The following is a 57,671-nucleotide window of genomic DNA, read 5'->3' as shown; positions in this document are numbered from 1 at the left end:
ATACCTTAGCTGTTGAAGAAATAGATGCATTAATTGCAGCAATTGATTTAAGTACTAATGAAGGTGAGCGGAACAAAGCAATGTTAGAAACATTGTATAGCTGTGGACTTCGGGTATCAGAATTAGTTGCTCTTAAAATTTCCGATTTGTTTTTTGATGAAGGTTTTATCAAAATAACAGGAAAAGGAAATAAAGAACGGTTTGTGCCCATTGCTAATCAGACCCAAAACTATATTCTTATTTATAAAAATAATGTCAGGACTGAGGTCCCTGTTAAAAAAGAGTTTACGGATACGTTATTTTTAAATAGAAGAGGAGGACAGTTGACCCGTGCAATGGTTTTTACTATTATAAAAAATCTGGCGTCCAAAATTGGTCTGAAAAAGAAAATAAGTCCGCATACTTTCAGACATTCTTTTGCAACACATTTATTAGAAAACGGTGCCGATTTACGCTCTATTCAATTGATGCTGGGGCATGAATCCATAACTACTACCGAAATATATTTACATCTGGACAGAACTTTTTTAACCGAAGTGATGAATAATTTTCATCCAAGGAAAACGAAGTAAATACCATAATCGATTGTAAAAAAAAAAAATCCAAATCCCAATTATGATAATTGAAATTTGGATTTTGTTCTGTCTCCCTTAGAGAGGGCTGGAGTGAGTATTATTTCGCAATATTCACCGCTCTTGTTTCTCTGATTACAGTCACTTTTACCTGACCCGGATAAGTCATTTCAGTTTGGATTTTTTGAGAAATTTCAAATGATAAAGTAGCTGCATTGTCATCAGAAACTTTTTCACTTTCTACAATCACACGTAATTCTCTACCTGCCTGAATGGCATAAGCATTTTTAACTCCGTTGAATCCGTAAGCTACTTCTTCAAGATCTTTTAAACGCTGAATATAAGAATCTAAAACCTGTCTTCTTGCTCCTGGTCTTGCTCCTGAGATAGCATCACACACCTGAATAATCGGAGATAATAATGATTTCATTTCAATCTCGTCGTGGTGTGCACCAATGGCATTACAAACTTCTTCTTTTTCACCATATTTCTCAGCCCATTGCATTCCTAATAAGGCGTGAGGTAAATCACTTTCAGTATCCGGAACTTTTCCAATATCGTGTAATAAACCGGCTCTTTTAGCTAATTTAACGTTCAATCCTAATTCAGCAGCCATTAATCCACAAAGTTTAGAAACTTCACGGGAGTGTTGCAATAAGTTTTGTCCGTAAGAAGAACGATATTTCATGCGTCCTACTACTTTTATTAATTCTGGGTGTAAACCGTGAATTCCTAAATCAATAACCGTACGTTTACCTACTTCGATGATTTCGTCGTCAATTTGTTTGGCTGTTTTAGCGACTACCTCTTCAATACGTGCCGGGTGGATACGTCCGTCAGTTACTAATTTGTGTAAAGACAAACGGGCAATTTCCCTTCTTACAGGGTCAAAACAGGAAAGAATAATCGCTTCCGGAGTATCGTCAACAATAATTTCAACACCTGTTGCAGCTTCAAGAGCACGAATGTTTCTTCCTTCACGGCCAATGATTCTACCTTTTACATCATCCGATTCAATGTTAAATACTGAAACGCAGTTCTCTACCGCTTCTTCAGTACCTACACGTTGAATAGTGTTGATAATTATTTTTTTGGCTTCTTGTTGTGCGGTTAATTTTGCCTCTTCAATAGTATCCTGAATATGAGACATTGCTTTAGTTTTAGCTTCGGCTTTTAAACCTTCTACTAATTGTTCTTTAGCTTCTTCGGCAGATAATCCTGAAATTAATTCCAGTTGTTGCAACTGGCTTTTATGCAGTTTGTCAACTTCAGCTTGTTTTTTGTCTAAAACTTCGATTTTTGCTTCAAATTCAGCTGTTTTTTTCTCAAAATCGTCGTTTATTTTTTTAGCTTTCGATAATTCATTAGAAATTTGAGACTCTTTGTCTCTGGTTCTTTTTTCTACTTCGGCTACTTTTTTATCACGAGCCAGTATCACTTGTTCGTGTTCTGATTTTAATTCGATAAATTTCTCTTTGGCCTGAAGAATTTTGTCTTTCTTTATGTTTTCAGCCTCCAGATTGGCATCCTTTAAGATAGAAGCGGCTTCTTTTTTAGCGTTTTTGATAAGGTTAGAAATGTTGCTTTTTTCTATGAATTTAGCAATGCCGAAACCTATTGCAATACCTATAATTCCCGAAATAATAATCGTTAATATGTCCATGTGTGTTTAAAAATTTATATATAAAAAAAGCCTACATTAGTTGTTTGTATAAACTCGTAAAGACAAGTTTTGAGCTAACTCGTTGTTCAAGCTTCCAAACTGAATTGGCTTGCTATAGTAACGATGATTCGCTCATTCTAAATTGTTAGTGTTGAGTTTACCAAATTGTGAACTAATGTAGGCAGTATCTTAGTTGTTAAAGAACGTGTTTTTTTAGAGATTTTCGTCTAAAAGTGCATTAATTTTCTGAATTCTATCAATGGTTTCGTCTCCATTAATAGCATTGTCAATCTGTTTTTGTTCTACTTGCGATGCAAATTGCAAAGCACACATAGCTAAAACGTCTTGTTTGTCGCGAACAGCATAATTTTCTTCAAATTGCTTTATCATAGTATCAATTTTTTTAGAAGCACTTCTAAGTCCTTCTTCCTGAGACGGATCCACTGTTAGCGGATAAACCCGGTCTGCAATTGATATTTTAATTTTAAGCTTTTCGTCCATTGTTTATACTAATCTGATAACTGCGCGATACAGTAATCAATTTCCCGAATTAATGAATTTATTTTAAGCTTCGTATCTCTTTTGTTTTCGTCACTGCCTAATAATGAATTGGCAATTTTAAGTGTTTCATACTGTGCTTTTAAGGCTTCAATTTCCTGTGATTGCGTTTGTATGACCTGAGCAGCTTTATTTAATTCGATAGTTAAATCCTGATTGTTTTTTTCTAACTTTTTTAATTTTAGAATAAGCTTTTCAACTTTATTTTCAAGAGTATCAATTATTTCTGCAATTACACTCATTATTAATCCTATTCATTACTTAATATTACAAATTTAGTATTAGTTTTTATTATTACAATATTTTATCGCTTTTTTTATTAAATAATAATCAAAATGTTGTATTGTAAATGGTTACAAAAAAACTTTTTTTATAAAGCATTCCTAATTACTTTTTTTATCTTAGCAAAAACGACACGCATGAGATTATTTATTTTCTTTCTATTGATTTCTAGGGCAGTTATAGCTCAAAATACTTATCCAAAAGATTATTTTCAGGCTCCATTGGATATTCCTATGCAGTTATCGGGGAATTTTGGGGAGTTAAGGCCGAATCATTTTCATGCCGGTTTTGATTTTAGAACCTTACAAAAAGAAGGTTTAGAGGTTCATGCTGCCGCTGATGGCTATGTATCCCGTATTAAAATTTCGCCTTTTGGAAACGGAAAAGCAATTTATATCAACCATCCTAATGGTTTTACAACAGTGTATTGTCATTTGCAAAATGCTACCGGCGCCATTGCTGATTATATTAAAAAAGCACAATACAAAGAGCAGTCTTTTGAGGTTGAAATGTTTCCAAAGGCGAATGAATTAGTAGTTAAAAAAGGACAGCTTATTGCACTTTCAGGAAATACCGGTTCCTCTCAGGGACCTCATTTGCATTTTGAATTTAGGGATACAAAAACTGAAAAAATTATTAACCCAATGTTATTTGGCTTTGATAAAAATTTTAAAGACACTAAAAAACCTATAATTTCAGCGCTGTATGTTTATCCTGTAGGTGGAGCGACCGTTAATAAGTCCAAACGTCCTTTGTTGCTGAATGTCAATTTACAAAAAGACGGAACTTATCTGGCCAGTAAAGTTTTGTCGAATGGGAAAATTGGTTTCGGAATCACAGCAGATGATTATGACAACAATTCCTTCAATAAAAACGGAGTCTATAAAGTACAGTCTTATCTGAATGGAAAAGCTGTTTTTGGTTATCAATTTGATACTTATTCTTTTGATGAAATGCGTTACATCAATGCGTTGATTGATTATTCCCGTTATAGAAAATCCTATCAAAGAGTTCAGAAGTTGTTTATGACGAATCCATTTAATTTGAGCATCATTAATACAGATGCTGATAATGGAATTGTAAAGGTATCGCCTAATATTAATTTAGTATATCGCATAGAGGTCGGTGATTTTTTTGGAAATACAACGACTATTAATATTCCGATTGGTTTTGATTCCTCCAGCCCGGTAATAGAAGAGGAAGCAATTCGATCTAATTATTTTGTAAAAGCTAAAACGGATAATATTTTTTCTAAAGATAATATCACAGTTACTTTTCCGGCAAAGACTTTTTATGAGGATTTTGCAATGAATTTTGCAGTTAACGGAAACGTTTTAACACTTCATGATGATTCGGTTCCGGTGCATTCCAGTTTTGAGATTGCTATAGAAAATGATAAATATACCGAAGAGCAAAAAAGTAAAGTATATATTGCTGATGTAAGTTCCAATGGAAAATTAGGCTATAATTCAACTGTAGTAAAAGGGAGTGTTTATACTGCCAGAGTGCGATCTTTAGGGAAATATACCTTGGGAATAGATACGAGCAAACCTACAATTGCAATTGCTAAATCTATAGAAGGTCGCTGGTTGAGTAATGAAAAAAAGATTCAGCTCACGATTAGCGATACCGGATCAGGAATAAAAACCTATAATGGGTATTTAAACGGCAATTGGATTTTATTCGAATATGATACTAAAACCCGAAAAATAACTCATTATTTTGAGGATGCATTGGTAGCAGAAGGTGCTAATGATTTAAAAGTTGTCGTAACCGATCAGGTGGGAAATTCAACTACTTTTGAGACTCGTTTTTTTAGAAGTCAAAAATAATACTGTCCTACTTTGAATATAAGTAAACTAAGCTACGTTTTTATTGTTTTTTTGATTAGTTTTTCTTCTTTGGCACAACTGGTCAGAGTAAGAGGGACACTACTTGATACCGAAAACAGACCTGTGAATAATGCGAATATTTCATTTTCAGGACATACAACCCAGTCTAATGCTAAAGGGAATTATGTGATTAAAGTTCCTGTAAATAAAAAAATAAATTTATTATTTAGCCATGTAACCTATAAAAAAACGACCATTTCTCTGCTGTTAAAAAGTACTTCAGATTACGAATTGAATTTGATAATGAAGGAAAATGAGGAGCAAATAGGTGAGATTGTGGTATCCAGAGACAACAAGAGTCAGATAGAAGGAATTACCACTATCCCGGCGGCTATGATACAGAAAATCCCCGGAGCTAATGCCGGAATAGAAAATGTTTTGAAAACCTTGGCTGGGGTGAATTCTAATAATGAATTGAGTACTCAATATTCAGTAAGAGGTGGAAATTATGATGAGAATTTAGTTTATGTGAATGAAATTGAAATTTACCGTCCCTTTTTAATTCGTTCCGGTCAACAGGAAGGTTTGAGTTTTACCAATACGGATCTGGTTCAGAATGTTAGTTTTTCGGCTGGAGGATTTCAGGCTAAATATGGTGATAAACTATCTTCTGTTTTAGATATCACTTACCGTAATCCTACTCAATTTGCGGCAGCTATGGAGGTGAGTTTACTTGGCGGAAGCCTTGCTGTTGATGCGGTTTCAAAAAATAAAAAATGGAGTTCGGTTACCGGAGTTCGTTACAGGAATAATAGTCTTTTTGTTAATAGTCAGGATACAGAAACTAATTATACACCTTCTTTTGTAGATGTTCAGACGAATGTGAATTATAAGGCTTCCGCCAAATGGCAGTGGAGTTTTTTAGGTACTATTTCGCAAAACAAATATGATTATCAGCCTTTAATACGAAAAACCAGATTTGGCACCATTGATAAACCGATGGTACTAACCGTGTTTTATGACGGACAGGAAAGGGATAAATACAAGACCTATTTTGGCGCTTTAAAAAGTACTTATCAGCTTTCTGATAAATTAAAATTCAAGTTCATTACTTCTGTTTTTCATACTTTGGAACAAGAATATTTTGATATTCTGGCACAATATCGTTTAGGGGAAAACGAAACTACTATTGGAACAGAAACCTATGAAGATGTTTCTTATACAAACGGAATTGGCACTCAATTGAATCATGCACGAAACGATCTGGATGCTTTAATTGTAAATGCTGAAGTAAAAGGATTTTATAACTGGAAAGAAAATGATTTAGAATTTGGAGCCAAATACACCCGTGAATCCATAAGGGACAGGGTAGCAGAGTGGGAAGTAATTGATTCGGCAGGATTTTCAATTAATCCGCCTATTCTTGACTTTTCCCGCGATGACCAGCCGGGGGTCTCTTATACAGGACCTTTAGCTCCATATCGAAGTGTTTTTGCTACTAATTATAACACCATTAATCGGTTTTCAGCTTATGTGCAGTGGAATGCAAAATCGAATTTAGAAAAAGCACAACTTTGGTACACAGCGGGAATCAGAATGCAAAATTGGAGTGTTTCCGGAACGAATTCTTCGGGGAATTCACAAACCGTTTTTAGCCCCAGAGCACAATTGGCACTAAAACCGGATTGGGAGAAAGATATGATTTTTAGAATTTCGGGTGGTTATTATTATCAGCCACCATTTTACAGAGAATTAAGAGATGCAAGCGGAGCTGTTCAGGAGAATGTAAAAGCACAGCAGTCAGTGCAAATAGTTTTAGGGAGCGATTATAATTTTAAAATGTGGCAACGTCCTTTTAAACTGGTTTCCGAATTGTATTATAAAGCACTTAGTGATGTCAATACGTACACTATTGAGAATGTCAGAATCCGTTATGCTGCTACTAATAATGCCAAAGCTTTTGCACAAGGGCTCGACTTGCGACTGAATGGAGAATTTGTTCCGGGAACAGAATCCTGGGTTAGTTTTGGGTATCTTAAAACAGAAGAAAATAGTGCTGACAGAGGATTTATTGCAAGACCTACGGATCAAAGACTGAAATTTGGGATTTTGTTTCAGGATTACATGCCTGCTATTCCGGGTATGAAATTGTATTTAAATTTAGTTTACAATACCGGTTTGCCCGGAGGATCTCCATCTTATGCAGATGCCTATAGTTATCAAAACAGGTTAAATGACTATCGTAGGGTTGATGTTGGTTTTTCGAAGGTGTTGATTGATGCCAATTCGAAAAAAATAAAAAAAAGCTGGTTAGAGAATTTTAAAGAACTGGCCATTGGTCTGGAAATATTTAATTTGTTTAACAATCAAAATGCTATTACCAATACATGGGTACGGGATGTGTATTCGAAAAATGAATATGCTGTTCCTAATTATATGACTACAAGAATCTTTAATGTGAAGTTGAATGCTAAATTGTAATAAACAGTTCCTTTTTGGAGTTTTAATTTCATAAGATTAAGTCATAAATTAAGTTTAAAAAATCAAAACCGTTTTTAAAAATCATTACATTTGAAAATATTTAAATATCGCATTCGTATGAAAACAGTGTCTATAGCCTTAATGAATATTGCAGTTTTACTTTTAGTAAGTTGTAAAAAAGAAGTAGAAAAACCAAAAGTGATATATAATTCTACTAATGATAAATCTGTTGCTAAGGTAGATTCCAGTCAGATTTCGATTGCTGATTTGCCGATTCAAATGGAAGGAACGCACTATTTAATTCATCCGGTGGGAGATTTAAGAGTTTATGAGCGGGGGACTAAAGCCAGATACGGTTCGTCAAGCGTAATTGATTTAAGTTTTACTATTTCTAATCTGGGAGACGAAGAAGTTACGGGGTATTTGCAAAATTTAAAATTTCAAAAAATAGATTCTGATTCAATCAAGGCGTTAACAGATAAGCCGGCTTTGATTTTGACTGCTACTTATTTAAAAGGAATTGCTGATAAGACGAATAATCAGATTTTAGTGTATACTATGTATGATCTGGATACCAACAGAGATGGTAAATTAGATACCAGTGATATCAAAGCTCTTTATTTAAGCGATATTAGCGGAGAAAGGTTTATAAAGATTTCTGCTAATTTTGAAGAGTTAATTGACTGGAGTCTGATTGAGTCAAAAAATCGTTTGTATTACAGAACCGTTGAGGATACTAATAAAAACGGTCAGTTTGATAAAAATGATGTCGTGCATTACAACTACATCAATCTTTTAGATGCTAATTGGGAAGCAAAAAGTTATGATCCTATATAAGGATATCACTTTCTAAATCGGATTTTTCAATTTTAAAATCAAAACCTAATTCTTTTACTAATTGAATTACAAGATTCTTATACCAGTTTTCTGATTTGGGATGGATGTAGATTTTTTCAATCAGTTGACTGATGTCTACATTTATTTTTAATCCATCATTTAATGTGATTTTGCTGTCAGTAACGTCGCTTATAATTCGTACTTCGCGCTCGTATTGAAAACTTTTTCTCTTGAACAAAAAGGGAAAAAAGAAATCATCAAAAGGAATGTATTCTTTTTTATAGTCAATATATTTTACCTCGCCTATATATTGTTTAAAATTGTTCTCCGGATTTAACGCCTTTTGTAATCGGCCAATAGTAGACTGAATAGCAAGTCCTTCACTATTTTGCGTAAATATTTGCCACATAGCAAATGATTCGTATTCATTGATATGCCAGCTGCTGATGGCTACTTTTTCCCTGTGAATTTTATAATTATTGATAAAACCGGGATTATCAATCGCTAGTTTTTTAATTTCTTCATAAGTAGGCTCGCTAAAAGTGCCTTCGTACTGATCCTCAAATTTGTCAGAACGAGACATGAATAGTTTTTTAGAAAGCAATAAATCCAGAAATTTTGACAAATCTAAATATTTCCAAACCACAGTGTCTGGGTCTTCCGGAAGCGTGATATTTAAATTATTGTGGTACATTTTTTAGATTTAATTTTAGTACTATAAAGGTATTATTCGTTTTGTAATCTAAAATGTAATGATGTTAAATTATAATTATTATTCAAATGATTGCATCATGACTAGTTTGTTGTAAGTGCCATTTAATGCAATTAGTTCTTCATGTGTACCTTGTTCCACAATTTTACCTTTTTGCATTACAATAATGCTATTTGCTTTTTGAATGGTAGAAAGACGGTGTGCAATAACAATGGAAGTTCTGTTTTGCATCATGTTTTCCAGTGCGACCTGTACAAATTTTTCGCTTTCAGTATCTAATGCCGAAGTAGCTTCGTCTAGAATCATAATCGGAGGATTTTTCAAAACAGCTCTTGCAATAGACAAACGTTGTTTTTGTCCGCCAGAAAGTTTGTTTCCGCTATCGCCTACATTAGAGTGGATTCCCTCGGGTAAATCTTTTACAAACTCGTAGGCATTGGCAATTTTTAAAGCTTCAATAACCTCTTCGTCTGTGGCATCTGGTTTTCCTAAAGCAATATTGGCTTTGATGGTATCATTAAATAAGATAGAATCCTGAGTCACTAATCCCATTAAACCGCGAAGTGATTTTAGTTTAATATCTTTAATATCCAGCCCATCCATCGTTATTTTACCTTCATTGACATCGTAAAAACGGGTTAATAAATTGGCAATGGTACTTTTTCCGGAACCGGATTGTCCTACCAGTGCAATTGTTTTTCCTTTAGGTATTTCTAATGTGAAATTATCAAGGACATTTTCTTTTTTATATCTAAAATTGATGTTTTCTAATCGAATAGAAGTAGTAAAAGTTTCTTTGTCAACAGCATTGGGTTTATCAACGATAGGATTCTCCTGATCCATTAAAGTGAAAACTCTTTCTGCAGCGGCTAACCCTGATTTGACCTGATAAGAAGCTTTAGAAACTGCTTTTGCAGGAGTTAAAATAGTGTATGCAAGTGCTATATAAGTAATAAAAGTTGCCGAAGTAATAGATTGGTCTTCAACTACAAGCTGGGCTCCAAACCATAATAAGACTGCAATAGTAACAATACCCAGGAACTCACTCATTGGAGAAGCTAAATTGTTTTTGTTTCCAATGCTGTTAGAAAGATGTAAAAGACGATTAATCGAACTGTTGAATTTGTCAATAAAAGATTCCTCAGCATTGTATCCTTTTACTACTTTTAATCCGCCCAGGGTTTCATCTAAAATAGAAATAAAAATACCGTTTTCATTCTGTGCTTTTATCGATTTAGATTTTAGATTTTTTCCAATCCTTGAAATGATAATTCCGGCCACCGGAATAAATACTAAAACAAAAAGAGAGAGTTTCGGGCTTATAATAAACATGGTTACTATTGAAAAAATGATAGTCAGGGGTTCTCTGACAACCAATTCTAAAACCTGAAAAAAAGAATTTTGAACATCATTTATATCCCCTAACATACGAGCCATTACGTCTCCTTTTCTTTTTTCAGAATAGTAGGATACCGGTAAATTAATGATTTTTAAATATAATTTTTTTCTTAAATCTCTAAGAACACCTGTTCTCAAACGGGTGACGTGATAAGATGCAAAGTAATTACTGATGTTTTTTAATAAAGCAGTTACAATAATAATTGAAATAACAAATAACAACATGATTTTAAAACCATAAACATCTGTAAGCGTTGTCATTTTGTAATTCAGGAAATCCCCAGTGTAGTTTTTTATATTTCCAATTCCTTCGTATTTGGGTGCTGTATATATTTTTTCATCAATCCCAAAAAGTACATTTAGGGTAGGAATCATAGATACCATCAGCAAAGTAGAAAACAATGCGTAGAATATATTAAAAAACACATTTAAATAAATGTGTTTTTTATAATTTGAAACAAAAGGAATTAGCTTTTTTATGTTAACATCCATTATTTTAATTGCATTTCTGAGATTATGGAAGCAATTTTTTGATCTAAATAAGTTTCTACTTCGTTAAAGTTTTCTACAGCATCTAATTCCGTGTTAACACTAATGTAGAATTTAATTTTAGGCTCCGTTCCACTTGGTCTGGCGCAAATTTTAGAACCGTCTTCCGTATAATAAATCAATACATTAGATTTAGGCATATCAATTGGAGATTCTTCTCCGTCTAATAAATTTTTAGCCACTGATGATTGGTAATCTTCAACCATTACTACACGTTGTCCGTTGATTTCTTTTAGTGGGTTTTCTCTCAGGTCAATCATCATCTGGTTGATTTCCTGTAAGCCTTCCATTCCTTTTTTAGTTAAGGAAACCAGGTATTCTTTGTATAATCCGTGTTCCACGTATAATTGCAGTAGTTCTTTGTAAACAGTGCTTCCATTGGCTTTAGCCTGAGCTGCAATTTCACAAATTAACAGTGTGGCAGCAACAGCATCTTTATCGCGAACGGCATCACCTACCATATATCCAAAGCTTTCTTCACCACCACCAATGAATTCCAGTTCCGGGAAATCCTTAATCATTTTGGCAATCCATTTAAAGCCGGTTAAACCTACTTTAAATCCTACACCATAAGCCGAAGCTAATTCCATAATCATAGGAGTAGAAACAATGGTGGAGCCTACAAATTGTTTTCCGTTGATTTTACCTGCTTTTTTCCATTTTTCTAATAGAAAAGCAGTCATCAAAATCATGGTTTGGTTTCCGTTTAACAAAGTCATTTTTCCTTCGTTGTTTCTCACGGCAATTCCTAAACGGTCACAGTCAGGATCAGTACCAATAACGATATCAGCATTAGTTTTATCGGCTAAAGCCAAGGCTAAAGTCAAGGCTTCCGGTTCTTCAGGATTTGGTGATTTTACAGTTGGGAAATCTCCGTTTGGAACTGCTTGTTCTTCAACAATATGTACGTTTTTGTAGCCTGCTTGCGCAAAAGTTTCAGGAACTGCTGTAATTGAAGTTCCGTGCAGTGAAGTAAAAACAATATTCAGATTGTCTTTTGCTTCAGCAGGAGTATTAAAACTGGCATTTTCAATAGTTGATTTTATAAAAGCCTGATCTACTTCCTGATCAATATATTCGATCAAATCTTCGTTAGCATCAAATTTGATTTCGCTGTAATTTAATTTTTCGATAGCATTTATAATGGCTGCATCTTCCGGAGGAACAATTTGACCACCATCTTCCCAGTACACTTTATAACCGTTGTATTCCGGTGGATTGTGGGAAGCGGTAAGTACAATTCCGCATTGGCAACCTAAATATCTTAAAGCAAAAGACAATTCCGGTGTAGGTCTTAAATCAGAAAACAAGTAAACCTGAATTCCATTAGCCGAGAAAACATCAGCAACAACTTTTGCTAATGATTTACTGTTGTGGCGGCAATCAAAAGCAATAACAGCTTTGATAGGCTGATCAGGAAAAACAGAATGAAGGTAATTAGAAAGTCCCTGTGTGCTTTTTCCCAGTGTGTATTTATTAATTCGGTTGTTCCCAACTCCCATAATCCCACGCATTCCACCCGTTCCAAATTCCAGGTTTTTGTAAAAGCTTTCTTCAAGTTCTTTAGGAGAATCCGCTATTAATTTATTAAGAGCTTCCTGAGTTGTGGTGTCAAATACTGGGCTTTGCCATTCACTAACTGCGTCTAAAATGTTTTGTTTAATTTCCATTTTTGTAACGTTTTACGGTTATAGTTTTTATATTTTGTTGATGTTGTTTTTAGTTTTTGATATGCATTTTTTTAAACAACTAAGCTATTTCGAAATATAGTAAATAATATGGATTTTATTGGCTTAAAGAATGAAAATTAATTTAGAAAAAATTTATTTCATTTGAAATTTTATATCGCTCTTCATTGTTCTTCGTTCGTAAAATAATTTCACCCAGAAAACCGGCTAAAAATAATTGTGTTCCTAAGATCATCGTGGTTAAAGCAATGAAAAACCAAGGGTTGTTAGTCACTAAATTATACGGCATATTATTGTACATATTGTATAGTTTAGAAATTCCAATATAGGCGGTTGATAAAAATCCAATAATGAACATCAGTGAACCAATGGCTCCAAATAAGTGCATAGGTCTTTTTCCAAATCGGGATAAGAACCAAATGGTAATTAAATCCAGAAAACCGTTGATAAAACGTTCCATTCCAAACTTAGTTTCTCCATATTTTCTGGCCTGGTGTTGTACCACTTTTTCACCAATTTTTCCAAAACCGGCATTTTTTGCCAAAACCGGAATGTAACGGTGCATTTCACCCGAAACTTCAATGTTTTTTACTACAATATTGCGATAAGCTTTTAATCCGCAATTAAAATCATTCAGTTCTACTCCCGAAGTTTTTCGGGCAGCCCAATTGAATAATTTTGAAGGAAGGTTTTTAGCTACTACTGAATCGTACCGTTTCTTTTTCCATCCGGATACCAAATCAAAATTTTCATTGGTAATCATCTGGTACAATCCCGGAATTTCTTCAGGGCTGTCTTGTAAGTCAGCATCCATGGTGATGATTACATCGCCTTGAGCCTTAGCAAAACCAGCATGTAAAGCCTGTGATTTTCCAAAATTTTTCATGAACCGAATCCCTTTAACATGAGTGTTCTGGGCTGCAAATCCTTGGATAATAGACCATGATTTATCAGAGCTTCCATCATCCAGAAATATAATTTCGTAGGAATAATGGTGTTCTTGCATTACTTTTATAATCCAGGTGTAAAGTTCCTTAAGGGATTCTTCTTCGTTAAGAAGGGGAATTAATATAGATAGATTCATCGATTTTTATTCTTGTGATGAGGGTTTGCTTTTAAAGAAAGCAGCCATAATTAAACCAAAAATGGTGCAGAAAACAATATTTGATAAGGAGCCTTTTAATAATCCTGCAATTGAAAACTGATCGTTTTCCTTTAAATCAGCAACGGCTTTATTAATGGTTGCAGCAGGAGCGTTAAACTTCTCCATTGCAGAAATCATGTATTTAACAGTGAGTTCTTTAATAGTATCTTTGGCAGCGGGATCAACAAAATTGAATAGTATAATGTTGAAAACAACTGATATTGCAATTCCTATTAAAGCCGAAATAAAATAAGTGGTAAATGCATCTTTAAAAGTAAAAGGACCCGGAAATTCTTTTTTTGTCTTACTTAATAGTACAATGGCAATGATAAGATATATAGCTAAATTAGAAACGCCAACCCAGGCTGAGGTAAATAAATTTAAATCAATAGAGTAAATTAAAGCAGTAATTAAAACAGTAGTTAATCCGGTGATAATTCCAAAAGTAACTCCATTTTTTTTGATAGTTTCATGAATCATTTTAAAAAGCTTTTAATTAAGCAACAAATATAGTAATTCCCTGTATATTGATGAGTAAAAAACTGTTTTTAGGTATTTATATAAAAAAAAGAAATAAACATTTGTTTATTGAAAAATAATTGTATTTTTGCATCCTCAAAATTAATATAAAATAAAAAGTTATAATTAGTTTATACCTTTTCTGTTAAAGGAAAAGCTTCAAAATTAAGTTATAGCCAAACAAATAAAAAAGATTCAAGATGAAAAAAGGTGTACACCCGGAAAATTACAGATTAGTTGCTTTTAAAGACATGTCAAATGACGACGTTTTTATTACTAAATCTACTGCAGATACTAAAGAGACAATTACAGTTGATGGTGTTGAATACCCAGTTGTAAAAATGGAGATCTCCAGAACTTCTCACCCTTTTTACACTGGAAAAAGCAAACTTATCGATACTGCAGGACGTATTGATAAATTCAAAACTAAATATGCTAAACATATTAAATAATTTTAATTTGTTTCTAAATAAACTAAGCCTTCCTTTTCGGGAGGCTTTTTTATTTTTATCTATTTGAAAACTTTGTAACTTTGGATCGTATTTAGAAAAAAATACAATTAATAAATTGACAACTTTATGAATTATATACTTTTTGATGGACCCGCCCGTAATGCTTTGCTGCCCTTTACTTTTACGCGTCCAGTAGCTGATATTCTTATTGGAATATTAACAATTCGTCAAAAATGGGAAAAATATTTAGGTTCGACCATTACAACTCTCACAGAGGAATATTTGTCTGATAAATATCCAATGGTGGAATTAGAAGAAAATGTGATGATTAATGCTTCCTTTCTTCCTAACGAAGTTTTAGCAGAAATGGTTTCGAATTTAGAACCCAATCAGGCTATATTTAAAGGAGAAGAAGTAATTGCTTTTTTTACCAATGACAGTCAGGAAGAAGTTGATTTTGATTCTTATGAAATTATTGAGTACAATGAGGAGTGCCTGACGGTAACAAATACCTGGGATATTTTTTCTAAAAATAATGCCGCTATTCGGGAAGATTTTGAATTTTTAACAGAAGACAGAAAATCGCAACCCATTCCTAAAAGTGTGAATGTTATTGCACCGGAGAATATTTTTATTGAAGAAGGAGCTCAGTTAGAATTTGTGACTTTAAATGCTTCAACCGGTCCTATTTATATTGGGAAAGATACTTTAATAATGGAAGGCACCATGATTCGCGGTCCTTTTGCGCTTTGTGAAGGTGCTGTGGTTAAAATGGGGGCTAAAATTTATGGCGCTACCACGGTAGGAATGTATTCTAAAGTAGGAGGAGAGATTAATAATTCGGTGTTATTTAATTATTCGAATAAAGGACATGAAGGGTTTTTAGGAAATTCGGTTTTAGGCGAATGGTGTAATATTGGAGCAGACAGTAATAATTCAAATTTGAAAAACAATTATGAAGAAGTGCGTTTGTGGAGTTATGAAACCGAAGGATTTGCTAAAACTGGTTTGCAGTTTTGTGGTTTGATGATGGGTGATCACAGTAAATGCGGAATCAATACAATGTTTAATACAGGAACTGTAGTGGGAGTGAGTTCTAATATTTTCGGAACTGGGTTTCCTCGTAATTTTGTTCCTAGTTTTTCTTGGGGAGGTGCCGCAGGTTTTACCACTTATCTGACTAAGAAAGCTTTTGATACCGCTAAATTAGTAATGGGCAGAAGAAATATTGAGTTTGATGAAAAAGAAACTGCAATTTTAGAACATGTTTTTGAAGTAACTAAAAAATGGAGAAAAGAATAATCTGTATCCTTTTTTATTCAGTAGATTTTATTAAAAATGCTTTGTTTGTAGTGAACAAAGCATTTTTATTTTAAGACTATTTTTTGTTATTTATTGTAAAAATGTTTGATAAATGGATGTTTTGTTGTTTTTTTGATGATAAATTAATACTTAATAATGATATGGAAGAATTTGTAGGGATGTTAAATGATGTCATCTGGAGTAATGGCTTAATCATTTTGTGTTTGGGTACAGGACTTTATTTTTCAATACGAACTCGTTTTCTGCAAATACGGTACATTAAAGAAATGTGGCGCCTTCTATTTGATGGCGAAAGTACTGATTCCGGAGTTTCTTCCTTTCAGGCCTTAGCCATGTCTCTTGCAGGCAGAGTGGGTACAGGAAACATCGCTGGTGTGGCTACTGCAATTGCTTTTGGTGGTCCGGGTGCTATGTTCTGGATGTGGACGGTTGCTTTTTTAGGAGCCAGTACCGCTTATGTTGAAGCTACTTTGGCACAAATATATAAGGAAAAACATTTGGGAGAGTTTCGTGGAGGCCCTGCTTTTTATATAGAAAGAGGCTTAGGGGTAAAATGGTTTGCCATCTTGTTTGCGGTTGTTTCAGTGGTGTCAGCAGGTGTTTTTTTACCGGGAGTTCAGGCTAATTCTGTTGCTGAGGGAATCAATAATGCTTTTAATTTGGATACCTGGATTTCTGGTCTGGGAATGGTAATTATGTTTGGTGCTATTGTTTTTGGAGGAGTAAAAAGGATTGCAAAATTCACGGAATATGTCGTTCCTTTTATGGCTATTGGTTATATTATTTTAGCATTAATAATAATTGCAGTTAATTTTGATCAGTTAGCAGGAGTGATCGCTTTGGTTTTCAAAAGCGCTTTTAATATGGAAGCGGGTTTTGGAGCTGTTTTTGGTCTGGCAATTCAATGGGGTGTGAAAAGAGGTATTTATTCTAACGAAGCGGGACAGGGAACAGCGCCACATATTGCTGCTGCTGCTAATGTTTCGCATCCTGTAAAACAAGGTTTGGTGCAGTCTTTTTCAGTTTATATTGATACTTTGTTTGTGTGTTCGGCTACGGGGTTTATGATTTTGATTACAGGAATGTATAATGTGCAGAATCCCGGTTTTGGCACAAATGGAGCATCTGAATTTTTATATCACGGGTTGAATAATGTAGCTGTAGGTCCTGCATATACTCAAAATGCAATGGATACGGTGTTTCCGGGTTTTGGATCTTACTTTGTAGCAATAGCCTTGTTTTTCTTTGCTTTTACTACTATCATCGCTTATTATTATATTGCAGAAACAAATATTTCTTATTTGACCAGAAAAATGGAATCGCCTGTTTTTTATTATGTTTTAAAAGTGGTTATGATGTTAATTATTATGTACGGCGCTTTAAATCAGGCAACTTTAGCATGGGCTATTGGTGATATAGGTGTGGGATTGATGGCATGGTTTAACATTGTGGCGATTATTCTTTTGCAAAAACCGGCTTTAAAGGCTTTGCTGGATTATGAAAAACAGAAAAAAGCAGGTAAAAATCCGGTATTTATCCCGGAAGAAATAGGGGTGACCAATGCCCATATCTGGAATACACTGAGTAAAAAGTAATAGTTCAAACAGTAAGATTTAAAATTTATGATTACTGACTTATAATATTGCCAAAATAGACGAAGATTTATAAAATAAATAATTATGCAAACAATTCGATTTATATTTTTATCTCTTTTTGCACTTTTTGGAGGAATATATTTGCTTTACATTGGGTATGTTTATTGTAATCAAGGAGAAATGATTTTTATGGCAAATAAATTACCTGTCAATTATAAATTTGAATTTAACCAAGATTTTGAAGAGCTGAATATTTCCTCTTTTGATAATGTAAAGCTAAATGGATTGTTGTTCAAAACACCAAATCCAAAAGGATTAGTGTTTTATCTTCACGGAAATGCAGGTTCGCTGGATACTTGGGGATCTATCGCTTCAAATTATACGGATTTAGGATATGATATTTTTATTTTAGATTATAGAGGATTTGGTAAAAGTGAAGGGGAAATAGAAGGACAAGATCAAATTTATCAAGATTTAAAGTTTGTTTATAGTAAACTGATAACAAAGTATGATAGAGATAAAGTTATTATAATTGGATATTCTATCGGAACTGGATTAGCAACCTATTTGGCGTCAATTGAAAATCCTAAAAAGCTAGTTCTTCAAGCTCCTTATTTTAATTTTATTGAATTTTCAAGTAGAAGAGTTCCTTTTGTTCCAGATTTTTTAAAGAAATTCAAATTTGAAACTGATGAATACATTGTAAAAGTAAAATCTCCAATTTATATTTTTCACGGGAGTAAAGACCAAATTATTTCTTATGATAATTCGATTCGATTACAAAAGCTTTTGAAGCCAACGGATAAAGTTTTTATTTTAAATAATCAGGATCATTTAGGTATGAATGAAAATTTTAATTTTAAAAAAGAATTAAAAGTGATTTTAGAATAATTATCACATTATTAAAAATTGCTCAATTCTTCAATTAATCTATCTTTGCGCTTTTAAATTTATTGAGGACAGAAACTTCTAACTTCCGCCCTCTAATTTCAAACTTCAAATAATGATTACAATTAACGACATATCCGTTCAATTTGGCGGAACAACACTTTTTAGCGACGTTTCTTTTGCTATAAATGAAAATGATAAAATTGCCCTTATGGGTAAAAATGGTGCAGGAAAATCTACTTTGTTAAAAATTATTGCAGGAAACAGCAAACCGTCAACAGGAAGTGTTTCGACTCCTAAAGATGCTGTTGTGGCATATTTGCCTCAGCATTTATTGACTACTGATGGAGCAACTGTTATGGAAGAAGCGTCTAAGGCTTTTTCTGAGTATTTTTCTATGAAGTCAGAGATTGACGAAATTAATGAGCAACTGACTGTTCGTACGGATTATGAAAGTGATGAGTACATGAAATTGATTGAAAGAGTTTCAGACTTAAGCGAGAAATTTTATGCAATTGAAGAAATTAATTATGAAGCAGAAGTTGAGAAAATATTAATCGGTTTAGGTTTTGTTCGTGAAGATTTTTCAAGACAAACTTCGGAGTTTTCCGGAGGATGGAGAATGCGTATCGAATTAGCAAAAATATTATTGCGTAAACCTGATTTGATTTTGCTGGATGAGCCTACAAACCACATGGATATTGAAAGTATTCAATGGCTTGAGGATTTCTTGATTAATTCGGCTAAGGCGGTTGTGGTGATTTCGCATGACAGGGCTTTTGTAGATAATATTACGAATCGTACTATTGAAGTTACAATGGGAAGAATTTACGATTATAAAGCTAAATATTCTCATTATTTAGAATTGCGTAAAGACCGTAGAATTCACCAGCAAAAAGCATACGACGAACAACAAAAAATGATTGCTGATAATCGTGCTTTTATTGATCGTTTTAAAGGAACTTTTTCTAAAACTGATGCGGTTCAGTCCCGTGTGAAAATGTTAGAAAAGTTGGTTATTGTTCAGGTTGACGAAGTAGATAATTCAGCTTTAAAATTGAAATTTCCACCAGCTGCCCGTTCAGGCCAATATCCGGTTGTAGTTAAGGATTTGGTTAAATCATATGGAGATCATGTGGTTTTTAAAGATGCTAATATTGTTATCGAAAGAGGACAAAAAGTAGCTTTTGTGGGTAAAAATGGTGAAGGTAAATCAACAATGATTAAAGCCATCATGAAAGAAATAGGTATTGATAGCGGAAGTGTAGAAATTGGACATAATGCCCAAATAGGATATTTTGCTCAAAATCAGGCGTCTTTGCTGGATGAAAATGCTACTATTTTTGAAACTATTGATGCAATTGCGGTTGGCGATATTCGTACCCAAATCAAAAATATTTTAGGAGCATTCATGTTTCAGGGTGATGATATTACTAAAAAGGTAAAAGTACTTTCCGGAGGAGAAAAAACACGTTTAGCAATGATTAAATTATTGTTAGAGCCAGTGAATTTATTGATTCTGGATGAGCCATCAAATCACCTGGATATGAAAACTAAGGATATTATTAAAGATGCATTGCGCGATTTTGACGGAACTTTAATCCTGGTTTCTCACGACCGTGATTTCTTAGATGGTTTAGCAACTAAGGTTTTCGAATTTGGTAACAAAAGAGTTGTTGAGCATTTTGAAGATATTTCCGGTTTCTTAGCGCATAAGAAAATGGACAGCATGAAAGAAATTGAAAAATAATTTTTCTAAATATATTTTACAAAGGCATGAGTTGATTCTTATGCCTTTTTTTGTTTTGATAAAAATTAAAAATGGTCATTTTTTTTACCATATAAGCCATATAAGTTTTTGGTCTTAGTGAATGTATTTTAAAGATAAGACCATATAAGGGCTTGGAATTAAATAGAATAGAATTAAATCCGAATTCCGGGAGGAAGCAATTCTTTGTATTGAGGATTTTTTTTGAAAAACTGAACAATTCTGGGGTAGGTAGGTACTACTTTTAATCGTTGTTCGATGGCATTGTCCAGAATAGTGCGTATTAGATTGTCCAGGAAAATTTCGTCCTGAAATTCATCAGGAGTGTTTATTTTTGTTAAAAATATTTTTCTTTCCTGAAAAGAGTATTCAACGGTTAGGAGTCCTTCGGGAATTATAGTTTCAAATTGTCTTGCAAAGCTGTTGTCTTTGATTTCGATAGTTGTACTTTGTTCCATGACGATTGCTTGTTTTTTAATTCAGATTAAAAAAGATTGAGTAATAAAAAAAGGCTTTGTTTTTTTATATTGTACAGAAAAGTTACAATAGTTTTTTAAAGTGCAAAGGTAAGTATTTGATAATCAAAATCAAATGATTTTAGCATCTCCTTAGCTTTGTGTGTAATTAGCAGCCTATTTTCTTCTTTTTAAATTAGGTACAGCGGTTAAAAAACTTTAATTTTAATTTTCTTATTCCCAATAAATTTTTTGAACTTTTTTCAATGAATAAAATCCCTGTTTATTTTATGCCTGGTATGGCGGCAAATTCTTTAATTTTTGAAAGGATTAAATTGAATGAAACGCTTTTTAATGTTCATTATTTAGAATGGGAAATTCCAAAACCGCAAGAATCTCTGGTGGATTATGCTAAAAGGATTGCGTTGAAAATTACCGAAAAAAATCCGGTTTTAATTGGAGTTTCCTTTGGAGGAATTCTGGTTCAGGAAATTGCAGATTTGATGGAAGTTAGAAAAGTGATTATTATTTCGAGCGTAAAATCAAGATCAGAATTGCCTAAACGAATCAAATTTGCTAAGTCAACTTTGGCACACAAATTAATTCCCATGCGTTTGATCTTGAGACTCAACAAGCTGGCAAAATTAGTTTTGGCAGAAAAAGTAAAACACCGAATACAGTTGTATGATACTTTTTTATCAGTCCGGGATATTTATTATTTGAAATGGGCGGTCGAAAAAGTAGTTCTTTGGGATCGTTTAGTGGCTAATGAGCGTGTGATTCATATTCATGGTGATAAAGACCGTATATTTCCTATTCAGAATATAAAGAATTGTATTGTAATCAAAGGCGGAACGCATGTTGCGGTTTACACAAAATACCGTTGGTTTAACACGCATTTGTCGGATATTATTTTAGGAGAAAATCCCAAATTATAAAATAAAAAAAAATCCCAAACTCTAGGAATTTGGGATTTGTCCCGAAATTTCGGGATTGTTATTTTAGAAAAAATTAGATTTTTTTCATTTGTTCTTTCATCATCGTGATTTGTTCTTTCAGCATGTTTTGTTTGTCCAGTTTTTTAACTTCACTAATTAAGTTAGTTGCTTCCAGTTTTCTTCTGCGTGACAAAGCAATTCCGGCAAGATTTAATTTGGCTACAGCCAAATCCATATCCATAGACAATCCCAGTTCGATAGCTTTCTTGAAATATTTTTCAGATTGGTTGATATTTGTTTGCGAAAGCATAATTCCGTGTAGGTAATTAAAGTATCCCTGTTGCTTTCTGATTAATGCTGATTCCGGGTTTTTAATGTAAGAAAGCCATTTTTGAGCGCCTTCAAAATCTTGTTTTCTTAGTTTTAAAAAAGCTAACAGTATAAATTCGTTTCTGTAATAAAGAAAAACAGGTATTGCGGTAAGTAATAATAAGAAGATTCCGTTTCCAATATTGTTCTCTGTAAATTGCCAAATGCTAGTAATTACGATAAGTCCGGCGATAATAAGTTTGATATTCTTGTTTAACATGATGGGTATATAATTTGTGTTTGCAAAGATAGTAAAAGGATTTAAAAATATTTTTATAAAACTTCTTGCTAGAAAAAAAAGTCTTTGTATATTTGCACTCGGTTTTAGAATAACCATTATTCAAAAAGTAAAAGATACATATAAATAAGTTTTAAAGATACAAAGCAATGAGCAAAAGAACGTTTCAACCATCGAAAAGAAAAAGAAGAAATAAACACGGATTTATGGACAGAATGGCTTCTGCTAATGGAAGAAAAGTTCTTGCGCGTAGAAGAGCTAAAGGAAGACATAAATTAACGGTTTCTAGCGAACCTAGACACAAAAAATAATGTTTGTATAAGCATAAATAAGGGCGTTACTTTTTTTAGTACCGCCTTTTTTTATATCTTGTCGGTAAAATGGGGCTCAAACTTAAGATTATTAGTAAGTTGCATCCTTTTTTAAACCGGAAGAAATGACTGAAAAAATTACTTCATAAAACAATAATTCTCATATAATGCCAAAAGACACTTCAATAAAATCAGTTTTAATTATAGGTTCAGGTCCTATTGTTATTGGTCAAGCTTGCGAATTTGATTACGCAGGATCACAATCAGCACGTTCTATTCGCGAAGAAGGAATCGAGGTTATACTTATCAATTCAAACCCTGCTACAATTATGACCGACCCATCTATGGCGGATCATATTTATTTGAAGCCTTTAACAACCAAATCTATTATAGAAATTCTAAAAGAGCACCCACAAATTGATGCTGTATTGCCTACAATGGGTGGACAAACGGCTCTTAACCTGTGTTTAGAAGCTCAGGACAAAGGAATTTGGGATGATTTTGGGGTAAGATTGATTGGAGTTGATGTAAACGCCATTAATATTACGGAAGACAGAGACCAGTTTAAAGCACTTCTTAAAAAAATAGATGTACCTACAGCACCTGCTGAAATATGTACTTCTTATTTAAGAGGAAAAGAAATTGCTCAGGAATTTGGTTTCCCGCTTGTTATCCGTCCATCATTTACTCTTGGAGGAACAGGAGCTTCTATAGTTTACAAACCGGAAGATTTTGACAGATTGTTAACTGCCGGACTTGAAGCATCACCAATTCACGAAGTTTTGATTGACAAAGCCTTGATGGGATGGAAAGAATACGAATTAGAACTTTTAAGAGATAAAAATGATAATGTAGTGATTATCTGTTCTATCGAAAATATGGACCCAATGGGGATTCATACCGGAGATTCCATCACTGTGGCTCCAGCCATGACATTATCAGATACTACTTTCCAGAAATTACGTGATTACGCTATCCTGATGATGCGTAGTATCGGAAACTTTGCCGGAGGTTGTAACGTACAATTTGCAGTTTCACCGGATGAAAAAGAAGATATCGTTGCTATCGAAATCAATCCTCGTGTATCCCGTTCTTCTGCATTAGCTTCTAAAGCTACCGGATATCCAATTGCAAAAATCGCTACTAAATTAGCTTTAGGGTATAATTTAGATGAATTGAAAAACCAAATTACAAAATCTACTTCGGCTTTATTCGAGCCTACTTTGGATTATGTAATTGTTAAAATACCACGTTGGAACTTTGATAAATTTGAAGGATCAGACAGAACGTTAGGACTTCAGATGAAATCAGTAGGTGAGGTAATGGGTATTGGACGTTCGTTCCAGGAAGCGTTACACAAAGCCACACAATCCTTAGAAATTAAGCGTAATGGTTTAGGTGCTGACGGAAAAGGATATACCAACTACGAACAAATTATCGAAAAACTAACGTATGCAAGTTGGGATCGTGTTTTTGTAATTTATGATGCTATCGCAATGGGAATCCCATTGAGCAGAATTCACGAAATCACTAAAATCGATATGTGGTTCCTGAAACAATACGAAGAATTACATATTCTTGAAAAAGAAATTGCTAAATATACGGTAAGTACTTTACCAAAAGAATTTTTGCTTGAAGCAAAACAAAAAGGTTTTGCCGACAGACAAATTGCACACATGATGGGTTGTCTTGAAAGTGAAGTTCACGCTTTGCGTATGAGCATGGATGTTAACCGTGTGTTTAAACTAGTTGATACTTGTGCAGCTGAATTTAAAGCTAAAACACCTTATTACTACTCGACTTTTGAAGCTGAGATTGAAAAAGCTGACGGAACCCGTTTTGTAGACAATGAAAGTATTGTAACTGATAAAAAGAAAATCATAGTTTTAGGTTCCGGACCAAACAGAATTGGACAAGGAATCGAGTTTGATTACTCTTGTGTTCACGGAGTTCTCGCAGCTAAAGAATGTGGTTATGAAACCATCATGATTAACTGTAACCCTGAAACGGTTTCTACAGATTTTGATACCGCTGATAAATTATACTTCGAACCGGTATTCTGGGAGCATATTTATGACATCATCCAACACGAAAAACCGGAAGGTGTAATCGTTCAGTTAGGTGGACAAACAGCGCTTAAATTAGCAGAAAAATTATCTAAATACGGTGTAAAAATCATCGGAACCAGCTTTGATGCACTGGATTTAGCAGAAGACAGAGGACGTTTCTCAGACTTATTGACTGAATTAGAAATTCCTTTCCCTAAATTCGGAATCGCTGAAACTGCTGATGAAGCTTCGGCTCTGGCAGACCAACTGGATTTCCCATTATTGATTCGTCCTTCTTATGTATTGGGTGGTCAGGGAATGAAAATTGTAATCAACAAGCAGGAATTAGAAGAGCATGTAGTAAACCTGCTAAAAACAATTCCCGGAAACAAATTGCTTTTAGACCACTATCTTGATGGTGCGATTGAAGCGGAAGCTGACGCCATTTGCGACGGTGAAAATGTGTACATCATCGGAATTATGGAGCACATTGAGCCTTGCGGAGTGCACTCAGGAGATTCGAATGCGACATTGCCTCCTTTTAACTTAGGAGAGTTTGTGATGCAACAAATTAAAGATCATACACATAAAATTGCTTTAGGACTAAAAACGGTTGGTTTAATCAACATTCAGTTTGCTATAAAAGACGATACGGTTTACATTATCGAAGCTAATCCAAGAGCTTCCCGTACCGTTCCTTTCATCGCAAAAGCTTACGGAGAGCCTTATGTAAACTACGCTACTAAAGTAATGTTAGGACACAATAAAGTAACTGACTTTGATTTTAATCCAAAATTAAACGGATACGCAATCAAACAACCGGTATTCTCTTTCAGTAAGTTCCCGAATGTAAACAAAGCTTTAGGACCTGAAATGAAATCAACAGGAGAAAGCATCTTGTTTATTGATGACTTAAAAGACGACCAATTCTACGAATTGTACTCCAGAAGAAAAATGTATTTGAGTAAATAATAACTTGAATTATTGATACAAAAAAGCTCCAAATTTTGGGGCTTTTTTTATTGGGTTAATAGTTCATTTATTTCTTTTACAGCTCCGCAAAGTCTGTGACTTTGAGGAAGTGTGAAGCTGTCTCTGACAGCTGTATAGTTATAACTGTTATCGGTTACAAACCTAGACTCACAGCCGCAAAGTTGAAAACTTGACGGAGCTTCCTAATGCTTTGGCTCTGTTTTTTTCTGATAGAATTAGTAGCCACAAACTTGTCATGCTGACGAAGGAAGCATCTTCGCAAGTAACTCGACAAAGTATATTATTTTAAGATTTTTATTGATTATGTGCTCACTGTTGTGGGCATGGAAAACATTACCGAACTATCGAGGGTAGCTGTTCTATGCAGTTTTTTCTTCGTCCTCCCAAGGAATGTTATTATCTCGACAATATTTTTCAATTTCTGAATCTGTATTAAAATAGCTGTCGCATAATTCATCAAATTCTTTTCTTGTTGCTTTAATATATTTTTCTGGAGCAATCAACATCGTTTCAGTTTGATTGATAAATTTTTCAAAGTCCGGATTTATTTCGCAAAGTTTATCAATGGTTTTAAAATCTAATTCTCTATACTTTGAAATAAAAAGAATGTTGCTTTCGTATGGGTTTGATTTTAATTCAATAATTCCAATTCCAAATGATTGATTTAATCTTTCCATTTCATCCATTAAATTTTTACTGATTTCAAATGCTACTAAATAACCATAATTTGACCAACTTGAATTTGATACGGCTTGAAAGAAACATTTTTTAAGTTCATAATCAGATTTTATTTCTCTTTTAATTTCATAAGAAATTAAATCAAATGCGTCAGCCTTGTTTATTACTTTCATCAAAGCATTACTAGACTTATTTTTAAGATTCAAAAAATTAATGCCAATCATATCAGGATGAATCCATTTTTGGTAATCATCTTTACTGTTAGCAGACTTTTCGTGGAAAATTGTTTTACTGTATGTGTTTTGACTTTTCAGATAACTACTTAAAAGTTTATGTAAATGACGTTCCTGATAGCTTTTTAAAATTGTTTTTTTTGAAGAATCTTCTTTTTCAATTATTTCAATTAAGTTAATTTCATTTTCATATTTGGAAGAGTAATATTCGAAGCCTTTTTTTCCTTTCACTCTTTTGACTCTTGAATCATTTTGTCTTATAAAATGCCCTAATTGAGCTCCAACAGTATCAGAGGGTGTTTTTGCATTTGTCCAATCAATGTATTTATTATCATCAATTTTTTCTAAAACTTCTAAATATGTTAATGCTCTTTTTTGTTCTTCTAAAACTTTAATTATTGCTTCTTTTATTGTCATATTTCAAAATATTTCTTTTTAGTCGATTTCTTTAAAATTGCGTATAACTTATATATAGGCGAAACAAATCTGCGTATATACGTATGCAGCTGTTTTATTTTGAATAGGTTATGTGTTTTTTTCTATTTACTTTGATCAAAATTCATATTGTCTCTGGTGTTTTTTTGAACTGTAATAGCACCAAAGATGGCTAATAAAAAAGCAAAAGCATAAAATCCTTTTTCGCTGGGTAAAATGGTAGCATTCCATAATCCTACGGTTAACAATACAATTGACAGCAGGGTTGCAAACCAGCAAATTCCGTAATACATATCCGTCACAGGAAGGTTTTCAAGTCGGTCTCTTACGCTTTTTTGTAATGAAACTACAGCAAATAGCCCCAACATTAAAACGGTGAAATAATAGCCTTTTTCGTTTAATAACATTTCGGCTCTTGCCAGTCCTACTATAAATCCAATTGTTCCAGCTCCAAGAGCTATCCAGGATGCCGCTACAAAGGCATTTGATGTTTTTTGTACCATGTTTGTTGTTTTTTTATTTGTATTTCGAAAAAATTCCGGAATCGGTGGCTGTCCATAAACAGCATTTTTGACCACAAGCTTTCAGGCCAGTATTCGCCCAGCTATTGCAGGTTTTAAAGATGCTGTAACTTCCATTTGCTTCGTAAAAAGCATCCGTTTTGCCATAATTAGCATTGGTTTTTATAGGAATAAAATTTCCGTCACTATCTTTTTGAAAACTATCCGTAATATAAGTTATTAAGCGCTGGTATTGTTCTTTGCTAATCAACATTGATTTGCAGTCGTTGCCTAATTTCATTTGCTTGTAATAAGTAGCATGGATAGCGGTTGTGCTTAAGCCTGAAGCTGCTTTAAATGCAACCGAAGCTTTCAGGTCAGACCATTCGGGGGTTTCTAAATAAAAACCTTTGTCTCCCCAGCCTAACGCAATATATTTATAGGTCGAATCGGCTGCCTGGGTATTTTTGAATCGAATTTGTTTACTCCAGTCCATTTGCTCACTTACTGTAGGCATTACAATATCAGTATGAACACCATTTGTTAAAATATAAATTTCAACTTCCGGTTGTGTATCTGCTTCTTTATCTACTGTAATTTTTGAAAGTAAATAGGCTATTAACAGATAGAAAAAAATCAGCCCTAAAAAGATCAGGACTATTTTTAAAATGATTTTAAAAGATTGCTTCAAGTTGTGATTTTGATAATGTTCAATCAAATATAACTAAATAAAGTTCTTGTTAAAATGGTCAATCAAAAAAAAAGTAAGTAAATTCCAAAAAAAAAGGCGACTGAAGAATAGTTATCACTATTCCGCAATCGCTTTTTATTATGGTTTAAGTAAGTCTAGATATGTATTTCTCTGGCGTCTAAACGTGTTAAATCTATGTTTTCCGGTGTGTGAAGTATCATCGGGAATTTTTCAATTTTAACCGAACTACTGTCCAGACCAAAGGCACTTTCTTCGGATAAACTTAGTTTTTTTACAAAGAAATACGAGTTCATAATGATGTTTTCGTGCCATTTTAAATCGTTATCATTCGATAAAAATTTCTCTGAAAGTACAAATTTAAAGTCGCCAATAATATTGTTTTTGTTTAGTGACTCATAACGACTTCGGATATCTACTTCTCCGTTTTTAACCATATCCTTGATTACTTCTTTAAATAAAAGATTGATCTTAGTAGGTTCTCTAAATCCTAAATTAAAGTCCACACGATACAAATCATCTTTCATTATTTCGGTTACGCGGTATTCGGTTTTATAAGGTTCGGTTAAGATGTTGACGTGTACAAACCAGTAGATATCAGCTCTTTTAGGTCTTTTTTGCAAAATAGAATACATTACTTTTTCTTCTATTTCATCAACACGTCCGGCATTAGTCATGTAAACCAAGTGTGTAGCATATTTTGGAATACTTAAATCGGCACTCAATTCGCTTAATACTTTTTTGTAATCTTCAACTTTTACAATTTTAGTATATATTTTGTTGATTTTTTTGGCAGAATTCCAGATAGACATTATGCCTATCAAAATAATGGCAATAATTAGAGTAACATAACCACCATCAGCAAATTTGGTAATATTTGCCGCTAAAAAGCTGAGCTCGATTAATAAATAAATGGTGATTAGCGGAACCATGAAATATAATTTTACTCTTTTCATTATCAAATAAAAATTAAGTAAAATAGTGGTCATAATCATGCATAGAATAATGGCTAAACCATAAGCATGTTCCATATTGCTTGATTCTTCAAAGTGAAGAACAATCCCTACACAACCAAAGAATAATAACCAGTTGATGGACGGAATATACAGTTGTCCCTGCAATTCAGTAGGGTATTTAATTTTTACTTTTGGCCAGAAATTCAATCTCATGGCTTCATTTATTAATGTAAACGAACCACTGATTAATGCCTGCGAAGCAATTACGGCAGCCATTGTTGCAATTACAATTCCGAATGGTTGAAACCAATCGGCCATGATTAAATAAAAAGGATTTCCGTTTTTACCACCTAAACTTTGAAGTGTTTCACCCTGGTGAGTGATTAGATAAGCACCTTGCCCGAAATAATTCAGCACCAGTGTAGATTTAACAAAAATCCAACTGATTCTAATGTTTTTTCTCCCGCAATGTCCCATATCAGAATACAAGGCTTCTGCTCCTGTGGTACATAGAAAAACGAAACCTAAAACAAAAAATCCTTCAGGATGTATGGTTAATAAATGGTAAGCATAATAAGGATTGAAAGCTTTGAATACTTCGGGATGTTTTACTATTTGGATAACACCTAATATTCCAAGCATACTAAACCAAATAAGCATCATGGGAGCAAAGAATTTTCCAACTAATTTTGTTCCAAATTGCTGAATGGTAAACAACACAAATAAAATTCCAATGACTATAGGAATAGTGTTTATTTCAGGATAATAGGTCCGGATTCCTTCTACAGCAGAAGATACCGAAACGGGAGGGGTGATAATTCCATCAGCTAACAAGGCACTTCCTCCAATAATGGCGGGGACAATGAGCCATCTGATTTTTGTTTTTTTGACCAAAGCATACAAAGCAAAAATTCCGCCTTCACCATGATTGTCAGCATTTAAGGTAATGATGACATATTTTATAGTGGTTTGTAATGTCAACGTCCAGAATACTGCTGATATTCCTCCAAGAACAACATCAGCATCGATGGTATGTTCTCCCAGTATTGCCTTCATTACATATAATGGCGAGGTTCCAATATCGCCATATATAATTCCTAATGTAATTAATAAACCTCCTAAGGTTAATTTACTATGCAAATTTCTATGTGATGCGCTCATGTGTGATTTTATAAACGCTCCAAATTTACTCATTTTTAAACAATTCGAAAGTTATTATTTTTAAAAAGCAAAAAACACGACCAAATGATCGTGTTTTTAATAATAGCATTTTATTTTGTTATATTCTTCTATTGTTATTTCGGGAAGAATTAGTGTTTCCCTGATTAGCGCTTCTGCTTCTGCTGGATTCAGCTCTTTGCGGGGAAGCCGCCGGAGCACTTGGTCTGGAAATAGTTCCTCGGTTTTGATTTTGACTGTTATCTCGGGAACTTGGTACGTTTCTTTGCGCACTGTTTTCCTGTCTTGGAGTATAATTACGTGGACTTTGATTTTGTTGTCCGCTATTTTGTCTTACCGTATTAGTTCTGTTTTGATTGTACTCTCTGTTTGCTGTTCTTTGAGGACTGTTTTCTCCTGAGCTGTTTACTTTGTTTTGATTGTAATTTCTGCCAGGAGTTCTTTCGCTTGAGTTACCTCTGGAATTGTTAGAGCTGTTTTGATTGTAATTTCTGTCCGGAGTTCTTTCGCTTGAGTTTCCTCTTGAATTGTTAGAACTGTTTTGATTGTAGTTTCTGTCAGGAGTTCTTTCGCTTGAGTTTCCTCTTGAGCTATTAGAACTGTTTTGGCTATAGTTTCTGGAAGGAGTACTTCTGTTAGATGAATAATCTCTTTGTGGTTCTCTTCTTGAATTACTATTGCTGTATTGTCTGCCGTTGCTATTTCTATTAGTAGAATAATTACTACTGTATCTTCTTTTTTGATCTAAATCATAACGATTAGAATAACTAGAATTTCTTTTTGAAAAAGCATAGTTAGGATAACGTCTTTCGTATGCGTTTGAGCGTCTGGAATTGTAAAGAGAAACAGCAACATTACTTCTTCTGTAGTTTACATAATTATAGCGATTGTTGAAATTCAGACTTATATTAATATTATTTCTGTATCTGTAAATCGGATACGGATTCCAAGCATAGTAATAAGAAGGATAGTAATTCCAATACCAATTTGAAATATATGGTCGGTAATTAGCACGCCAGAAAGAAGCATAAATTATAGGTGTTGAATAATAAACAGGCTCATAAATATAATTAGTTCCATATAAATATTCATTACCAATAAATTGTACTTGTACGCTATTGTTATTTCTTTCAATATCAATGGTAGCAATGTCCTGATATACGTCACGATCTAATACTGATTGAATAATAACTACGTGAGTATTGTATTCTACAGTTTCAATTACACGTAAATAATCTACTTCGTTATCGTTGTTTAAATCCAAATTAGAAATTTGAAGTTCAGGATCGTTTAAACGTCTTTCAAAATCTTCTAAATTTTTAGAGTCACCAAAAATGGATGCCACAGCTCTTAAATCAAGATTGTCGCTAATTTCGTTACTCATTGCGTTAACGGTAGTGCGGTTTTGAGCTTCTGTTTGTGTGATAAACAAAGAAGCTAAAAGGCTAAGAAATATAATTTTAGTTTTCATGGCAACTGTTTTTTATAGTGATAATTTGCAATATTCAATTACTGTGCCAATTAAATAAACAGCTTGTTTGTTTTTATTTTCGGCTGTTGTTAAAACGCATAAAATCAGTTTATAGTATTCAATAAAAATGCCGCTTCAATTCAATGAAACGGCACTTTTATTTTTAGTTATATGGGATTATTTTTTCTTTCCGCGGTCACCATATTGTTGCAGCAATTTTCGATAAAAATTATCTTCTGCTTTTTTTAATTTCAAAATTTTTACTGCCGGTAAAACGGACTTCACATTTTTACTGAATTTTTTTCGCAATAAAAATAGTTCTTCATCAGCAGCATCCATTTGGTATAATAAAGCAGCAGCATCTTTTTCGCTCATTTTGTTTAGCGCATCACCGTGCATTTTGCTTTTAAAAAAGCGCATTTTTTTATGTCTTATTTCAAATTGTTTATCGTCATAAGCATTATAAAGCGGCCAGAATTTTTCTGATTCTTGCGAACTCAGGTCTAATTCAGAAGTAAAAAAAGCTACTTTTAAGGATCTGATTTGTTCTTTTTTATCTTTTATGTTTTCCTGAGCATAGAAACTGCAGGTAAATAAAAGGATTATTGGTACTAATTTTCTAAAATTCATCTTCTCTCTATTTATGGTACTATTATTCTAAAATATAATTTTCTAAATTGTTATTGCTTATTAATAGCTCTTCAATTGTATTGTCTTCCAGTACAATATTCGAATTTATGTTGCTAATATCCTCTTCATCTAATGCATTTATTAAGTCATATTGATTTACATTAGATTGATAACTCAGATAATTTTCCAGAGTTTCAGTATCAATCTCTTGTGAATGAGCAGCCTGATTAATTAACAAAGGTATTGTTAAGGCTAATACAAAAACAGCAGCAACCATCATAATAATAGCTTTCCTTTTCCGGAATAATGAGATTGTTTTGGGCTCTTTTTTACCTATTTTCTCTAAAAGATTTTCCGAGAATTTTTCAAAATAAACATCTTCAGGATTTTTTAATCCGGATTCGATTTTAGGAATGGTATTTAATTTAAATTCTTTCATGATAGCTATTAGACTGAATGCAATGGAAAAGGTTTAATTTGTTGTTAACTGGGATTCTATTTTTTTTACGGCATGATGATAGGATGCCTTTAATGCACCTACTGATGTTCCCAGTATTTCTGATATTTCTTCGTATTTTAATTCCTGAAAATATTTCATTTTAAAAACCAGTTGTTGTTTTTCCGGAAGTGTGGTAATAGCTCTGTGTAAAGCAATTTGGATTTCATTTCCATCAAAATAGACATCTGATTGAAGATTATCAATGGCTTTACTCTGTAAAGTCTCTGACGAAATACCACTTTTTCGGGCTTTTTGATTTAAAAAACTCAGCGCTTCATTCGTAGCAATACGATACATCCAGGAAAATAATTTGCTTTCTCCTTTAAATTTGTTCAGATTTTCAAAAACTTTAATAAATGTATTTTGTAAAACATCATCAGTATCATCATGATTCAATACGATATTTCTAATATGATTGTATAAAGGCTTTTGATAGGTACGCAACAACTGCTGAAAAGCTTCATTCTGCGTTTTCGGATTTAATAATTGTTGTATGAATTCCTTTTCGTCCGGCAAAGTCTTTTGTTGGGTTAGATATAAAAGTAACGCAAAGGTTTAATAGGGTGAAAAATTAAAATTCAAATTCCTCATCTATTGCTTTTGTTTTTGGTTCTTCAGCAGGTTTCGTTTTTACCGGTGCTGCTTTTACTGGAGCAGCTTGTACTGGTGCTGTTGTTGTAGGAGCAGTAGTTGCCGGAGCTGTTGTTGTTGGAACTGCTGTTGTAGGGTAGTATGTTTTTACCGGAGGAATTTCCTTTGATACAATAGGAATATAAATCTCAGTAACCCATTTAGATGGATTTTTGACATCTTTCTTACTTGAAGTATAGACTTCCAGATGTGAAAAAACAGGATTTGGAGTTAGTTTATTTTGGTTTAAATAATTAACGGTTTTGTTGTAAGCAGTTTTTAAATGCGAATAATCTCCGGTTAAAGTAGTTTTTACTCCTTCAAAAGCATCCAGTTTTCCCGAAACAATATCACTACCGGCACTCAGGAAGATAGCTTCGCGAATGCTGATTCCCATAGTTACTTTAGTAAGTTTCTTAGCAGTATCATAGGTATGATAAATAATAAAAGGTTTACCATTAATAACAATATTGTTTTCTTTGCAAAAATCAATTAGTTTAGGAATTACAATTTTAAAATTTTTATTCACTTTACTAAATTCACTTGTAAATGTCTGTCCGATATAATTCATCATCGGTTTTTTTACTATTCCATTATCAATAGTCGAAAACGTGTTGATTTCGTAATCTAAAGCTTTGTCTAAATTAGCTAAGCTTTTTTCATACATAGCCCCAATGATTCTATCTGTACCGCCATTTAAAGCAGCATAAATTTTAAATAGAAAACTCATTTTTCCCTGTGTTTTCCAGGTTACTTTTGTTCCTCCTATAGTATCTTTAAAATTCCAGTAAACGGTCGAATGTGTTCCTTCAAATTGCATAGTTTGTACAATACTATCATTTTCTGTGATTCGGATAGTGCGCATTTCGCCATCGCCATTTTTTCCTTCCCAGCTGTAAGAAGCACCTTTACCGATAGTATTTTGGGGATAATTTACTTTTATTTCCGAATCATCATTGGTCCAGGAACCAAAATCACTCCAGTTTCTATAATCGTTTACATAATTATAAACAGAGGCTTTGGGAGAATTAATAACCTTACTTCTTTCTACAAGGAAATCTCCTTTTTGAGTAGCTATAAATATCGATAATGCCACAAGGCTGAGTAGTAATAAAAGAAAGATATATTTTAAAATTCTCATAATTAATTGATTATTTTACGTTGTAAAGTTAGAAATTTTATCAATATGCAAGACTCTGAGTCTGAAAATTAAAAATAACTGCACTTTACGCCGCTTCTAAAATCAAAAAAAATGCTGTTTTTTATCTTACGTTTTGATTGAATGTAGTGAGAGGGGAAATAAAAAGAGAATTAAAGGAGTGTTTAATTGTTTGTTATTGTGTGTTTTATATTTGGTTTGCTTTTTTAAATATTATTTTTTTAAATAAAAAAGAGTAAACGGTGTTTCAGGTTTAATGCCTAAAAAATATTTTTATAACAAACAGAATTCCAATAAAAATAAAGAAACCAATCAGGATTTTGTAATTTCCTTTGTAAAAAATCTTATGAGTTTGAATGTCTTTTCGATAAGAAAAAATCATAACAATGATAAAAGCGATAAGAAAACAGATTGCAAATACTAATTGACCCTGACTAAACATAATTTTAAAAATTTATTGCAAAAATAAGTAAATGTTTAGGATTAGTTGCTAATTTGCATTTCATTTAATCCATAATAATTATGCAAAAGCAAATCAATTCTGTTAAAGAATTTCATACCGCATTTGGGATAGGTCACAGTGAAGTTCCTATTGCCAACTTAGGAGAAGCAAAAAACATACTTCGTTATCATTTAATGAAAGAAGAAAACGAAGAATATCTGGAAGCAGTTAAAAACAATGATTTAACAGAAATAGCCGATGCTTTAGGTGATATGATGTATATTTTGTGCGGAACCATCATTGAACACGGACTTCAGGATAAAATTGAAGCTGTTTTTGATGAAATTCAACGAAGTAATATGAGTAAGTTAGGACAAGACGGACAGCCTGTTTATCGTGAAGACGGTAAAGTAATGAAAGGTCCTAATTATTTCAAACCCGATTTTTCAAAAATATTAGCTGATATTTAAATCAAAAAAGGCGATTTTCAGATTTGAAAATCGCCTTTTTTCTATTGGTTAAAGAAAAAAATTATATTTTAACTGTCCAGTCAAATGGATCTTCAGCTAATTTATGCTGAATATTAGTTAATTTTTCTTTTAATTGTAATGCAATTGAATTCTCGATTTTAGGTAATTCAAAATACTCTTCTTTGTAAGCAAATCCTTTTATAGGACTCACTACTGCAGCAGTTCCTGCGCCAAAGATTTCTTTTAAACTTCCATTTTTGATACCTTCCGTTAATTCAGAAATCAAAACAGGACGAACTTCCATATTGATTCCTTCTCTTTTTGCCATATCAATAAGGCTTTTTCGGGTTACTCCGTCTAAAATTCTTTCGCTGGTAGGAGCCGTAACTAAGGTATCGTTGAATCTAAAAAATACATTCATTGTTCCTGCTTCTTCCAGTTTAGTATGCGTCGCATCATCAGTCCAGATAATTTGTTGGTAACCCTCTTTATTAGCTAAGCTCGTAGGATAAAATTGTCCGGCATAATTTCCAGCTGTTTTTGCTGAACCAATACCGCCATTTGCAGCTCTACTGTAATGTTCAGCAACAAGAACCTTAACTTCTCCTGAATAATATGCTTTTGCAGGAGATAAAATGATCATAAATTTATATTCATCAGAAGGATTTGCTACAACACCAAAACCTGTTGCAATCATAAAAGGTCTGATGTAAAGCGTATTTCCTAAGCCTTTTTTTATCCAGGCTTCGTCTAATTTCAATAATTGATTAAGTCCTTCAGTAAACAAGGATACAGGAACTTCAGGCATTGCCATTCTAACAGCAGAACTGTTAAAACGTTTTATATTTTCATCTGGTCTAAAAAGCCAAATGTCATTATTATCATCTTTGTAAGCTTTCATACCTTCAAAAATAGCTTGTCCATAATGGAAAACTCTTGAAGAAGGATCCATCATAAAAGGAGCATAAGGTTTGATAGTAGGAGTTTGCCATTCACCATTTTTATAATCACATTCAAATAAATGATCTGTAAATACAGAACCAAAATTAATGTTATCAAAATCTACTTCGTTAATTTTTGTATTTGGGGCTTTTATAATTTCAATTTTACTGGCTTGAGTGGTACTCATAATAATATGTTTTTTGTTTTTTCTGAATGTATAATGTAGCTTAAGTATAAAATTTCACTTTATGATGAACTAAACTTTGATTACTGCAAAATTAAATAAAAAAGGACAAAATGCTTGCTAAAACTTTAATAATTGTTACTATTGGATATGATTTTCGTATATTCAAAAAAAAACAAAAAAAAACACAATCTTTTCTATGAAATATTCAATAAATCAACGCTTTTTACCATTTTAAACCGTATGTTTTAAGTAATTTTGGGAACAATTATTACCCAATCTAAATATAATAAAATTGAAGAGAGAAATTATACAAACAAAAGATGGTTCTACCACAATTCATTTAGAGGAATGGAATGAGAGTTATCATTCTAAACACGGAGCCATTCAGGAAGCCCGTCATGTTTTTATAAAAAACGGTCTTTCGTTGTTTAAAAACAAATCTGTTTCTGTTTTAGAAATTGGATTTGGAACCGGACTGAATGCTTTTATTACTTTTTTAGAAGTTCCAAAATTAGGTCAAATCATTGATTATACCGGTGTAGAGGCTTATCCTGTTGCTCCGGAAGAAGTCATATTGATGAACTATGTTGCCGAATTAAATGCTTCGGATCAATTGTTTATTTTTGAACAAATGCATCAATGTAACTGGGGAGAGCAAATTAAATTAAATGATGTTTTTTCATTGACTAAGAGAAAACAGTTTTTTCAGGATATTGATGATGTTGCGCAGTTTGATTTGATTTATTTTGATGCTTTTGGTTACCGTGTGCAACCGGAATTATGGAGTACTGAAATTTTTAAAAAAATGTATGATGCACTAAAGGAAAATGGAGTTTTAGTAACCTATGCAGCCCGCGGAGTCGTTAAAAGAAGTATGATAGAAGTAGGGTTCAGGGTTGAGAAATTAGAAGGACCTCCGGGAAAAAGAGAAATGTTCAGAGCATTTAAATAATGTTTAAAGAGGATGGAATTAATTTTGTCAGGAAATAATATAATTCAAAAAAATACGTTAAAAGAATAAAAAAGTGTTTTCAAAATGCATATTTTTACAAAGCCTTAAAATTGATGTTTAACCTAAAAATTATTGATGCATCATGTCAAAAATCATGTTTGATTATACGAAATCGATATTAGAAAGAGTTAGTTTTGATCCTGTTCTTTTTTCTAAAGAATTAGAAAAAGCAATAAAAACACTCTTGCCTTATGAATTAGAACAATTGAAAGAATGGTTAACATCTTTTATTATAGAAAAACCGGAGCTTCAGCCTTCTTTGTTAATTGTAAATATTTAAATTAAGAATCTTGTTTGATAATTTTTAAAACAATTTTTTTAGAAAAAAATAAATTATAATCTTTTACATTTAGCCAGAATGGTAAAACAAAAAAACAGTTTCACTAGCTACTAGTGAAACTGTTTTTTTTATATCTCTTCTTTTGTGTTCAAGGTCTTTAAACACACGTTAAAAAAAATAAAATTCCGGATAAATTAAAGGGATAACTTTGTGTCTTTTTTAACGGTTTTGGGTTACTAATCAGGATTTAATTTTTGTAAATTACACTACCTGATTAACAACAATTTTAATCCTAATTTGACATGCAAAGAATGATTTATGATTATACCAAATCGGTATTGGAAAGAGTGAGTCATGCTCCTGACTTATTTGTAAAAGAGCTTAAAAAAGCCGTTAAAAATTTATTACCTTATGAATTAGAGCATCTTAATAACTGGCTCAACTATTATACTAAAGAAAAACCGGAACTGCGAAAATATCTTTCAGCAGTTGAAATAAAAAATGCTAAACCAGCGTCAAAAATGTAGCATTTTTGACGCTATTTTTTCTGAAGCGGACTAATAATTTGCACATTCTGGAAAACAATGGCTCCTTTAATTACTCCTGCAATCGTGCTTCTTAGAGCTTCTATAATTTGTATTTTTAATTCGCTTTTTGGAAAAATTAAACTCACTTCTCTTGCCGGTTTTGGCTCAGCAAAATGACGTAGCTTAATTTTATCAGATTCCTTTAAATCTAACGTATGTAAATAAGGCAGAAGTGTGGTTCCTAAACCTTCATCAGCAAGCTTTATTAAGGTTTCAAAACTCCCGCTTTCTATCTGAAAATGATTGCCTTCGTTTCGGGTGTTGTTTTTACATAAATTTAAAATTCCGTCTCTAAAACAGTGTCCGTCTTGTAATAATAAAATTTCATCCAGATTTAAGTCACTGATTTCAATTTCTTTTTTCTGAAAGTTATGATGACTTTCAGGGATATACGCTACAAAAGGTTCAAAATACAATACAATTTCTTTTATCTTTTCTTCCATTAATGGAGTAGCAGCAATAGCAGCATCTAAATGGCCATTATTGAGTTTGGTAATAATTTCTTCTGTATTTAATTCTTCAATGATAAGTTTTACTTTGGGATGTTTTTTTATAAAATTATTTAAAAACATAGGTAATAAGGTAGGCATAATGGTAGGAATAATGCCTAGACGAAATTCGCCGCCAATAAAACCTTTTTGTTGTTCTACAATATCCTGAATTCTATCGGCTTCATTGACAATATTTTTAGCCTGAGTGACAATTTTTTGTCCAATATCAGTAAGTTGGATGGGTTTTTTAGTACGGTCAAAAATTTGGATATTCAGTTCATCCTCAATTTTTTGGATTTGCATACTTAATGTGGGCTGTGTTACAAAACATTTTTCGGCGGCAAGTGTAAAGTTTTTGTGTTCAGCTACAGCTAGTACATATTTAAGTTGGGTGATTGTCATAAAATAGATGTTTTTGATACAAATATAAAAAAACAATCAATTTAACTTATGGTTGATTAGGTGCTTTTTTTCTGTTTCTCTACTTTACGGGGTATAATAATAATGTTAATTTTTTTAAAAAAATAGTGTTTCATTAGGATAAATTTGTTTTTTTAAGTTTAATTTTACCACTATGAAATTAATAGCACATTTTTTTTTATTTCTTTTCATTGCTTTTTTGTCAACTCCTACAATTGTAAAAATGATAGAAAAGTCTACTGATACTGCTATGTTTTATAGTTTATCAGAGGAAGAGCATGCAAAAAAAGAAGTGAAAAATTTAGTTTATCTGGAGACTTCTGCTGTAGTGTCAGAATTAAAAAAGACACTGGTAAAAAGTTTAATTCTTTCTACAAATTTATCGAAACATGATAATGTTTCTAAATCGATATTTACTCCTCCACCTGACAGAGCATGACACTTTTATGGAACATTTAGAATTTTAACTGTATTTAAGTAATAGGGTTTCAATTCATATTATAAAATATAATTGTATTATGACAAAAAAAATTAATCTTTTTGCCAACCTTAAATCTGATTTTGCTTCAGGTTTAGTGGTTTTCTTGGTAGCTTTACCATTGTGTTTAGGTATTGCAATGGCTTCTGGCGCGCCACTTTTTTCAGGTATTATTGCAGGTATAGTAGGAGGTATAGTTGTGGGCTATTTGAGCCAGTCTCATATTAGTGTTTCCGGTCCTGCTGCTGGTTTGACCGCCATTATTCTTACTGCAATTACTGATTTAGGAGCTTTCGATATCTTTTTATGTGCCGTTTTTATTGCCGGAATTATTCAGTTACTATTAGGTTTTGTTAAAGCCGGAAGTATTTCTAACTATTTCCCCACTAATGTAATTGAAGGTATGCTTGCGGGTATTGGAATTATAATTATTTTAAAACAATTGCCACACGCTTTTGGTTATGATGCTGATTTTGAAGGAGATCAGTCTTTTTCTCAAATGGATGGAGATAATACTATATCATCACTATTTAGGGTTTTTGATCATTTTCAGTTAGGTGCTATAATTGTGACTTTAGTTTCTTTAGTTATTCTTATTTCATGGGAGAAAGTCGCTTTTTTAAAGAAATTTAAATTAGTTCCCGGAGCTTTAATTGCTGTTATTGCCGGTATTATTTTAAATGAAATCTTTCTTAGTACAGGCAGCTCATTAGCTATTGCAAATGAACATTTGGTTTCATTGCCTGTTCCTACTTCAATTGATGACTTTAAAGAAATTATTGTTGTCCCTAATTTTTCAGGATTGACTAATCCTAAAGTCTGGACTATTGCAATAACGATAGCGGTTGTAGCTTCCATTGAAACATTATTATGTATTGAAGCTTCAGACAGGCTCGATTCGCAAAAAAGATATACGAATACAAATGTGGAATTAAAAGCCCAGGGTGTTGGTAATATTATCAGTTCATTATTAGGCGGATTACCAATGACTTCGGTAGTTGTAAGATCATCAGCAAACAGTAATGCTGGTGCAAAGTCTAAAATGTCTACTATTATTCATGGTGTTTTATTATTAATAAGTGTGCTGGCTATTCCTGTAATTTTAAATAAAATTCCATTGGCTACTTTAGCAACCATATTAATTTTAGTTGGATATAAATTAGCTAAACCTGCTACAATTAAGCATTTTTGGGAAAAAGGAAAATATCAGTTTGTTCCTTTTATAGCCACTATGATTGCCGTTGTTGCTACTGATTTACTAAAAGGAGTAATGCTGGGAATCATTATCAGTGTCATTTTTGTTTTGAAAGGAAATTTAAAAAGAGCCTATACTTTCAAAAAAGAAGAATATGCTGATGGAGACATTATTCACATCGATTTAGCTCAGGAAGTTTCTTTCCTGAATAAAGCAGCAATTAAAAGCACTTTAAAATCAATTCCTGAAAATTCAAAAGTTATAATTACAGCTCATGATACGGTGTATATTGCTCATGATATCTTAGATTTAATTAAAGAATTTAAATCTACCAGAGCTGTAGATGAAAATATTAAAGTAAAATTGAAAGGCTTTAAAAAAGCATATCAATTAGAAAATACAGATGAAATTCCAAATCATGTTACCATTGAGCATTATTATGATGTAGCCAAAAGGGTAGTGGTAAAAAAAGAAGTTTTCTAAAACGGTTGGAGTCAGAGAGAAAAAAAATAAATACTATAAAATAAAATTAAGATGGTCGATTTTTATAAAAAAATATTAGATAATAATAAAGAATGGGTTGAGAAAGCATTAGAGAAAGACCCTAATTATTTTGCAGATTTGGCTAAAGGACAAACTCCGCCCTTGTTGTGGATAGGATGTTCTGATAGTCGTGTACCGGCTAACGAAATTATTGGTGCTAAGCCGGGTGAGGTTTTTGTACATCGAAATATCGCTAATATGGTTGTGCATTCTGATATGAATATGCTTAGTGTACTGGATTATGCTGTGAATGTTTTAAAAGTGAAACACGTTATTGTTTGCGGACATTATGGCTGTGGAGGAATTAAAGCTGCAATGGGAAATCAATCTATAGGGATTATTGATAACTGGATCAGGCATATTAAAGACGTTTATCGCATGCATAATGTGTATTTGAATTCAATCAAAGACGAAACGGAGCGTTTTAATGCTTTTGTTGAAATCAATGCTAAAGAGCAGGTTTTTGATTTAGCTAAAACTTCAATTGTACAGGGAGCCTGGAAAAACGGACAGGATTTAACCTTGCACGGTTGGGTTTACGGATTGAATTCAGGATTTGTAACCGATTTAAATGTAAATATTAGTTCGAATGTTGAGCTCGATGAAGTTTACCAATTAAGCTTATAAACAAAAAAAAATCGCCATCAGGGCGATTTTTTTTATTCATTATCTAAATTTTCATTGAATGCAGAAGGAAGTAATGTAGGGATAAACTTTATAAGAATTGGAAGTAATAAGCTTCCGCCGGGAAGTAAAAAAATAGTTAAGGATGGAATTGTTTTACAAATATCCAATAATTGTTTTTTTACTTTCTTTTTTTCTTTTTCATTTAAATCTCTGCGGGTCGAATAAGCTAATAAAAGCATCAATTCCTTACTGCCTACAATTTCTTTGATTAATCTGTTTTTATTGCGACTAATGAGGGTAATAACATTTTGCGTTGTTTGATCATAAAAATGTTTTACCGGATTTGAATAATTAAAATAAGGGATTTGTTTTTTATATTGTTTTATAAAGATATCTGTATTTGTTATACTCTCAGATACAAAATCAGCTGCTACTTTAATATTTTGAGCCAGTTTGTGTAAAAAATAAATTTCTTCATTTTCAATTTTGCCATCACTCCATAATGCCATACCTGCCATATCAATCAGGTAGTATTTTTCTAAATCAGCTTCAAAATAGTCTAAATTGAGTTCTTCTAAATTTAACGCAGTAATTTTAGAAAACTTACTGTAGCGTACAGATGCCTCAAAAAGCTTGATCAATAAATCATCATAATTAGATTTATTAGTTTTTATTTTCAAAGCTAAACTCACAATATTGATTACTGCTTCTTCAATTTTTTTTAGATATTTTTCAGGTATTTCTCCATGAATTAAATATTGTCTAAAAGCTAAAACATCTATAAAAAGAAGTGCATTCGTCACAATATGCGAAAAATTCTTGTTGATAATATCTACATTCGTCTGAACCCTGTTATCTATAATTTTTTCCAGATTTAAAGAAGCAGAACCATTAGGCAAAACCTTTTTAAATAAATTGAATCCCTGAGGATGCATTTTATCATAAAAATCAAGACACTTTTTGATAAAAGCATGACTGTCAAAATCATGTGTTGTTAACCCATAAATTCCATATAGAGTATTCAACAGGGAAACTTTAGGTTTCTCATTTTGTACCCATCCTGTTGTATCAATAAAATTAGGAGTTTCAAATGAAATGATATGCCCATAGATAAAACCGGTTGCTCTGATTTTTTTATAAAATAAATCAGTATCCAGCAAAACATCCTGTTTTGTGAATCCCTGCGTGATAAAAAATTTATCAATCCAACCAGATGCAGAAGGGTTAATCATACTCTTATTTTGATGCTACAAAGCTATGTGTTTTTATGGTTTTATTTTATAAGTTATCTTTAATTAATAATCAATTTTAGTTAATTTTCGAATTTTATATTTTTCAGAAGCCAATGCTAATAATTTCCTTTTTTATTTTGATTTTTCTCCTACAAAATGGTTCGTTGGTGATTTAAATAAAATATTAAAGGAAGTCAGACTTCCGTATATTCTGGTAATGTATTGCTGTAAATCTATTTTTTCAGTTTCTTCTAATTTGCTCGAATTGATTTTCTGTTCCATGACACGAATCCGGTCTCTGACCATTACAATTTTATGAAAAAAAGTATCAATAGGGATTTCTTTTGAAGCTAATCCGGCTTGTCCGGGTTCTAAAATCATTTTTCCGCCTTTCCACTTATCACCAATAGGTACAATTTCGGAAACATCCGACCATTTTTTCAGAAGATCCCTTAAACTTTTCTCTACCTCTGAAAAACTTACTGTGTCTACTTCATTTTCAGCTGCTTCGATAATCTCAAAATTATCATCTAGCGGAATTGTTTCTAATCCGTTTTCAATAAATGTTACCCAGTACTCAGTTGATGATACATTGGTAATAACTCCTTTTCCGTATTCAGAATGTGCAATTCGGGAACCAATTCCTAATATTTTCATATGATTTAGTTTTTTTCTAAAATAGGAACAATTTTTGTTATTTCAAAAAAAGGAAGTTCAGCTTTTATAGTTGCAATTTATGTAATTAGAAATACTATATTTATAGTAGTTTGTGTCTTGTGAATCAGCACGCAAGGATTGATAATTTTAAAAATAAGGAAATATGAAAACATATAAAATAGCAGTTTTGTTTCTTCTTTTTTTTAGTTTTTTCACTGTTTTTGCTCAGGAAAAAACGAGAAAACAACTTAGAACAGAGCAAAAATTAGAAAAGCAAAAAGAAATAGAAAAGTTAATTGAAGCAAAAGAATTTGAATTTGTAGCTCAAAATTCGAACTCGCAAATTTTTAGATTCATCGATTTAACTGCAAACCCCAATTTTATCCGATTTAAACCGGATTTTATAAAAAGTGAAATGCCTTTTTTTGGCAGGGGTTTTAGTGGTTTGGGCTATGGGACTAGTGATACCGGACTTAAATTTGAAGGAAAACCTGAAAAGTTTGAGGTACGAAAAGTTAAAAAAGGCTACCAGATTGATGTTGAGGTCAAAGGAAAGCAGGATTATTTCAATATGACACTTTCGGTTTCTTTGGAAGGTAGCGCTACATTATCAATTATAAGTAATAATCGGAGTCCAATTAATTATTTTGGCGCTATTTCAGCCATAGAAGAAGAAAAGAAAGAATAATATAAAAGCAAAAACGTCTTGACAATAAAGTAAGACGTTTTTTTATGCTTTAATTTGGAGGTTGAAATTAAAAACAATATTTATTTTCGGCAATGATTTTAGCACTAATAGTTCTTCTAATTTCTACAATATTAGGCATATTGGTGTATTTAGTATAACGTCTTAATCCCATTAACATCATGCGTTGTTCATCGCCTTCGGCAAAAGAAATAATGCTTTCTTTTCCTTTTTGAGTGATGATGTCAACAGCTTTGTAAAGGTATAATTTAGCCATAGCAATTTGTTCTTTAATGGCGTCTTCTCCCAATTTCTTAGCTAATTTTTCCGTTCTTAAAATAGTAGATTCAGCCATATATATTTCGATTAAAATATCAGCCGAAGCAATCAGTAATTGTTGTTCGTTGTCTAAATTCGGACCGTATTTTTGTACCGCACCACCAGCAACCATTAAAAATACTTTTTTTAATTTACTGATCATTTCTTTTTCTTCAGAAAATAATTCAGAATAATCAGGTGTGTCAAAAGATGGGATGCTCATTAAATCCTCCTGAATTTTAGAAGCAGGACCTAATAAATCGACATGACCTTTCATGGCTTTTTTGATTAACATTCCAACAGAAAGCATTCGGTTTATTTCATTTGTCCCTTCATAAATTCGGGTGATTCTGGCATCACGCCAGGCACTTTCCATAGGTGTGTCTTCTGAAAATCCCATTCCGCCAAATATTTGAATTCCTTCATCGGAGCAATTTTGAATGTCTTCTGACACCGCAACTTTTAAAATAGCACATTCTATAGCAAATTCTTCCACACCTTTTAATTCGGATTCCTGATGGGAGGTTCCTTCGCTTTCGCGAATGCTGATTCTTTCTTCAATACTTTTGGCAGCTCTGTAAACGGCACTTTCTCCCGCATAACAGCTCGTAGCCATTTCAGCAAGTTTGTATCGTATGGCTCCGAATTTTGCAATAGGGACATTAAATTGCACTCTTTCATTCGAATATTTAGCAGAACCGGTAATTATTCTTCGTTGGGAATCCAGACAGGCTGCAGCCAATTTGATTCTTCCCACATTCAGTGCATTCATTGCTATTTTAAAACCATTTCCTCTTTCAGAAAGCATATTTTCAACAGGAACTTTAGTTTCGTTAAAGAAAACCTGACGGGTAGAGGAAGCACGAATTCCTAATTTATGTTCTTCTTCGTTAGTAGAAATGCCGTTTTCAGGATTGTTTTCTACAATAAAGCCTGTAATGTTTTTGTCATCTTCAATTCGGGCAAAAACAATAAAAAGGGAACAAAATCCGGCATTGGTAATCCACATTTTTTGTCCTGTAATTTTATAATGTGTCCCATCTTCGGATAAAACGGCTTTTGTTTTTCCTGAATTTGCATCTGAACCAGCTCCGGGTTCCGTAAGGCAATAAGCGCCAAACCACTCACCGGAAGCCAGTTTGGGAACGTATTTTTGTTTTTGCTTTTCGGTTCCATATAAAGTGATAGGTAATGTCCCAATTCCGGTATGTGCACCAAAAGCACTCGAAAATGATCCTGTTGCCCCTGAAATGTAATCACAAACCAAAACGGTATCGACAAAGCCCATTCCCATTCCGCCATAAGCTTCGGGTACAGAGATGCTTAATAATCCCAGTTCAGCTGCTTTTTGCATGCACTCAACAGTGAAAGCATAGTCTTTTTTTTCAAAACGGTCTTTGTTAGGCCAGAGTTCTTTGTCAACAAATTCTCTGACCATGTCGCGCATCATTTTTTGCTCCTCCGTGAAATCTTCCGGAATAAAAATGTCTTCGCATTTTGTTTCTTTTACGAGGAATTGCCCTCCTCTTGTTTTGTCGTCCATGATATTCCCCCTAACCCCCTAAAGGGGGAACTCCTACTAGGGGTTAGTAGGTTTTAGTGCTCTAAATATCTAAAGATAAAATAGAGTGAAATTTATATTACGTTTTAATTTTCTACAATTTTAAATTTCCCCCTTTGGGGGCTAGGTGGATTTATAACAATTCAAAAATCCCCGCAGCTCCTTGTCCGGTTCCTACACACATAGTCACCATGCCATATTTATTACCGCGGCGTTTCATTTCGTCAAACAATTGCACGGATAATTTTGCTCCGGTACAACCTAGCGGATGTCCTAAAGCAATAGCGCCTCCGTTTACATTTACAATATCTGGATTCAACCCTAATTCTCTGATTACGGCTAAGGATTGAGAGGCAAAAGCTTCGTTTAGTTCAATTAAATCAATGTCTTTCAATTGTAATCCCGCTTGTTTTAAGGCTTTCGGAATCGCTTTTACAGGTCCTATCCCCATAATTCTTGGTTCTACACCAGCAGAGGCATAATTTACCAGTCTGGCAATAGGTTCCAGATTTAATTCTTTTACCAACTCTTCACTCATAATCAAAACAAAAGCCGCACCATCACTCATTTGCGAGGAGGTTCCTGCTGTCACACTTCCGTCAGCGGCAAAAACCGGTCTTAGTTTAGCTAATGCTTCCATTGAAGTATCCGCTCTTGGGCCTTCGTCTTGGTTTACGGTATAGGATTTTGTTTCTTTTTTACCATTGGCATTAACAAAAGTTTGTTCGATTGTAATAGGGACAATTTGGCTGTCAAATTTCCCTTCGGCTTGTGCTTTTAGTGCTTTTTGATGCGAATGAAAAGCAAAAGTATCCTGATCTTCCCGGGAGACATTAAATTGTTTGGCAACAGCTTCTGCAGTGAGTCCCATTCCCCAGTAATAATCCTCGTGACCTGCTTTTGCAACAGCATAATCAGGAGTAGGTCGGTAGCCGCCCATTGGAATAAAACTCATGCTTTCGGCACCACCGGCAATAATACAATCTGCCATTCCTGATTGAATTCGGGCTGTTGCCATTCCGATGGTTTCTATTCCTGAAGCACAATATCTGTTTACGGTAACTCCGGGAACATCATTAATTTCTAATCCCATTAATGAGATGAGACGTCCAAAATTCAGCCCTTGTTCGGCTTCTGGCATGGCGTTTCCTACCATGACGTCATCTATGCGTTTTTTGTCGAAATCAGGCAATTCATTCATCATGTGCTGAATGGTTTCTGCTGCTAATTCATCAGGACGTTTGAAACGGAATACGCCTTTTGGGGCTTTGCCAACTGCGGTACGGTATGCTTTTACTATATAGGCTGTTTTCATAATTTTTAATTATTTTATATTTTACAGGTCGCTCCTATGGAGCTAAATTGATGTTCAAACTATATTTCTACAAACAGTTGACCTCTACGAGGTCTTTAATATGATTACGTTAATTTGATTTTTTTTTAAATAATCCAATCCTTTTAGAGACAATTTTTATCTTTCTCTTTACCTCGAAGAGGCACAGTGCTTCTATCATTAAATTATATTTTTGTTAGGAAACCCAGTTGGAGTGACCTGTTTGTTTAATCTATTCAAACATATATTTTTCATCATATTCAAATTCTTTCTATAAACAGTTGACCTCTACGAGGTCTTTAATATGATTACATTAATTTGATTTTTTTTAAAATAATCCAATCCTTTTGGTGACAATTTTTATTTTTCTCTTTACCTCGTAGAGGCAAACTGTTTATAGCATCAAATTGTGTTTTTTTTTGCGAAGCTCCGTAGGAGCGACCTGTTGGTTTAATCTATTCAAACATATGTTTTTCATCATATTCAAATTATTTCTACAAACAGTTGACCTCTACAAAGCCTTTATTATAATTACGCTGATTTTCTCTTTTTAAAATAATCCAATCCTTTTAGCTACAATTTTATCTCTCTAATTGCCTCGTAGAGGCAAACTGTTTGTAGCATCAAATTGCGTTTTTTTTGCGAAGCTCCGTAGGAGCGACCTGTTTATTATTCGATCCATTCAAATAAATATTTATCGTCATATTCAATTTTAAATTTTTCTAAAAACTCAATATATTCTTCTTTAAATGTTTGTTTTTTATGATGTTCTTCTTGATTTAAAATATATTTTATCACATTGTCCAAATGGCTTTTTGAATAGGAGAATGCTCCATAACCTTCTTGCCAATTGAATTTTCCGTTAATCCATTTGCTGTCATTAATAAATTTTGATGAACCTGCTTTGATATCTCTTACTAAATCCGATATGGTGGTGTTTGGTTTCAAACCAATCAAAATATGAACGTGGTCTGGCATTGCAAAAACGGCTAATAACTTTTGTTCTCTATTGGAAATAATTCCTGTAATGAATTTATGTAACTCTTCACGGTTTTCTTTTTTGATTAAATTTTCTCTTCCTTTTACAGCAAAGACAATTTGAATATAAATTTGTGAATAGGTATTTGCCATAAATTTGTTTTTTTACAGGTCGCTTCTGCGGAGCAAAACTAAAATCATTTTGTTTTTCTATAAACAGTAAACATCTACGAGGTCATTGCTTTTTGCCAAATCTTTAATTTTTCAAATTGATGCATAATTTATTATTTGATCATGATATTTAATTCTCAAAAACTAGTTTCTCAAAGGTTTCCCGGCTTTTAACATGTATTGAATGCGTTCTAATGTTTTTCTTTCGGTACAAAGAGACAAGAAAGCTTCTCTTTCTAAATTTAATAAATACTGTTCGGATACCAATGTAGGTTCTGATAAATCGCCACCCGCCATAACGTAAGCCAGCTTGTTTGCAATTTTTTTATCGTGTTCAGAGATGTATTTTCCAGCCAGCATTTGGTCAGTTCCTACTAAGAACATTCCCAAGGCTTGTTTTCCTAAAACTTTAATGTCATTTCTTCGAATGGGTTGTGTATAACCCGCTTCGGCCATTAATAACGCATGTTTTTTGGCTTCAGCAATCTGACGGTCTTTATTGACTACAATGATGTCTTTTCCATGTTGTAATAAACCGGTATCAAAGGCTTCATGACCTGAAGTAGAGACTTTTGCCATAGCGATGGTTAAGAAATATTCCTGTAAAGTATTTAATTCTACATCATTTTTTCGGAATAAATCAGAAGCTCTTAAAGTTAATTCTTTAGAACCACCACCACCAGGAATCACACCAACACCAAACTCCACTAATCCCATGTACGTTTCTGCGGCAGCAACCACTTTATCAGCATGAAGACTCATTTCACAGCCTCCGCCAAAAGTCATGCCGTGTGGTGCTACAACCACCGGAATGGAAGAATAACGCACACGCATCATCGTGTCCTGAAACATTTTTATTGCAATATTCAGCTCTTCATATTCCTGTTCCACCGCCATCATGAAAATCATTCCAATATTGGCTCCCACCGAAAAATTAGCAGCTTGATTACCAATGACCAAACCTGTATATTCTTTTTCGGCTAAATCAATTCCTTTGTTAATGGCTTGCAATACATCGCCACCAATAGTATTCATTTTGGACTGAAATTCGATATTTAAAATTCCGTCGCCTATATCTTCGATAATAGCTCCGCTGTTACTCCATACTTTTTTGCTTTCGCGAATGTTATTCAGAATAATAAAAGCATCTTGTCCGGGAACTTTAATTTGCGATTTGGTTGCAATATCATAGAAATAAGTAGCGCCTTCTTTTATAGTGTAAAAACTAGTATTTCCCGAAGCCAGCATCTCACTTACCCAAGGAGCAGGAGTGTGACCTTCTGCTTTAATGATTTCGATTCCTTTTTCAACTCCGATGGCATCCCAAATTTCGAATGGTCCGTTTTCCCAGCCAAAGCCGGCTTTCATGGCATCATCAATTTTATATAATTCATCTGAGATTTCAGGAATTCTATTGGAAACATAGGCAAATAGCGCAGCAAAACTTTTTCGGTAAAACTCTCCTGCTTTATCAGTTCCTTTCAGTAATACTTTAAAGCGGTTAATAGGTTTGTCGATGGTTTTAGTCAATTCTAAAGTAGCAAAAGAGGCTTTTTTAGCAGGTCGGTATTCTAGTGTGTCCAGATCCAGAGAAAGAATGTCTTTATCTACTTTTTTATAAAATCCCTGACCCGTTTTGCTTCCAAACCATTTATTCTCTACCATTTTGTTGATAAAGTCTGGAAGTTTAAACAATTCATGCGCTTCATCCTCAGGACAGTTTTCATAAATTCCATTGGCAACATGTACCAAAGTATCCAGACCTACTACATCAACTGTTCTAAATGTAGCCGACTTAGGTCGCCCAATTACTGGTCCGGTTAGTTTATCAACTTCTTCAATGGTCAGATTCATTTCTTTTACCAAATGAAACAAACTCTGGATTCCGAAAACTCCAATTCTGTTTCCAATAAATGCCGGAGTATCTTTGGCAACAACCGAAGTTTTTCCTAAAAACTGTTCGCCATAATTATTCAGGAAATCCAATACTTCAGTCGAAGTTTTAGGACCAGGAATGATTTCGAATAATTTTAAATAACGCGCCGGATTAAAAAAGTGCGTTCCGCAGAAGTGTTTCTGGAAATCTTCACTTCGTCCTTCGCTCATAAAATGAATAGGAATTCCGGAAGTATTTGAAGTTACTAAAGTTCCCGGCGTTCTGTATTGATCTATTTGTTCGAAGACTACTTTTTTAATGTCCAGTCGTTCTACAACAACTTCAATAACCCAATCCACAGCAGCAATTTTTGCCATATCATCAGTAGTATTTCCTGTGGTAATCCTGCTGGCAAATTTTTGACTATAAATAGGAGAAGGCTTGGATTTTAATGAATTTGCCAGGTGTTCGTTTACAATTCGGTTTCTTACAGCTTTACTTTCCAGTGTAAGCCCTTTTTTGCTTTCGGCATCGGTAAGTTCTTTTGGGATAATATCCAAAAGCAAAACTTCGACACCAATATTGGCAAAATGACAAGCAATTCCTGAACCCATGATTCCTGAACCTATTACGGCAACTTTTTTAATTGTGCGTTTCATTTTCTATATTTTCAGATTGATTAAATATTTCTTTATCGTTAATTAGTTGCCCTATCGTTTCGGCAACTTCTATAAAATGTTCCCATTTTTCATCAGAAATGTGTTTCCTGATACTTTCGTTAAATTGAATTACGGTGTTTTTAGACAAGGCTCTTTTTTCTTTACCTTGCTCTGTCAGGTATATTAAAACTCCTCGACCATCATTAGGATTCTTTTTTTTAAGAATTAATCCTTTTTCTTCCATAGATTTCAAAGTGCGGGTTAAACTAGTGGCTTCCATTCCCATTTTAGGCCCTAAAGCGGTGGAGGGTGTTCCTTTTTCTTTATCGATGCTTAACAATACAAAACCTGTTGCCATAGTACCGCCATATTTAGCTGCCTCTTCATTGTACATTCTGGAAACAGCCTGCCAGGTTGCTCTTAATATATAATCGATGGTTTTATTTTTCATTTGGCAAGCGTATTGGTTTCTTAAAAAGATCACTATTTTTTTATCACTTTCGTTTTATTTTAATTCTAAAATTATCATAATCGCATGTGTTATTCCAAATATAATAAAAAATAATATGCATGCATAATAAAAAATCACTATTTTTTTGTTAAAAAAAGATTTAGTATAAAAAAAAAGAGATTGTTTCTTTTTTAAGTGAAACAATCTCTTTTTGTGAGGAATGACTATGAAGTTTTTATCTAGACATTGTATATCTTTTGATACAAATCCTCATACTTTTCCAATACGTTTTTACGTTTTAATTTTAGAGTTGGCGTCAATTCACCGCCTTCAATGGACCAGGTTTCCGGTGTGAGTTCAAAACGTTTTATTTGTTCCCAGTGACCAAATTTTGGATTAATAGCATCAATTTCCTGTTGGATTCGGGCAATAACTTTTTCGTTACTGCTTATTTCTGCATGTGTTTTTCCAATAATGATTTTGTTTTTATTGGCCCATTCGCTTACAAAATCAAAATTAGGCTGAATAAAAGCAGCAGGCATTTTCTGGCCTTCGCCAATAACCATAATATTTTCAATAAAACGCGATTGTTTCATCGTGTTTTCAATCAATTGTGGCGCTATGTATTTTCCTCCCGAAGTTTTAAACATTTCTTTTTTACGGTCGGTAATTTTTAAGAAACCATCTTTATCCATGTTTCCAATATCTCCTGTGTGGAAATAACCGTCTGTAATGACTTCGTTAGTTAAAGTTTCATTTTTATAATAACCCATCATCACATTAGGGCCTTTGCAAAGGATTTCTCCGTCTTCGGCAATTTTCACTTCGACATTATCAATTACTTTTCCCACGGTTCCAATTCTGAATCCGTGATTTCGCATATCATTTACAGCAATTACCGGTGACGTTTCGGTTAAGCCGTAGCCTTCCATTACAGGGATTTCTGCGGCAGCAAAAATTCGGGATAAACGGGTTTGCAAAGCAGCACTTCCTGAAACCATAACCTCCAGTTTACCTCCAAGTCCGTCTTTCCATTTACTAAAAATAAGTTTTCGGGCAATTTTTAATTGCAATTCATACCAGAAACCATTGGCTCCATAAGGTTCATATCGCAATCCTAGGTCGATAGCCCAGAAGAATAATTTCTTTTTAATACCGGTAAGTTCTGCTCCTTTAGCATAAATACGGTCGTATACTTTTTCGATCAATCGTGGAACTGCAGTGATTACTGTAGGCTGGACTTCTCTGATATTGTCACCAATTTTTTCTATGGATTCTCCAAAATAAATCGATACACCATAATATTGGTACAAATACAAAACCATTCGTTCAAAAATATGGCAAATAGGTAAAAAGCTCAAGGCTCTGCTTTTTCCTGCTTCAAAAGGAATTCGGGGAGCACTACCCAAAACATTTGAAACAATATTTTGGTGCGAAAGCATAACCCCTTTTGGGTTTCCTGTTGTTCCGGAAGTATAGATGATTGTTGCCAGATCTTCGGTCTTGATGCTGTTTTTTATAGCTTCAACTTCGTCCTGATTACTATTGTCTTCTCCCAGAATAAGCAATTCATTCCAATTTTTACAATTGGGAATCGTATTAAAACTATAAATTTCTTTAAGATGCGGAAGTTTATCTTTGATCAGGTTTATTTTCCGCAATACTTCCTCGTCAGAGACAAAACAATATTTGGCCTCAGAATGAGTAAGGATATAGTGGTAATCTGCTTCAGAAATAGTAGGGTATATAGGAACAGTTTGTGCTCCGGTTTGCAACACGCCAATATCTACAATATGCCATTCAGTCCTGTTATTAGAAGAAATAATGGCAATTTTATCGTCTTTTTTTACTCCCATTCGCAACAATGCTCTCGAAATAGTATTTGCCTGAGCAATGTATTCCTGAGTAGAAACTTTTACCCAAACCCCATTTTGTTTAGAAGCTAAGGCATCTGGAATTGTAGTAAACTCATCCTGTTGATGGTACGGAAAATCAAAAATTCTGGTAATTGAAGTCATGTCTGCGAGTTTTGGAATCCTATGCAAATTATAAAAAAAATAGTAAATTTTCTTTTTTTTAGCAATTTATTAAGCTAAAAATAATGGATAATCCTAATTCATTAGATAAGAACCAATCTTAGAAATAGATGCCTGCTTAAAATTACTGTAAGTTATTGTTATTAGTATAATTATAATTTTGTTATGGATTTATCTTTTTTATTTTGTAATTTAATGCCTCAAAAAAATATTTTTTTAACGATATCGTGTTATAAATTTTATCTATTAAAATTTAATTTTTAATAGTTTTATATCGGTAACTTAGCCTTGCAGATTTTAAAAAATAAAAGAAAACATAATAATTATGGAAAACACAAACAATTCAAACGGTGGTGGAAAATGTCCATTTTCAGGAAGTGCCCCAAAGCAAAGTGCCGGTAATGGAACGCAAAATCATAACTGGTGGCCTAATCAGTTAAAGGTTGATATTTTACGTCAACATTCATCAAAATCAAATCCTATGGATGAAGAATTTGATTATGCAGAGGCTTTCAAATCATTGGATTTAGAAGCCGTAAAAAAAGATCTTCATGCTTTAATGACCGATTCTCAGGATTGGTGGCCTGCAGATTTTGGTCATTACGGACCGTTTTTTATCCGTATGGCCTGGCATAGTGCAGGTACTTATCGCGTGCAGGACGGACGCGGTGGTGCCGGTTCAGGTCAGCAGCGTTTTGCTCCGTTAAATTCCTGGCCTGATAATGTGTCTTTAGATAAAGCACGCCGTTTGATTTGGCCCATAAAACAAAAATATGGTAATAAAATTTCCTGGGCTGATTTGATTATTCTTACCGGAAATATCGCTTTAGAATCGATGGGATTCAAAACATTAGGTTTTGCCGGTGGGCGTGCTGATGTTTGGGAACCGGATATGGATGTGTATTGGGGTTCTGAAAAAATCTGGCTGGGAGGCGATATCCGTTATGCACATGGTTCTCATGGAGTTGCCGGCGAGGGTATAGTGGCTTCTGACGATAATGCAGATGGGAAAGTTCATTCCCGCAAATTAGAAAATCCTCTGGCTGCTGTTCAAATGGGATTGATTTATGTAAATCCTGAAGGACCGGACGGAAATCCGGATCCGGTTTTAGCAGCTCATGATATTAGAGATACTTTTGCCCGTATGGCAATGAATGATGAGGAAACGGTGGCATTAATTGCCGGTGGGCATACCTTTGGTAAAGCTCACGGAGCAGCTTCTACAGAACATGTGGGTAAAGAGCCTGAAGCTTCGGGTATTGAAGAACAGGGTTTTGGGTGGAATAATAGTTATGGATCAGGAAAAGGTGGGGATACCATCAGTTCAGGTCTCGAAGTTACCTGGACCAGTAAACCAACGGAATGGACGAATTTATTTTTCGAATACCTGTTAGATTTTGATTGGGAATTAACAAAAAGTCCAGCAGGTGCACATCAATGGGTAGCTAAAAATGTGGATGCAATTACTCCGGATGCCCATGATCCGAATAAAATGCACCGACCAACCATGCTGACGACCGATTTATCGTTACGATTTGATCCTGAATATGCAAAAATATCCAAAAGATTTCGGGATAATCCGGATCAGTTTGCTGATGCTTTCGCAAAAGCATGGTTTAAATTAACGCATCGTGATATGGGACCTCTTTCACGCTATTTAGGTCCGGATGTTCCTCAGGAAGTGTTTACCTGGCAAGATCCGCTTCCGGGTGTAAATCATGAATTAATAGATGCTAATGATATTGATGTTTTAAAATCCCAAATTTCCGGATTAGGATTTTCAGTATCAGAATTAGTATCCACAGCCTGGGCTTCGGCATCGACCTTCAGAGGTTCTGATAAACGTGGTGGGGCTAATGGGGCACGCATTCGATTAGAACCACAAAAAAACTGGGAGGTAAACAATCCGGCTCAGTTGAGTAAAGTTTTAACGGCTTTAGAAAATATCCAAAGTCAGTTTAATGCTGCCAACGGATCTAAAAAAGTTTCTATTGCAGACTTAATTGTATTAGCCGGGAATGTAGGAGTTGAAAAAGCAGCAGCTGCTGCCGGAACAGCAGTAACCGTACCATTTGCAGCTGGTCGTACAGATGCAACTCAAGAGCAAACAGACGTCGAATCGGTAGCGTTTTTAGAGCCTGTAGCTGATGGTTTTAGAAATTACAGAAAAGACAAAAGTGCTGTTTCTACCGAAGAATTATTAATTGATAAAGCGCAATTACTAACTTTAACTGCTCCTGAATTAACGGTTCTAATAGGTGGTTTAAGAGCTTTAGATACCAATTTTGATGGTTCTAAAAATGGGGTATTAACGAATCGTCCGGGACAATTAACAACAGATTTCTTTGTCAACTTGTTAGATATGGGAACAGCCTGGAAAGCAATGGACGAGAGTAAAGAAATTTATATGGGAACAGACCGTAAAACGGGGCAGCCCAAATGGACCGGAACCCGTGTGGATTTAGTATTTGGTTCTAACTCTGAGTTGAGAGCTGTTACTGAAGTGTATGCCAGTACTGATGCTCACGATAAATTTGTTAAAGATTTTGTAGCTGCATGGAATAAAGTAATGCATTTAGATCGTTTTGATTTGGTTAACTAAAATTGTTCTGCATTCACTGAAAAGCTCTCAAAAAGTTGAAAAACTGATTGAGAGTTTTTTTTTGAGATAATCATTATTTTATTGAAGTCAAGCCAGATGGTTAAAGCAAATTATTTTTGATGACTATAATTTTGGTGCTGTAACTTAAAAACAGAAAATATGAATTTTACCGATATCCTGGGCTTTGTTGCAGGAATATGTGTAATGACTTCGGTTATTCCTCAGATTTTGAAAGTTTGGAGAACAAAAAAAGTAAAAGATATTTCGTTGTTGACATTTAGTGTGTTAACTTTTGGAGTAGCATTATGGGTGGTTTATGGGATTTTAAAAAAGGATATGCCCATAATTATTACTAACAGCATCTCTTTATTCTTAAACTTAATAATGGTTTATTTTATTATTTACTACGAAAAAGAGTAGATTTTGTAGTAGAAAGAATCATTTTGAAAAAAAAAATCCAGTCTCATTTTTGACAAACAAGACTGGATTTTTATAATTGAAACTATAAAATAGTTGATTAAGATATTTTATAAATTTTAGTAATATCTTTTAAAATCTCATCAAAATCGATCTTTAAATCGATTAATTCTCCGGAATGAAGATCAAAAATCCAGCCGTACACTTTTAAGTTTCTCTCAGTATTTGCTTTTTGAACTTCGGCAGTTTTAATGACATTGATACATTGTTCCTGTACGTTTAATTCAACCAGTCTTTTGTATTTCTCTGCTTCGTCAGTAATACTATCC

General features: G+C 33.5%; 53 protein-coding genes and 1 other RNA gene (2 of these 54 only partly in view). 22 read left to right on the top strand and 32 right to left on the bottom strand.

Annotated elements, in window-relative coordinates:
* Nucleotides 1–572: the 3' portion of a site-specific tyrosine recombinase XerD gene (xerD, locus tag BUB89_RS10765; protein ID WP_073244897.1), read on the top strand. It extends 331 nt beyond the left edge of the window; the window shows 572 of its 903 coding nt (coding positions 332–903); its start codon lies beyond the left edge, outside the window; the stop codon is at nucleotides 570–572.
* A 100-nt stretch (nucleotides 573–672) separates the two neighbouring features.
* Here xerD and rny read toward each other — a convergent pair whose 3' ends face one another.
* From rny to BUB89_RS10745, 4 genes are all read right to left on the bottom strand, one after another.
* On the bottom strand, nucleotides 673–2,235 hold the full coding sequence (gene rny, locus BUB89_RS10760) for a ribonuclease Y (protein WP_073244895.1): 1,563 nt from the start codon (nucleotides 2,233–2,235) through the stop codon (nucleotides 673–675).
* Between the two features lie 50 nt (nucleotides 2,236–2,285).
* Nucleotides 2,286–2,392, bottom strand: a non-coding RNA gene (gene ssrS, locus BUB89_RS10755) — 6S RNA.
* Nucleotides 2,393–2,448: 56 nt separating this feature from the next.
* Nucleotides 2,449–2,736 (bottom strand): cell division protein ZapA, encoded by a 288-nt coding sequence (locus tag BUB89_RS10750; protein WP_035660797.1) that lies wholly within the window; start codon nucleotides 2,734–2,736, stop codon nucleotides 2,449–2,451.
* 8 nt (nucleotides 2,737–2,744) lie between these two features.
* A complete protein-coding gene (locus BUB89_RS10745) occupies nucleotides 2,745–3,035 on the bottom strand; it encodes a hypothetical protein (RefSeq protein WP_073244893.1) in 291 nt (96 codons plus the stop codon).
* A gap of 177 nt (nucleotides 3,036–3,212) precedes the next feature.
* Between BUB89_RS10745 and BUB89_RS10740 the strand changes: the two genes are divergently transcribed.
* The 3 genes from BUB89_RS10740 (at nucleotide 3,213) to BUB89_RS10730 (ending at nucleotide 8,225) form a co-directional block, all read left to right on the top strand.
* Nucleotides 3,213–4,907: a M23 family metallopeptidase gene (locus BUB89_RS10740; RefSeq protein WP_073244891.1), complete on the top strand. Its 1,695-nt coding sequence runs from the start codon at nucleotides 3,213–3,215 to the stop codon at nucleotides 4,905–4,907.
* Nucleotides 4,908–4,919: 12 nt separating this feature from the next.
* Nucleotides 4,920–7,388: a TonB-dependent receptor gene (locus BUB89_RS10735; protein WP_073244889.1), complete on the top strand. Its 2,469-nt coding sequence runs from the start codon at nucleotides 4,920–4,922 to the stop codon at nucleotides 7,386–7,388.
* Between the two features lie 117 nt (nucleotides 7,389–7,505).
* Nucleotides 7,506–8,225 carry a hypothetical protein gene (locus BUB89_RS10730; RefSeq protein WP_073244887.1) on the top strand — a complete coding sequence of 240 codons (720 nt, stop codon included), beginning with the start codon at nucleotides 7,506–7,508 and terminating at the stop codon, nucleotides 8,223–8,225.
* On the opposite strand, the gene BUB89_RS10725 is transcribed toward BUB89_RS10730, so the two are convergent.
* The 5 genes from BUB89_RS10725 to BUB89_RS10705 form a co-directional block, all read right to left on the bottom strand.
* Nucleotides 8,218–8,919 carry a DUF2971 domain-containing protein gene (locus BUB89_RS10725; protein WP_073244885.1) on the bottom strand — a complete coding sequence of 234 codons (702 nt, stop codon included), beginning with the start codon at nucleotides 8,917–8,919 and terminating at the stop codon, nucleotides 8,218–8,220. The two genes, BUB89_RS10730 and BUB89_RS10725, sit on opposite strands and share 8 nt — an antisense overlap.
* 78 nt (nucleotides 8,920–8,997) lie before the next feature.
* A complete protein-coding gene (locus BUB89_RS10720; protein WP_073244883.1) occupies nucleotides 8,998–10,827 on the bottom strand; it encodes an ABC transporter ATP-binding protein in 1,830 nt (609 codons plus the stop codon).
* Nucleotides 10,827–12,554: a phospho-sugar mutase gene (locus BUB89_RS10715; RefSeq protein WP_073244881.1), complete on the bottom strand. Its 1,728-nt coding sequence runs from the start codon at nucleotides 12,552–12,554 to the stop codon at nucleotides 10,827–10,829. Before BUB89_RS10715 ends, BUB89_RS10720 begins: the two co-directional genes overlap by 1 nt.
* 142 nt (nucleotides 12,555–12,696) lie before the next feature.
* Nucleotides 12,697–13,656: a glycosyltransferase family 2 protein gene (locus BUB89_RS10710; protein WP_073244879.1), complete on the bottom strand. Its 960-nt coding sequence runs from the start codon at nucleotides 13,654–13,656 to the stop codon at nucleotides 12,697–12,699.
* A gap of 6 nt (nucleotides 13,657–13,662) precedes the next feature.
* Nucleotides 13,663–14,196 (bottom strand): DUF4199 domain-containing protein, encoded by a 534-nt coding sequence (locus BUB89_RS10705; protein ID WP_073244877.1) that lies wholly within the window; start codon nucleotides 14,194–14,196, stop codon nucleotides 13,663–13,665.
* 239 nt (nucleotides 14,197–14,435) lie between these two features.
* On the opposite strand from BUB89_RS10705, the gene BUB89_RS10700 reads away from it, so the two are divergent.
* The 5 genes from BUB89_RS10700 to BUB89_RS10680 all read left to right on the top strand — a co-directional run bounded on the left by BUB89_RS10700 (nucleotide 14,436) and on the right by BUB89_RS10680 (nucleotide 20,243).
* Nucleotides 14,436–14,687, top strand: a complete 252-nt coding sequence (locus BUB89_RS10700; protein ID WP_035662670.1) for a type B 50S ribosomal protein L31 — start codon at nucleotides 14,436–14,438, stop codon at nucleotides 14,685–14,687.
* A gap of 126 nt (nucleotides 14,688–14,813) precedes the next feature.
* Nucleotides 14,814–15,989, top strand: coding sequence for a GlmU family protein (locus tag BUB89_RS10695; RefSeq protein WP_073244875.1), 1,176 nt, complete (start codon nucleotides 14,814–14,816; stop codon nucleotides 15,987–15,989).
* A gap of 161 nt (nucleotides 15,990–16,150) precedes the next feature.
* The gene (locus tag BUB89_RS10690; protein ID WP_073244953.1) at nucleotides 16,151–17,605 is read left to right on the top strand and encodes an alanine/glycine:cation symporter family protein; all 1,455 of its coding nucleotides are present in this window, start codon (nucleotides 16,151–16,153) and stop codon (nucleotides 17,603–17,605) included.
* A 189-nt stretch (nucleotides 17,606–17,794) separates the two neighbouring features.
* Nucleotides 17,795–18,496, top strand: a complete 702-nt coding sequence (locus BUB89_RS10685; RefSeq protein WP_234982625.1) for an alpha/beta hydrolase — start codon at nucleotides 17,795–17,797, stop codon at nucleotides 18,494–18,496.
* 112 nt (nucleotides 18,497–18,608) lie between these two features.
* A complete protein-coding gene (locus tag BUB89_RS10680; RefSeq protein WP_073244871.1) occupies nucleotides 18,609–20,243 on the top strand; it encodes an ABC-F family ATP-binding cassette domain-containing protein in 1,635 nt (544 codons plus the stop codon).
* Nucleotides 20,244–20,416: 173 nt separating this feature from the next.
* Here the strand turns inward: BUB89_RS10680 and BUB89_RS10675 are convergent, their stop codons facing one another.
* Nucleotides 20,417–20,719, bottom strand: coding sequence for a GNAT family N-acetyltransferase (locus tag BUB89_RS10675; protein ID WP_174799726.1), 303 nt, complete (start codon nucleotides 20,717–20,719; stop codon nucleotides 20,417–20,419).
* Between the two features lie 263 nt (nucleotides 20,720–20,982).
* Between BUB89_RS10675 and BUB89_RS10670 the strand changes: the two genes are divergently transcribed.
* On the top strand, nucleotides 20,983–21,654 hold the full coding sequence (locus BUB89_RS10670; RefSeq protein WP_073244869.1) for an alpha/beta hydrolase: 672 nt from the start codon (nucleotides 20,983–20,985) through the stop codon (nucleotides 21,652–21,654).
* Nucleotides 21,655–21,727: 73 nt separating this feature from the next.
* Here BUB89_RS10670 and BUB89_RS10665 read toward each other — a convergent pair whose 3' ends face one another.
* Nucleotides 21,728–22,243 carry a hypothetical protein gene (locus BUB89_RS10665; RefSeq protein ID WP_073244867.1) on the bottom strand — a complete coding sequence of 172 codons (516 nt, stop codon included), beginning with the start codon at nucleotides 22,241–22,243 and terminating at the stop codon, nucleotides 21,728–21,730.
* Between the two features lie 167 nt (nucleotides 22,244–22,410).
* On the opposite strand from BUB89_RS10665, the gene rpmH reads away from it, so the two are divergent.
* Nucleotides 22,411–22,572, top strand: a complete 162-nt coding sequence (gene rpmH, locus BUB89_RS10660) for a 50S ribosomal protein L34 (RefSeq protein ID WP_008464848.1) — start codon at nucleotides 22,411–22,413, stop codon at nucleotides 22,570–22,572.
* Between the two features lie 167 nt (nucleotides 22,573–22,739).
* A complete protein-coding gene (gene carB, locus BUB89_RS10655) occupies nucleotides 22,740–25,592 on the top strand; it encodes a carbamoyl-phosphate synthase large subunit (RefSeq protein WP_073244865.1) in 2,853 nt (950 codons plus the stop codon).
* 380 nt (nucleotides 25,593–25,972) lie between these two features.
* Here carB and BUB89_RS10650 read toward each other — a convergent pair whose 3' ends face one another.
* From BUB89_RS10650 to BUB89_RS18235, 10 genes are all read right to left on the bottom strand, one after another.
* Nucleotides 25,973–26,941, bottom strand: a complete 969-nt coding sequence (locus BUB89_RS10650) for an HTH domain-containing protein (protein WP_073244862.1) — start codon at nucleotides 26,939–26,941, stop codon at nucleotides 25,973–25,975.
* A gap of 122 nt (nucleotides 26,942–27,063) precedes the next feature.
* Nucleotides 27,064–27,462 (bottom strand): inner membrane protein YiaA, encoded by a 399-nt coding sequence (gene yiaA / locus BUB89_RS10645; RefSeq protein ID WP_073244860.1) that lies wholly within the window; start codon nucleotides 27,460–27,462, stop codon nucleotides 27,064–27,066.
* Between the two features lie 13 nt (nucleotides 27,463–27,475).
* Nucleotides 27,476–28,150: a TIGR02117 family protein gene (locus BUB89_RS10640; protein WP_073244949.1), complete on the bottom strand. Its 675-nt coding sequence runs from the start codon at nucleotides 28,148–28,150 to the stop codon at nucleotides 27,476–27,478.
* Nucleotides 28,151–28,305: 155 nt separating this feature from the next.
* Nucleotides 28,306–30,285, bottom strand: coding sequence for a KUP/HAK/KT family potassium transporter (locus tag BUB89_RS10635; protein ID WP_073244947.1), 1,980 nt, complete (start codon nucleotides 30,283–30,285; stop codon nucleotides 28,306–28,308).
* A gap of 118 nt (nucleotides 30,286–30,403) precedes the next feature.
* On the bottom strand, nucleotides 30,404–31,774 hold the full coding sequence (locus BUB89_RS10630; RefSeq protein ID WP_073244858.1) for a hypothetical protein: 1,371 nt from the start codon (nucleotides 31,772–31,774) through the stop codon (nucleotides 30,404–30,406).
* 177 nt (nucleotides 31,775–31,951) lie between these two features.
* Nucleotides 31,952–32,404, bottom strand: coding sequence for a sensor of ECF-type sigma factor (locus BUB89_RS10625; protein ID WP_073244856.1), 453 nt, complete (start codon nucleotides 32,402–32,404; stop codon nucleotides 31,952–31,954).
* Nucleotides 32,405–32,426: 22 nt separating this feature from the next.
* Nucleotides 32,427–32,843, bottom strand: a complete 417-nt coding sequence (locus tag BUB89_RS10620) for a hypothetical protein (RefSeq protein ID WP_073244854.1) — start codon at nucleotides 32,841–32,843, stop codon at nucleotides 32,427–32,429.
* Nucleotides 32,844–32,876: 33 nt separating this feature from the next.
* Nucleotides 32,877–33,419 (bottom strand): RNA polymerase sigma factor, encoded by a 543-nt coding sequence (locus BUB89_RS10615; protein ID WP_073244852.1) that lies wholly within the window; start codon nucleotides 33,417–33,419, stop codon nucleotides 32,877–32,879.
* A 55-nt stretch (nucleotides 33,420–33,474) separates the two neighbouring features.
* Entirely contained in the window at nucleotides 33,475–34,674 is a 1,200-nt protein-coding gene (locus BUB89_RS10610; protein ID WP_073244850.1) for an SRPBCC family protein, read from the bottom strand.
* Between the two features lie 271 nt (nucleotides 34,675–34,945).
* Nucleotides 34,946–35,134, bottom strand: a complete 189-nt coding sequence (locus BUB89_RS18235) for a hypothetical protein (protein WP_073244842.1) — start codon at nucleotides 35,132–35,134, stop codon at nucleotides 34,946–34,948.
* 80 nt (nucleotides 35,135–35,214) lie between these two features.
* Between BUB89_RS18235 and BUB89_RS10600 the strand changes: the two genes are divergently transcribed.
* Nucleotides 35,215–35,604, top strand: a complete 390-nt coding sequence (locus tag BUB89_RS10600; protein WP_073244840.1) for a pyrophosphohydrolase domain-containing protein — start codon at nucleotides 35,215–35,217, stop codon at nucleotides 35,602–35,604.
* 61 nt (nucleotides 35,605–35,665) lie between these two features.
* Here BUB89_RS10600 and BUB89_RS10595 read toward each other — a convergent pair whose 3' ends face one another.
* On the bottom strand, nucleotides 35,666–36,733 hold the full coding sequence (locus tag BUB89_RS10595) for a branched-chain amino acid aminotransferase (protein WP_073244838.1): 1,068 nt from the start codon (nucleotides 36,731–36,733) through the stop codon (nucleotides 35,666–35,668).
* A 292-nt stretch (nucleotides 36,734–37,025) separates the two neighbouring features.
* Between BUB89_RS10595 and mnmD the strand changes: the two genes are divergently transcribed.
* The 3 genes from mnmD to BUB89_RS10580 all read left to right on the top strand — a co-directional run bounded on the left by mnmD (nucleotide 37,026) and on the right by BUB89_RS10580 (nucleotide 38,552).
* Nucleotides 37,026–37,685 carry a tRNA (5-methylaminomethyl-2-thiouridine)(34)-methyltransferase MnmC2 gene (gene mnmD, locus BUB89_RS10590; RefSeq protein ID WP_073244836.1) on the top strand — a complete coding sequence of 220 codons (660 nt, stop codon included), beginning with the start codon at nucleotides 37,026–37,028 and terminating at the stop codon, nucleotides 37,683–37,685.
* Between the two features lie 142 nt (nucleotides 37,686–37,827).
* On the top strand, nucleotides 37,828–38,025 hold the full coding sequence (locus BUB89_RS10585; protein WP_073244834.1) for a hypothetical protein: 198 nt from the start codon (nucleotides 37,828–37,830) through the stop codon (nucleotides 38,023–38,025).
* 302 nt (nucleotides 38,026–38,327) lie between these two features.
* Entirely contained in the window at nucleotides 38,328–38,552 is a 225-nt protein-coding gene (locus BUB89_RS10580) for a hypothetical protein (protein WP_073244832.1), read from the top strand.
* A gap of 11 nt (nucleotides 38,553–38,563) precedes the next feature.
* Here the strand turns inward: BUB89_RS10580 and BUB89_RS10575 are convergent, their stop codons facing one another.
* Nucleotides 38,564–39,505, bottom strand: a complete 942-nt coding sequence (locus tag BUB89_RS10575) for a LysR substrate-binding domain-containing protein (RefSeq protein WP_073244829.1) — start codon at nucleotides 39,503–39,505, stop codon at nucleotides 38,564–38,566.
* A 241-nt stretch (nucleotides 39,506–39,746) separates the two neighbouring features.
* Here BUB89_RS10575 and BUB89_RS10570 point away from each other — a divergent pair, with 241 nt between their 5' ends.
* From BUB89_RS10570 to can, 3 genes are all read left to right on the top strand, one after another.
* Nucleotides 39,747–39,962 carry a hypothetical protein gene (locus BUB89_RS10570; RefSeq protein WP_234982624.1) on the top strand — a complete coding sequence of 72 codons (216 nt, stop codon included), beginning with the start codon at nucleotides 39,747–39,749 and terminating at the stop codon, nucleotides 39,960–39,962.
* A gap of 79 nt (nucleotides 39,963–40,041) precedes the next feature.
* A complete protein-coding gene (locus tag BUB89_RS10565) occupies nucleotides 40,042–41,679 on the top strand; it encodes a SulP family inorganic anion transporter (protein WP_073244825.1) in 1,638 nt (545 codons plus the stop codon).
* A 51-nt stretch (nucleotides 41,680–41,730) separates the two neighbouring features.
* Nucleotides 41,731–42,366, top strand: coding sequence for a carbonate dehydratase (gene can, locus BUB89_RS10560; RefSeq protein ID WP_073244823.1), 636 nt, complete (start codon nucleotides 41,731–41,733; stop codon nucleotides 42,364–42,366).
* A 32-nt stretch (nucleotides 42,367–42,398) separates the two neighbouring features.
* On the opposite strand, the gene BUB89_RS10555 is transcribed toward can, so the two are convergent.
* Both BUB89_RS10555 and BUB89_RS10550 read right to left on the bottom strand, forming a co-directional pair.
* The gene (locus tag BUB89_RS10555) at nucleotides 42,399–43,598 is read right to left on the bottom strand and encodes an LETM1-related biofilm-associated protein (protein ID WP_073244821.1); all 1,200 of its coding nucleotides are present in this window, start codon (nucleotides 43,596–43,598) and stop codon (nucleotides 42,399–42,401) included.
* A 132-nt stretch (nucleotides 43,599–43,730) separates the two neighbouring features.
* Complete coding sequence (locus BUB89_RS10550; RefSeq protein ID WP_073244819.1) at nucleotides 43,731–44,255, bottom strand: hypothetical protein; 525 nt, start codon at nucleotides 44,253–44,255, stop codon at nucleotides 43,731–43,733.
* 163 nt (nucleotides 44,256–44,418) lie between these two features.
* On the opposite strand from BUB89_RS10550, the gene BUB89_RS10545 reads away from it, so the two are divergent.
* On the top strand, nucleotides 44,419–44,943 hold the full coding sequence (locus BUB89_RS10545) for a DUF4251 domain-containing protein (RefSeq protein WP_073244817.1): 525 nt from the start codon (nucleotides 44,419–44,421) through the stop codon (nucleotides 44,941–44,943).
* A 67-nt stretch (nucleotides 44,944–45,010) separates the two neighbouring features.
* Here BUB89_RS10545 and BUB89_RS10540 read toward each other — a convergent pair whose 3' ends face one another.
* The 6 genes from BUB89_RS10540 to BUB89_RS10515 form a co-directional block, all read right to left on the bottom strand.
* Complete coding sequence (locus BUB89_RS10540) at nucleotides 45,011–46,801, bottom strand: acyl-CoA dehydrogenase family protein (protein WP_073244815.1); 1,791 nt, start codon at nucleotides 46,799–46,801, stop codon at nucleotides 45,011–45,013.
* A gap of 151 nt (nucleotides 46,802–46,952) precedes the next feature.
* On the bottom strand, nucleotides 46,953–48,134 hold the full coding sequence (locus BUB89_RS10535; RefSeq protein ID WP_073244813.1) for an acetyl-CoA C-acyltransferase: 1,182 nt from the start codon (nucleotides 48,132–48,134) through the stop codon (nucleotides 46,953–46,955).
* 687 nt (nucleotides 48,135–48,821) lie between these two features.
* Nucleotides 48,822–49,283: an IS200/IS605 family transposase gene (gene tnpA / locus BUB89_RS10530; RefSeq protein ID WP_073244811.1), complete on the bottom strand. Its 462-nt coding sequence runs from the start codon at nucleotides 49,281–49,283 to the stop codon at nucleotides 48,822–48,824.
* A 162-nt stretch (nucleotides 49,284–49,445) separates the two neighbouring features.
* The gene (locus tag BUB89_RS10525) at nucleotides 49,446–51,836 is read right to left on the bottom strand and encodes a 3-hydroxyacyl-CoA dehydrogenase/enoyl-CoA hydratase family protein (RefSeq protein ID WP_073244809.1); all 2,391 of its coding nucleotides are present in this window, start codon (nucleotides 51,834–51,836) and stop codon (nucleotides 49,446–49,448) included.
* A complete protein-coding gene (locus BUB89_RS10520) occupies nucleotides 51,820–52,287 on the bottom strand; it encodes a MarR family winged helix-turn-helix transcriptional regulator (RefSeq protein WP_073244806.1) in 468 nt (155 codons plus the stop codon). Before BUB89_RS10520 ends, BUB89_RS10525 begins: the two co-directional genes overlap by 17 nt.
* A 239-nt stretch (nucleotides 52,288–52,526) precedes the next feature.
* Complete coding sequence (locus BUB89_RS10515; protein WP_073244804.1) at nucleotides 52,527–54,305, bottom strand: AMP-dependent synthetase/ligase; 1,779 nt, start codon at nucleotides 54,303–54,305, stop codon at nucleotides 52,527–52,529.
* Between the two features lie 343 nt (nucleotides 54,306–54,648).
* Between BUB89_RS10515 and katG the strand changes: the two genes are divergently transcribed.
* Complete coding sequence (gene katG, locus BUB89_RS10510; protein WP_073244802.1) at nucleotides 54,649–56,925, top strand: catalase/peroxidase HPI; 2,277 nt, start codon at nucleotides 54,649–54,651, stop codon at nucleotides 56,923–56,925.
* 159 nt (nucleotides 56,926–57,084) lie between these two features.
* A complete protein-coding gene (locus tag BUB89_RS10505) occupies nucleotides 57,085–57,345 on the top strand; it encodes a SemiSWEET family sugar transporter (RefSeq protein ID WP_073244800.1) in 261 nt (86 codons plus the stop codon).
* A gap of 97 nt (nucleotides 57,346–57,442) precedes the next feature.
* Here BUB89_RS10505 and BUB89_RS10500 read toward each other — a convergent pair whose 3' ends face one another.
* A protein-coding gene (locus BUB89_RS10500) for a carbonic anhydrase (RefSeq protein ID WP_073244798.1) crosses the window boundary here: on the bottom strand, nucleotides 57,443–57,671 show its 3' end. It continues 398 nt past the right edge of the window; 229 of the gene's 627 nt are visible here — the last part of the coding sequence; its start codon lies off the right edge, out of view; its stop codon occupies nucleotides 57,443–57,445.

It is taken from the genome of Flavobacterium flevense (assembly GCF_900142775.1).
Taxonomy (GTDB): Bacteria; Bacteroidota; Bacteroidia; order Flavobacteriales; family Flavobacteriaceae; genus Flavobacterium; species Flavobacterium flevense.
This window is presented reverse-complemented; position numbering and strand designations above follow the sequence as displayed.

What these genes read in the sequence shown, in the direction of transcription:
- rny (WP_073244895.1), bottom strand. Translation starts at nt 2,235, where the DNA reads ATGGACATATTAACGATTATTATTTCGGGAATTATAGGTATTGCAATA.
- BUB89_RS10750 (WP_035660797.1), bottom strand. Translation starts at nt 2,736, where the DNA reads ATGGACGAAAAGCTTAAAATTAAAATATCAATTGCAGACCGGGTTTAT.
- BUB89_RS10745 (WP_073244893.1), bottom strand. Translation starts at nt 3,035, where the DNA reads ATGAGTGTAATTGCAGAAATAATTGATACTCTTGAAAATAAAGTTGAA.
- BUB89_RS10740 (WP_073244891.1), top strand. Translation starts at nt 3,213, where the DNA reads ATGAGATTATTTATTTTCTTTCTATTGATTTCTAGGGCAGTTATAGCT.
- BUB89_RS10730 (WP_073244887.1), top strand. Translation starts at nt 7,506, where the DNA reads ATGAAAACAGTGTCTATAGCCTTAATGAATATTGCAGTTTTACTTTTA.
- BUB89_RS10725 (WP_073244885.1), bottom strand. Translation starts at nt 8,919, where the DNA reads ATGTACCACAATAATTTAAATATCACGCTTCCGGAAGACCCAGACACT.
- BUB89_RS10720 (WP_073244883.1), bottom strand. Translation starts at nt 10,827, where the DNA reads ATGGATGTTAACATAAAAAAGCTAATTCCTTTTGTTTCAAATTATAAA.
- BUB89_RS10715 (WP_073244881.1), bottom strand. Translation starts at nt 12,554, where the DNA reads ATGGAAATTAAACAAAACATTTTAGACGCAGTTAGTGAATGGCAAAGC.
- BUB89_RS10710 (WP_073244879.1), bottom strand. Translation starts at nt 13,656, where the DNA reads ATGAATCTATCTATATTAATTCCCCTTCTTAACGAAGAAGAATCCCTT.
- BUB89_RS10705 (WP_073244877.1), bottom strand. Translation starts at nt 14,196, where the DNA reads ATGATTCATGAAACTATCAAAAAAAATGGAGTTACTTTTGGAATTATC.
- BUB89_RS10700 (WP_035662670.1), top strand. Translation starts at nt 14,436, where the DNA reads ATGAAAAAAGGTGTACACCCGGAAAATTACAGATTAGTTGCTTTTAAA.
- BUB89_RS10695 (WP_073244875.1), top strand. Translation starts at nt 14,814, where the DNA reads ATGAATTATATACTTTTTGATGGACCCGCCCGTAATGCTTTGCTGCCC.
- BUB89_RS10690 (WP_073244953.1), top strand. Translation starts at nt 16,151, where the DNA reads ATGGAAGAATTTGTAGGGATGTTAAATGATGTCATCTGGAGTAATGGC.
- BUB89_RS10685 (WP_234982625.1), top strand. Translation starts at nt 17,795, where the DNA reads ATGGCAAATAAATTACCTGTCAATTATAAATTTGAATTTAACCAAGAT.
- BUB89_RS10680 (WP_073244871.1), top strand. Translation starts at nt 18,609, where the DNA reads ATGATTACAATTAACGACATATCCGTTCAATTTGGCGGAACAACACTT.
- BUB89_RS10675 (WP_174799726.1), bottom strand. Translation starts at nt 20,719, where the DNA reads ATGGAACAAAGTACAACTATCGAAATCAAAGACAACAGCTTTGCAAGA.
- BUB89_RS10670 (WP_073244869.1), top strand. Translation starts at nt 20,983, where the DNA reads ATGAATAAAATCCCTGTTTATTTTATGCCTGGTATGGCGGCAAATTCT.
- BUB89_RS10665 (WP_073244867.1), bottom strand. Translation starts at nt 22,243, where the DNA reads ATGTTAAACAAGAATATCAAACTTATTATCGCCGGACTTATCGTAATT.
- rpmH (WP_008464848.1), top strand. Translation starts at nt 22,411, where the DNA reads ATGAGCAAAAGAACGTTTCAACCATCGAAAAGAAAAAGAAGAAATAAA.
- carB (WP_073244865.1), top strand. Translation starts at nt 22,740, where the DNA reads ATGCCAAAAGACACTTCAATAAAATCAGTTTTAATTATAGGTTCAGGT.
- BUB89_RS10650 (WP_073244862.1), bottom strand. Translation starts at nt 26,941, where the DNA reads ATGACAATAAAAGAAGCAATAATTAAAGTTTTAGAAGAACAAAAAAGA.
- yiaA (WP_073244860.1), bottom strand. Translation starts at nt 27,462, where the DNA reads ATGGTACAAAAAACATCAAATGCCTTTGTAGCGGCATCCTGGATAGCT.
- BUB89_RS10635 (WP_073244947.1), bottom strand. Translation starts at nt 30,285, where the DNA reads ATGAGCGCATCACATAGAAATTTGCATAGTAAATTAACCTTAGGAGGT.
- BUB89_RS10630 (WP_073244858.1), bottom strand. Translation starts at nt 31,774, where the DNA reads ATGAAAACTAAAATTATATTTCTTAGCCTTTTAGCTTCTTTGTTTATC.
- BUB89_RS10625 (WP_073244856.1), bottom strand. Translation starts at nt 32,404, where the DNA reads ATGAATTTTAGAAAATTAGTACCAATAATCCTTTTATTTACCTGCAGT.
- BUB89_RS10620 (WP_073244854.1), bottom strand. Translation starts at nt 32,843, where the DNA reads ATGAAAGAATTTAAATTAAATACCATTCCTAAAATCGAATCCGGATTA.
- BUB89_RS10610 (WP_073244850.1), bottom strand. Translation starts at nt 34,674, where the DNA reads ATGAGAATTTTAAAATATATCTTTCTTTTATTACTACTCAGCCTTGTG.
- BUB89_RS18235 (WP_073244842.1), bottom strand. Translation starts at nt 35,134, where the DNA reads ATGTTTAGTCAGGGTCAATTAGTATTTGCAATCTGTTTTCTTATCGCT.
- BUB89_RS10600 (WP_073244840.1), top strand. Translation starts at nt 35,215, where the DNA reads ATGCAAAAGCAAATCAATTCTGTTAAAGAATTTCATACCGCATTTGGG.
- BUB89_RS10595 (WP_073244838.1), bottom strand. Translation starts at nt 36,733, where the DNA reads ATGAGTACCACTCAAGCCAGTAAAATTGAAATTATAAAAGCCCCAAAT.
- BUB89_RS10585 (WP_073244834.1), top strand. Translation starts at nt 37,828, where the DNA reads ATGTCAAAAATCATGTTTGATTATACGAAATCGATATTAGAAAGAGTT.
- BUB89_RS10580 (WP_073244832.1), top strand. Translation starts at nt 38,328, where the DNA reads ATGCAAAGAATGATTTATGATTATACCAAATCGGTATTGGAAAGAGTG.
- BUB89_RS10575 (WP_073244829.1), bottom strand. Translation starts at nt 39,505, where the DNA reads ATGACAATCACCCAACTTAAATATGTACTAGCTGTAGCTGAACACAAA.
- BUB89_RS10570 (WP_234982624.1), top strand. Translation starts at nt 39,747, where the DNA reads ATGATAGAAAAGTCTACTGATACTGCTATGTTTTATAGTTTATCAGAG.
- BUB89_RS10565 (WP_073244825.1), top strand. Translation starts at nt 40,042, where the DNA reads ATGACAAAAAAAATTAATCTTTTTGCCAACCTTAAATCTGATTTTGCT.
- can (WP_073244823.1), top strand. Translation starts at nt 41,731, where the DNA reads ATGGTCGATTTTTATAAAAAAATATTAGATAATAATAAAGAATGGGTT.
- BUB89_RS10555 (WP_073244821.1), bottom strand. Translation starts at nt 43,598, where the DNA reads ATGATTAACCCTTCTGCATCTGGTTGGATTGATAAATTTTTTATCACG.
- BUB89_RS10550 (WP_073244819.1), bottom strand. Translation starts at nt 44,255, where the DNA reads ATGAAAATATTAGGAATTGGTTCCCGAATTGCACATTCTGAATACGGA.
- BUB89_RS10545 (WP_073244817.1), top strand. Translation starts at nt 44,419, where the DNA reads ATGAAAACATATAAAATAGCAGTTTTGTTTCTTCTTTTTTTTAGTTTT.
- BUB89_RS10540 (WP_073244815.1), bottom strand. Translation starts at nt 46,801, where the DNA reads ATGGACGACAAAACAAGAGGAGGGCAATTCCTCGTAAAAGAAACAAAA.
- BUB89_RS10535 (WP_073244813.1), bottom strand. Translation starts at nt 48,134, where the DNA reads ATGAAAACAGCCTATATAGTAAAAGCATACCGTACCGCAGTTGGCAAA.
- tnpA (WP_073244811.1), bottom strand. Translation starts at nt 49,283, where the DNA reads ATGGCAAATACCTATTCACAAATTTATATTCAAATTGTCTTTGCTGTA.
- BUB89_RS10525 (WP_073244809.1), bottom strand. Translation starts at nt 51,836, where the DNA reads ATGAAACGCACAATTAAAAAAGTTGCCGTAATAGGTTCAGGAATCATG.
- BUB89_RS10520 (WP_073244806.1), bottom strand. Translation starts at nt 52,287, where the DNA reads ATGAAAAATAAAACCATCGATTATATATTAAGAGCAACCTGGCAGGCT.
- BUB89_RS10515 (WP_073244804.1), bottom strand. Translation starts at nt 54,305, where the DNA reads ATGACTTCAATTACCAGAATTTTTGATTTTCCGTACCATCAACAGGAT.
- katG (WP_073244802.1), top strand. Translation starts at nt 54,649, where the DNA reads ATGGAAAACACAAACAATTCAAACGGTGGTGGAAAATGTCCATTTTCA.
- BUB89_RS10505 (WP_073244800.1), top strand. Translation starts at nt 57,085, where the DNA reads ATGAATTTTACCGATATCCTGGGCTTTGTTGCAGGAATATGTGTAATG.